Source organism: Pseudoalteromonas sp. SG43-7 (genome assembly GCF_014164295.1).
Classification (GTDB): Bacteria; Pseudomonadota; Gammaproteobacteria; order Enterobacterales; family Alteromonadaceae; genus Pseudoalteromonas; species Pseudoalteromonas rhizosphaerae.
Map to the genome: position 1 here is coordinate 1 of NZ_JACJEY010000033.1, position 49,010 is coordinate 49,010.

Annotated in this window: 50 protein-coding genes; 19 read left to right on the top strand and 31 right to left on the bottom strand. The window is 40.4% G+C overall.

Annotated elements, in window-relative coordinates; translation table 11 throughout:
* The first annotated feature begins 16 nt into the window (after positions 1–16).
* The 3 genes from H5200_RS14880 to H5200_RS14890 all read left to right on the top strand — a co-directional run bounded on the left by H5200_RS14880 (position 17) and on the right by H5200_RS14890 (position 2,094).
* Entirely contained in the window at positions 17–379 is a 363-nt protein-coding gene (locus tag H5200_RS14880; RefSeq protein WP_182734665.1) for a PilZ domain-containing protein, read from the top strand.
* 66 nt (positions 380–445) lie between these two features.
* Positions 446–1,354 carry a histone deacetylase gene (locus H5200_RS14885; protein ID WP_182761745.1) on the top strand — a complete coding sequence of 303 codons (909 nt, stop codon included), beginning with the start codon at positions 446–448 and terminating at the stop codon, positions 1,352–1,354.
* Positions 1,355–1,425: 71 nt separating this feature from the next.
* Positions 1,426–2,094 (top strand): hypothetical protein, encoded by a 669-nt coding sequence (locus H5200_RS14890; protein WP_182740367.1) that lies wholly within the window; start codon positions 1,426–1,428, stop codon positions 2,092–2,094.
* Positions 2,095–2,098: 4 nt separating this feature from the next.
* On the opposite strand, the gene H5200_RS14895 is transcribed toward H5200_RS14890, so the two are convergent.
* Entirely contained in the window at positions 2,099–3,568 is a 1,470-nt protein-coding gene (locus tag H5200_RS14895) for a PLP-dependent aminotransferase family protein (protein WP_182761746.1), read from the bottom strand.
* A gap of 115 nt (positions 3,569–3,683) precedes the next feature.
* Here H5200_RS14895 and H5200_RS14900 point away from each other — a divergent pair, with 115 nt between their 5' ends.
* The gene (locus H5200_RS14900; RefSeq protein ID WP_182761747.1) at positions 3,684–4,259 is read left to right on the top strand and encodes a GNAT family N-acetyltransferase; all 576 of its coding nucleotides are present in this window, start codon (positions 3,684–3,686) and stop codon (positions 4,257–4,259) included.
* Positions 4,259–4,861: an FMN-binding negative transcriptional regulator gene (locus tag H5200_RS14905; protein WP_182761748.1), complete on the top strand. Its 603-nt coding sequence runs from the start codon at positions 4,259–4,261 to the stop codon at positions 4,859–4,861. The genes H5200_RS14900 and H5200_RS14905 overlap by 1 nt, the downstream gene beginning before the upstream one ends.
* A 79-nt stretch (positions 4,862–4,940) precedes the next feature.
* Here H5200_RS14905 and cyoE read toward each other — a convergent pair whose 3' ends face one another.
* The 6 genes from cyoE to H5200_RS14935 all read right to left on the bottom strand — a co-directional run bounded on the left by cyoE (position 4,941) and on the right by H5200_RS14935 (position 10,437).
* Positions 4,941–5,825 carry a heme o synthase gene (gene cyoE / locus H5200_RS14910; protein WP_145241352.1) on the bottom strand — a complete coding sequence of 295 codons (885 nt, stop codon included), beginning with the start codon at positions 5,823–5,825 and terminating at the stop codon, positions 4,941–4,943.
* 46 nt (positions 5,826–5,871) lie between these two features.
* Positions 5,872–6,231 carry a cytochrome o ubiquinol oxidase subunit IV gene (cyoD, locus tag H5200_RS14915; RefSeq protein ID WP_145241350.1) on the bottom strand — a complete coding sequence of 120 codons (360 nt, stop codon included), beginning with the start codon at positions 6,229–6,231 and terminating at the stop codon, positions 5,872–5,874.
* Positions 6,231–6,851: a cytochrome o ubiquinol oxidase subunit III gene (cyoC, locus tag H5200_RS14920; protein WP_145241348.1), complete on the bottom strand. Its 621-nt coding sequence runs from the start codon at positions 6,849–6,851 to the stop codon at positions 6,231–6,233. Before cyoC ends, cyoD begins: the two co-directional genes overlap by 1 nt.
* On the bottom strand, positions 6,848–8,851 hold the full coding sequence (gene cyoB / locus H5200_RS14925; protein WP_182761749.1) for a cytochrome o ubiquinol oxidase subunit I: 2,004 nt from the start codon (positions 8,849–8,851) through the stop codon (positions 6,848–6,850). Before cyoB ends, cyoC begins: the two co-directional genes overlap by 4 nt.
* Positions 8,852–8,853: 2 nt before the next feature.
* The gene (gene cyoA, locus H5200_RS14930) at positions 8,854–9,777 is read right to left on the bottom strand and encodes a ubiquinol oxidase subunit II (RefSeq protein WP_145241343.1); all 924 of its coding nucleotides are present in this window, start codon (positions 9,775–9,777) and stop codon (positions 8,854–8,856) included.
* Positions 9,778–10,023: 246 nt separating this feature from the next.
* Positions 10,024–10,437, bottom strand: coding sequence for a hypothetical protein (locus H5200_RS14935; RefSeq protein ID WP_145241341.1), 414 nt, complete (start codon positions 10,435–10,437; stop codon positions 10,024–10,026).
* 1,125 nt (positions 10,438–11,562) lie between these two features.
* On the opposite strand from H5200_RS14935, the gene H5200_RS14940 reads away from it, so the two are divergent.
* Positions 11,563–12,024, top strand: coding sequence for a M14 family zinc carboxypeptidase (locus H5200_RS14940; RefSeq protein WP_182761750.1), 462 nt, complete (start codon positions 11,563–11,565; stop codon positions 12,022–12,024).
* A 101-nt stretch (positions 12,025–12,125) separates the two neighbouring features.
* On the opposite strand, the gene H5200_RS14945 is transcribed toward H5200_RS14940, so the two are convergent.
* The 13 genes from H5200_RS14945 to H5200_RS15005 all read right to left on the bottom strand — a co-directional run bounded on the left by H5200_RS14945 (position 12,126) and on the right by H5200_RS15005 (position 23,619).
* Positions 12,126–13,265, bottom strand: a complete 1,140-nt coding sequence (locus tag H5200_RS14945) for a PepSY domain-containing protein (RefSeq protein WP_182761751.1) — start codon at positions 13,263–13,265, stop codon at positions 12,126–12,128.
* Positions 13,265–13,513: a TonB-dependent receptor gene (locus H5200_RS14950; protein WP_182761752.1), complete on the bottom strand. Its 249-nt coding sequence runs from the start codon at positions 13,511–13,513 to the stop codon at positions 13,265–13,267. The genes H5200_RS14945 and H5200_RS14950 overlap by 1 nt, the downstream gene beginning before the upstream one ends.
* 223 nt (positions 13,514–13,736) lie before the next feature.
* Complete coding sequence (nqrM, locus tag H5200_RS14955) at positions 13,737–13,949, bottom strand: (Na+)-NQR maturation NqrM (protein WP_149982042.1); 213 nt, start codon at positions 13,947–13,949, stop codon at positions 13,737–13,739.
* An 84-nt stretch (positions 13,950–14,033) separates the two neighbouring features.
* A complete protein-coding gene (locus tag H5200_RS14960) occupies positions 14,034–15,065 on the bottom strand; it encodes an FAD:protein FMN transferase (RefSeq protein WP_149982043.1) in 1,032 nt (343 codons plus the stop codon).
* A 97-nt stretch (positions 15,066–15,162) separates the two neighbouring features.
* Positions 15,163–16,392 (bottom strand): NADH:ubiquinone reductase (Na(+)-transporting) subunit F, encoded by a 1,230-nt coding sequence (gene nqrF, locus H5200_RS14965; protein ID WP_145241329.1) that lies wholly within the window; start codon positions 16,390–16,392, stop codon positions 15,163–15,165.
* 19 nt (positions 16,393–16,411) lie between these two features.
* A complete protein-coding gene (gene nqrE, locus H5200_RS14970) occupies positions 16,412–17,020 on the bottom strand; it encodes an NADH:ubiquinone reductase (Na(+)-transporting) subunit E (RefSeq protein WP_145241327.1) in 609 nt (202 codons plus the stop codon).
* Between the two features lie 10 nt (positions 17,021–17,030).
* Positions 17,031–17,663: an NADH:ubiquinone reductase (Na(+)-transporting) subunit D gene (locus H5200_RS14975; protein ID WP_145241325.1), complete on the bottom strand. Its 633-nt coding sequence runs from the start codon at positions 17,661–17,663 to the stop codon at positions 17,031–17,033.
* A complete protein-coding gene (locus tag H5200_RS14980) occupies positions 17,663–18,427 on the bottom strand; it encodes a Na(+)-translocating NADH-quinone reductase subunit C (RefSeq protein ID WP_145241323.1) in 765 nt (254 codons plus the stop codon). The genes H5200_RS14975 and H5200_RS14980 overlap by 1 nt, the downstream gene beginning before the upstream one ends.
* Positions 18,420–19,622, bottom strand: a complete 1,203-nt coding sequence (locus H5200_RS14985) for an NADH:ubiquinone reductase (Na(+)-transporting) subunit B (RefSeq protein ID WP_182740361.1) — start codon at positions 19,620–19,622, stop codon at positions 18,420–18,422. The genes H5200_RS14980 and H5200_RS14985 overlap by 8 nt, the downstream gene beginning before the upstream one ends.
* 4 nt (positions 19,623–19,626) lie before the next feature.
* The gene (locus H5200_RS14990; protein WP_145241319.1) at positions 19,627–20,970 is read right to left on the bottom strand and encodes a Na(+)-translocating NADH-quinone reductase subunit A; all 1,344 of its coding nucleotides are present in this window, start codon (positions 20,968–20,970) and stop codon (positions 19,627–19,629) included.
* A gap of 376 nt (positions 20,971–21,346) precedes the next feature.
* Positions 21,347–22,540 carry an enoyl-ACP reductase FabV gene (fabV, locus tag H5200_RS14995; RefSeq protein ID WP_182740360.1) on the bottom strand — a complete coding sequence of 398 codons (1,194 nt, stop codon included), beginning with the start codon at positions 22,538–22,540 and terminating at the stop codon, positions 21,347–21,349.
* 100 nt (positions 22,541–22,640) lie between these two features.
* The gene (locus H5200_RS15000) at positions 22,641–22,952 is read right to left on the bottom strand and encodes a BolA family transcriptional regulator (protein WP_145241315.1); all 312 of its coding nucleotides are present in this window, start codon (positions 22,950–22,952) and stop codon (positions 22,641–22,643) included.
* 73 nt (positions 22,953–23,025) lie between these two features.
* Positions 23,026–23,619: an alpha-ketoglutarate-dependent dioxygenase AlkB gene (locus H5200_RS15005; protein WP_182719114.1), complete on the bottom strand. Its 594-nt coding sequence runs from the start codon at positions 23,617–23,619 to the stop codon at positions 23,026–23,028.
* A 42-nt stretch (positions 23,620–23,661) separates the two neighbouring features.
* Between H5200_RS15005 and H5200_RS15010 the strand changes: the two genes are divergently transcribed.
* Genes H5200_RS15010 through H5200_RS15025 form a run of 4 tightly spaced genes read left to right on the top strand, consistent with a single transcriptional unit; the run spans position 23,662 to position 27,413 of the window.
* Positions 23,662–24,810 (top strand): methyltransferase, encoded by a 1,149-nt coding sequence (locus H5200_RS15010; protein ID WP_145241311.1) that lies wholly within the window; start codon positions 23,662–23,664, stop codon positions 24,808–24,810.
* Positions 24,811–24,812: 2 nt separating this feature from the next.
* Positions 24,813–25,367: a YajG family lipoprotein gene (locus H5200_RS15015; protein ID WP_182731490.1), complete on the top strand. Its 555-nt coding sequence runs from the start codon at positions 24,813–24,815 to the stop codon at positions 25,365–25,367.
* A gap of 2 nt (positions 25,368–25,369) precedes the next feature.
* Positions 25,370–25,990: a peptidylprolyl isomerase gene (locus H5200_RS15020; protein ID WP_182761753.1), complete on the top strand. Its 621-nt coding sequence runs from the start codon at positions 25,370–25,372 to the stop codon at positions 25,988–25,990.
* A 43-nt stretch (positions 25,991–26,033) separates the two neighbouring features.
* A complete protein-coding gene (locus H5200_RS15025) occupies positions 26,034–27,413 on the top strand; it encodes an AmpG family muropeptide MFS transporter (protein ID WP_182761754.1) in 1,380 nt (459 codons plus the stop codon).
* A 66-nt stretch (positions 27,414–27,479) separates the two neighbouring features.
* Here the strand turns inward: H5200_RS15025 and H5200_RS15030 are convergent, their stop codons facing one another.
* From H5200_RS15030 to H5200_RS15040, 3 genes are all read right to left on the bottom strand, one after another.
* On the bottom strand, positions 27,480–27,719 hold the full coding sequence (locus H5200_RS15030) for a helix-turn-helix domain-containing protein (RefSeq protein ID WP_016708680.1): 240 nt from the start codon (positions 27,717–27,719) through the stop codon (positions 27,480–27,482).
* A gap of 701 nt (positions 27,720–28,420) precedes the next feature.
* The gene (gene erpA / locus H5200_RS15035) at positions 28,421–28,759 is read right to left on the bottom strand and encodes an iron-sulfur cluster insertion protein ErpA (protein ID WP_058560150.1); all 339 of its coding nucleotides are present in this window, start codon (positions 28,757–28,759) and stop codon (positions 28,421–28,423) included.
* Between the two features lie 135 nt (positions 28,760–28,894).
* Complete coding sequence (locus tag H5200_RS15040; protein ID WP_182761755.1) at positions 28,895–29,989, bottom strand: DKNYY domain-containing protein; 1,095 nt, start codon at positions 29,987–29,989, stop codon at positions 28,895–28,897.
* Between the two features lie 163 nt (positions 29,990–30,152).
* Between H5200_RS15040 and H5200_RS15045 the strand changes: the two genes are divergently transcribed.
* The 4 genes from H5200_RS15045 (at position 30,153) to hemL (ending at position 34,753) form a co-directional block, all read left to right on the top strand.
* The gene (locus tag H5200_RS15045; protein ID WP_145241292.1) at positions 30,153–31,835 is read left to right on the top strand and encodes a chloride channel protein; all 1,683 of its coding nucleotides are present in this window, start codon (positions 30,153–30,155) and stop codon (positions 31,833–31,835) included.
* A 19-nt stretch (positions 31,836–31,854) separates the two neighbouring features.
* Positions 31,855–32,289 (top strand): CopD family protein, encoded by a 435-nt coding sequence (locus H5200_RS15050; protein ID WP_145241290.1) that lies wholly within the window; start codon positions 31,855–31,857, stop codon positions 32,287–32,289.
* Positions 32,290–32,426: 137 nt separating this feature from the next.
* Positions 32,427–33,443 carry an aspartate carbamoyltransferase gene (locus H5200_RS15055; RefSeq protein WP_145241288.1) on the top strand — a complete coding sequence of 339 codons (1,017 nt, stop codon included), beginning with the start codon at positions 32,427–32,429 and terminating at the stop codon, positions 33,441–33,443.
* Between the two features lie 29 nt (positions 33,444–33,472).
* Positions 33,473–34,753, top strand: a complete 1,281-nt coding sequence (gene hemL, locus H5200_RS15060; RefSeq protein WP_149982051.1) for a glutamate-1-semialdehyde 2,1-aminomutase — start codon at positions 33,473–33,475, stop codon at positions 34,751–34,753.
* A 399-nt stretch (positions 34,754–35,152) separates the two neighbouring features.
* On the opposite strand, the gene H5200_RS15065 is transcribed toward hemL, so the two are convergent.
* From H5200_RS15065 to H5200_RS15090, 6 genes are all read right to left on the bottom strand, one after another.
* A complete protein-coding gene (locus tag H5200_RS15065; protein WP_182761756.1) occupies positions 35,153–35,413 on the bottom strand; it encodes a hypothetical protein in 261 nt (86 codons plus the stop codon).
* Positions 35,414–35,581: 168 nt separating this feature from the next.
* Positions 35,582–37,930 (bottom strand): penicillin-binding protein 1B, encoded by a 2,349-nt coding sequence (mrcB, locus tag H5200_RS15070; RefSeq protein WP_182761757.1) that lies wholly within the window; start codon positions 37,928–37,930, stop codon positions 35,582–35,584.
* Between the two features lie 411 nt (positions 37,931–38,341).
* Positions 38,342–38,503, bottom strand: a complete 162-nt coding sequence (locus tag H5200_RS15075) for a YqaE/Pmp3 family membrane protein (RefSeq protein ID WP_145241282.1) — start codon at positions 38,501–38,503, stop codon at positions 38,342–38,344.
* A gap of 176 nt (positions 38,504–38,679) precedes the next feature.
* Positions 38,680–39,909: an ammonium transporter gene (locus tag H5200_RS15080; RefSeq protein ID WP_182719122.1), complete on the bottom strand. Its 1,230-nt coding sequence runs from the start codon at positions 39,907–39,909 to the stop codon at positions 38,680–38,682.
* Positions 39,910–39,918: 9 nt separating this feature from the next.
* A complete protein-coding gene (locus H5200_RS15085) occupies positions 39,919–40,257 on the bottom strand; it encodes a P-II family nitrogen regulator (RefSeq protein WP_149982054.1) in 339 nt (112 codons plus the stop codon).
* A 176-nt stretch (positions 40,258–40,433) separates the two neighbouring features.
* Positions 40,434–41,666, bottom strand: coding sequence for a diguanylate cyclase (locus H5200_RS15090; RefSeq protein ID WP_182761758.1), 1,233 nt, complete (start codon positions 41,664–41,666; stop codon positions 40,434–40,436).
* A gap of 265 nt (positions 41,667–41,931) precedes the next feature.
* Here H5200_RS15090 and H5200_RS15095 point away from each other — a divergent pair, with 265 nt between their 5' ends.
* The 5 genes from H5200_RS15095 (at position 41,932) to serA (ending at position 46,678) form a co-directional block, all read left to right on the top strand.
* A complete protein-coding gene (locus tag H5200_RS15095) occupies positions 41,932–43,449 on the top strand; it encodes a S10 family peptidase (protein ID WP_149982056.1) in 1,518 nt (505 codons plus the stop codon).
* 107 nt (positions 43,450–43,556) lie between these two features.
* A complete protein-coding gene (locus tag H5200_RS15100; RefSeq protein WP_182740357.1) occupies positions 43,557–44,111 on the top strand; it encodes a hypothetical protein in 555 nt (184 codons plus the stop codon).
* A 20-nt stretch (positions 44,112–44,131) separates the two neighbouring features.
* On the top strand, positions 44,132–44,728 hold the full coding sequence (locus H5200_RS15105; protein WP_182719125.1) for a 5-formyltetrahydrofolate cyclo-ligase: 597 nt from the start codon (positions 44,132–44,134) through the stop codon (positions 44,726–44,728).
* A 53-nt stretch (positions 44,729–44,781) separates the two neighbouring features.
* A complete protein-coding gene (rpiA, locus tag H5200_RS15110) occupies positions 44,782–45,435 on the top strand; it encodes a ribose-5-phosphate isomerase RpiA (RefSeq protein WP_145241270.1) in 654 nt (217 codons plus the stop codon).
* A 13-nt stretch (positions 45,436–45,448) separates the two neighbouring features.
* Complete coding sequence (gene serA / locus H5200_RS15115) at positions 45,449–46,678, top strand: phosphoglycerate dehydrogenase (protein ID WP_145241268.1); 1,230 nt, start codon at positions 45,449–45,451, stop codon at positions 46,676–46,678.
* A 244-nt stretch (positions 46,679–46,922) separates the two neighbouring features.
* Here serA and H5200_RS15120 read toward each other — a convergent pair whose 3' ends face one another.
* Both H5200_RS15120 and H5200_RS15125 read right to left on the bottom strand, forming a co-directional pair.
* Positions 46,923–47,471 (bottom strand): alpha/beta hydrolase, encoded by a 549-nt coding sequence (locus tag H5200_RS15120; protein WP_310737049.1) that lies wholly within the window; start codon positions 47,469–47,471, stop codon positions 46,923–46,925.
* Between the two features lie 142 nt (positions 47,472–47,613).
* Complete coding sequence (locus tag H5200_RS15125) at positions 47,614–48,150, bottom strand: hypothetical protein (protein ID WP_182761759.1); 537 nt, start codon at positions 48,148–48,150, stop codon at positions 47,614–47,616.
* Positions 48,151–49,010 lie beyond the last annotated feature (860 nt).

The following is a 49,010-nucleotide window of genomic DNA, read 5'->3' on the forward strand; positions in this document are numbered from 1 at the left end:
CCTAAAAGGAATAGTGATGGAAAACCGCCGACATTACACGCGCATTTTATTTTCAACTCCCGCGCATTTAACCAATAATACCCATAGTTACCCCTGCCAGTTGCTCGATATATCATTAAATGGCGCTCTGGTTAGTCGCAATAATGACTTTAACTTTACAAAAAACAGTAGTGCTATTCTTGCCTTTAAACTCCCGCAAAGTGAAGTAATCATCGCGATGACTGTCACTATTTGCCATATCGAACAACAACATATAGGTTTAAAATGTACCCATATTGATATAGATAGTATTACCCATTTAAAGCGTTTAATTGAGTTAAACCTCGCTGACGATACACTACTGCACCGTGAACTTGAGAGTTTGATCCACAGTGCGTAAAGCAAGTAACTGGATTGAAATTGCCCTGTAGGTTACCCTAGAGAAAATTCGCAACGCAATCTGACTATGGCTCTTAATCAACACTTACCGCTGGTTTATCACCCTAACTATTCGTTTAACTTTGACCCTAACCATCGTTTTGTAATGAGTAAATTTGCCCATTTATACCAACAAGTAAAAGCACTTGGTTTGGCGAATAGCAACCTAATCACACCTCAACTTGGCAGCCCTGAGGCGCTTGAATTGGTACATTGTGATAATTACATTCAAGATTTATGGCATAACCGCTTAGATGATAAAGCGATGCGTCGTATTGGGCTACCTTGGTCAGAACAATTAATGGCACGAACTTTTACCGCACCTCAAGGCACGTTGCAAACTGCGCGCTTAGCTCTTGAGCACGGCATTGCATGCCATTTAGCCGGCGGTACACACCACGCTCACAGCGATTTTGGCTCTGGCTATTGTATGGTCAACGACCTAGCCTTTACCGCACAAACGCTTATTCAGTCAGGCGAATTGACTAATGTATTAATTTTTGACTTAGACGTACATCAAGGCGATGGTACTGCGGCGATGTTACAACACCAACCTTATGCATATACCTGCTCAATTCATTGTGAAAAAAATTTTCCATTTCGCAAATCAGCCAGCGATCTCGACATTGGTTTAGCTAATAATATGCAAGATGATGAATATTTAGGGGTTGTTGATGATACCTTGCGCTTTTTACTCAGAGAACTTAACCCTGATTTAGTGCTGTATGATGCCGGAGTTGATATTTGGCAACAAGATGGCTTAGGTAAGCTTGATGTTAGCTGGCAAGGCATTGAAAAACGTGATCACTTAGTGTTTAAGCGCTGTATTGAGCACAATACGCCAGTGGCAAGCGTGATTGGCGGAGGTTATGACAGAGATCACTTGCGCCTTGCAAAACGCCACGCAATTGTTATAGAGCAAGCTGCGCTGTTTTAAAAGCAGAGTATAAAACTGCTAAAACAGTATTTTTGACTACACTTTAAATTCATACCTTTATTGAGATCGTTATGCGACTGTTGTTTATTTTGTTACTTGCATTTATGTCGAGCATTGCCAACGCCGAAGAAGAAGCTGTAAAAGAAGAGCTTCCGCCGATTAACCCAGCTTACAATGCGGAGCATGCTATGGTGCTCGTTAATCAAGGCTCGCGTATTTTTGCAGTTAGCCTACCGACTTATAAATTACCTCACGATGTGCAAGTTGTTTATCAAATTGAAAACCCAGATGTCGCTTTTTTAAGCCTGGTACGTGATGCAGAGCTTATTACTATCAAACCACAACCGTTTAATATTCAACGGCTAATGCGTGGCGAAGAACTAACAATTACGGCAGATGTGTATGCCGGACACTACCAGCGCGATGGCAGTTTGGTTTATCAACATAGACCTATTGTAATGAGTAAATTACTTTATGCGCGGGAATTAACTGATTTGAACGAATCATCGCAGTGGCAAGAATACGACATGATCACCCTCAAAAATAATGAGCGAATTTATATCCATAAAATAACCCAAGCACCGAGTTTTAATCACCTTATTTATGCAGATTTAACCAATGCCTGTTTACAAAAATTTCGCACATCAAAACGCGTCCCAAATGCTAGCGAATTAACCTATAAATTTGCCAACTGTGGTACCTTAAAGCCGCTCTATTTTGATGTTGAAGGTTTGCAGTAAAAAATTATTTACTCGAAAATAGTTGCATAGTTATAAACTTTAACCCTTGCTGCATCTTCTCGCTCGATTGTCCTGCAAAACCAAGCCGAGCATAGCTATAGTTTATGGGTTTTAAGCTACGTACTGAGTTGGTAAAGTAAAACTCGGCTTGGGTTTGTAAATATATACCTTGCTTTGCTAACTGCGCTTTTAAGTGCTGAGTGTCTTTATTAAAGTTGACCCACATCGCCATACCGCCGTCGGGCTTTTTATATTCTATAGGATGCCCAAGTGCTTGTAGCTCTATTAAATAGGCATCCATCGCTTCATAGCGCTGTTTATACAGTTTGGTCATACGCTTTAAATGGCGTTCAAAGCCACCTTCTTTCATCCAGTGCGCCACAGCTAATTGCATGATCACATCGTTCTTATGGTTCATCAGCTGCTTCCACGCAGTTAATTGCGCTAATACTTCAGGCGCTGCGCAGATATAACCGATACGTGCGGCTGAAAACATAATCTTTGAAAACGTCGATAGATAAATAACAATGCCCGCGGGGTCATCGGCGGCCATGGGTTGTAATGGCTGACAGCGATAATGAAATTCATGGTCGTAGTCATCTTCGATGATCATCACGTTATGGGCATAACACAGTTGATAAATTTGCAAGCGCCGCGTTGGCGATAAGGTCACGGTAGTTGGGTATTGGTGCAGCGGCGTTAAGTACAGCATTTTAATTGGATAACATTCTAGCTGGGCTTTTAAATCATCAACACATAAGCCTTCATCGTCTTGTTTTATATCAACCAATTGCGCGCCACAAGCTGCAAATGCTTGCCTTGCTGGCGGATAACCTAACGTTTCTACTGCGACAAAATCATCTTTTTTTATAAACGCTTTTGCGATTAAAAACAGTGCTTCTTGCGAGCCATTGCAGATCAATACGTCGCTTACGTTTAAATTACGCGCTTTGTATAAGTAATCACAAATATGAGCTTTTAATTGCTCGTTACCACTGACCTGCCCATAATGCAGTTGATTGATATCTAAGTGATTACACACATGGCTGACGGAGCGTTTAAATTCTTTTTGTGGGAAACTGGCAAGATCAGGCAAGCCACCAGCAAAGTTATATCTATATGCAGTTAAATCCATTCCAGCAGCAGGCACAGCCAATGTTTTAGCAAATTGATAAGGTTTTGCTTTCAGTATTGGAGTACTTGAGGTACTAACACTACTTTGAATGGGCAATGACTTGGTGATCCGATAACCTGAGCGCTGCTGAGATTCAAGCCAGCCTTCCGCTACTAATAATTGCAATGCATTCATCACTGTATGGCGATTGAGCTGATAAGTGTTTGCCATGACACGCGCCGAGCTGAGTTTTACCCCTGGCGCAAGCTTGCCTTGCATTATGGCACTGCGTATCGCGCTGGCCAGTTGCAAATATTTGGCAGGCTCTGACTCATCAAATTCAATAACTAACGGCTGCATTACGACTCCAAAAACACTCTAAACTGGTCTAGTTAAAAAGCTAAAACTGGTTGTTTATTACTGACCAAAGTAGCGTACCTTTGTTATTCATAAATAGCAAAATATGGGGCTTATCATGTTTACAAAACACATTCATCAAACCAATAAGCTGGCTTTAGAGCCACTGACACAAAACCACCTTGAGGGGCTATATCAAGCAGGCCAAGATCCACAAATATGGCGTTGGGTTTTAATGAATTACACCCAAACCCGTGCAATTCTCGATGATTGGTTTATCAATACAGCGCAGTTTAATGCCGAACAACAAATAGTCTACGCCATAGTTGATAAAGTAAGTAAGCAGGTGCTTGGTACTACACGTTTATTTAGGTTAGATAAACAAAATTACAGCGCCGAGATTGGCCACACATTTATTGCTAAAAAGTGGCAACGTAGTTTTGTAAATACCCACGCTAAATACTTGCTACTGCAATATGCGTTCGAAGAATTAGGCCTAGTGCGTATTATTTTTAATACCCATGAACAAAACCAAAAATCGCGTAATGCTATAACACGCCTTGGCGCCCGCTTTGAAGGCATTAGTTATAAAGACAGGTTACTTGCCGATGGCTCATACCGAAACACCGCTCAGTTCAGTATTATAGACGAGCAATGGCCGACAATAAAATCTCAGTTAGAAGGAAAACTATAATGTACCCAGCGGCCCATTTTCAACAACATGATAGTAAGCAATTACAACAGTTAGTAAATAACTATCCACTGGCGACCATTTTAATGCCTAATACACAAAACCAACTCAATGATATATGCCGCGTGCCATTATTATATGACCCAGCTCGCGAAGTTTTTATCGGCCATGTGGCCAAATATAACCCCCTGTCATCATTTGATGGTCAATCAGTGAAGCTATTATTTAGTGGCGATGATTGCTATTTATCGCCCGCTTACGCACACAATAAAACCCTACCTAGTTGGCTTTATTCGAGTGTTTATGTGACAGCTAAAGTACGTATTGTTAAAGACCAACAGCACAAAGAACAGATCATGCAACGATTAACCGATCACTTTGAGCAACACTTTACCCAACCTGATACAACTAAATGGCAACTTGATGAAGTACCAGTAAAGCATCGCCATGTAATGTATCAACAATTAAGTTTTATTGAATTTATTACCATTCATTGGCAGGGCAATTTTAAACTTAGTCAAAACAAGCCAGCTGAAATACGTGCAGCCATAAAGCAAAGTTTAATGTTAGCGGGGAAACTCAGTATTGCTGAGTTAATCAATTAGCGGTGCTATAAAAATGAAAAAAGGCTCCTCGGAGATCTTAGAGCCTTTGGTTAACTTTGAAATAAACTCGGTTTAGTAATTAGTTAAAAGCAAACAGATGCGGGGCAATATTTTGGTAATCAACTGCCATGGCGATACTCAGTGCAGTGATATTCACAATTGAAAACGCAAATACTTGGCGTGCCCAACCACTAATATCAATATTACGACGATAACCTCGCAGCGCCATTAATAACCACCAAAAACTAGTAGTGCAAGCTACAGCTAAAAAAGCCATACCGGTATAACCGCCAATGGTTAATAACATTACCACTAACGCATATACCGCGATATACAACACAATATGATGTTTAGCTTTATCAATACCTTGCGCTACCGGTAATACCGGAATACGCGCAGCTTGATAGTCTTTATAGCGAAAAATAGCAATCGCATAAGAGTGCGGCATTTGCCACAAACTAAACATTACTAATAAGATCAACGCGCCAACATCAAACTGTGCTGAAACAGCGCAGTACCCTACCACTGGTGGTACTGCTCCTGATAAACTACCGATAAACGTGCCATACACTGAGCGACGCTTCATATATAAGCTGTAAACACCCACGTATATGACATAACCAAACACAGCAAAAAATACCGCAATCCAGTTAGTAAAAACCATTAGTAAAGCAAAGCCTAGTAAGCCAAGTACTGTGCCATGCAGCAAAGCCGTGGTTGCAGACATTTCACCGGTAACGGTTACCCGTGTTCGCGTGCGCGCCATGCGAATATCAATATCACGGTCGATCACATTATTGATCACGCAACCTGAGGCTACCACCAGCGATAAGCCAACTAATGTAGCAAGCATTAGCCAGCCATCAATATCACCACGCGAGGCGAGTAAAAACCCACCCGCAACCGAGATCAAATTACCCATGATAATACCGGGCTTAGTGACCTTTAAATAACGACGAAACATCTGCAGTTCCCCTATTCTTTGCTTTACGAAAACGTACTAGCTGGGGCTAGTACATCATCATGGCGTTCGATTCGTAGATGATCCATACAGACAGGCCAACCACCATAACGATGATCAGCGCACTGAAGATGAACGATAACGAACTGGCTTTACCGTCTTCGGTGGTAAAGTTCAGGTGCAAGAAGTATTTTAAATGCACCCAAATTTGCACAATGGCCATTACGACAACACAGGCAAATGTGGTTGGTTTTGACAATGTACCGCTCATCACCGCCCAAAATGGAATGGCCGTTAGAATGATTGATAAAACAAAACCTATTAAATAGTCTTTAACACTGCCATGTGAAGCATCACTATGGCTTTGTGTATGTAGCTCATTAAATACATGTGATTCACTGTGGCTCATTACATCACTCCCATTAAGTAAACAACGGTAAATACGCAGATCCATACCACATCTAAAAAGTGCCAAAACAAACTTAAGCAACTTAAACGTGTAACGGTTGCTGGGTTTAAACCACGACGTGACACTTCGAACATCATCGTCGCCATCCAAATCAGACCAGCGGTTACGTGCATACCGTGTAAGCCTACTAAAGAGAAGAACGAGGTTAAAAATGCGCTGCGCTGCGGGCCATTACCATGGGCAATTAAATGATGAAATTCATAAATTTCCATACCAATAAACACAGCACCAAAAGCAAAAGTAATTGCCAGCCACGTTAATGTAGCGGCCTTCTTTTGCGCATGAGCTGAGATCATCGCAAAACCAAAAGTGATACTACTTAGTAGCAATGCAGCAGTTTCAACCGCTACAAAGTCCAGTTCAAAAATATCTTTGCCAGATACGCCTCCTGCTGTATTCATATAAAGCACAGCGTAGGTTGCAAAAAATGAGGCAAACAATAAGCAGTCGGTCATTAAGTAAAGCCAAAAACCAAATACCGTATCGCCACCAGTATCATGATGCTCGTGAGCATGGGCATCATGATTGATGATATTTATATCTGCAGAGGTAGCACTCATGCGCTGAACTCCTTACCTTGGTTAAATGTTGTTGCACTTTTATTATGTGCACTTTCAATTTCAAGAATTTCTTCTGGTTGCACGTAGTAATCAACATCACTGGTGTAACAGCGCTTAAAGAATACCGTGATGCCAGCAATAACACCGACAATTGCCAACCACCAAATATGCCAAATCATGGCAAAACAGAATGTGGTAAAACACGCACTCATCATCACCCCTGCCGAAGTATTTTTTGGCATATGAATAGGCGCATAGCTTGCTTTTTGTTGATACGCTTGGCCTTTTTCTTTCATATCAGTCCAAGTATCAATGTCATGCACATGTGGGATAGTAGCAAAGTTGTAATACTGTGGTGGTGACGATGTTGACCACTCAAGCGTGTGACCATTCCACGGATCGCCGGTTGTATCTTTTAATGCTTCGCGATTTTTAAAGCTCACAATAAGCTGTACAACTTGGAACAAAATACCAAACATAATGATCACCGCACCGACAAAGGCAATGTACAACCAGATATTCCAATCTGGGTTATTGGTGTGGTTTAAGCGACGTGTCATACCTAAGAAACCAAGTACGTATAGCGGCATAAATGCAACAAAGAAACCAATTAACCAACACCAGAAAGACGCCTTGCCCCAACCTTCGTGAAGTTTAAAGCCCATTGCTTTAGGGAACCAAAATGCGAAACCAGCCAAGTATCCAAATACCGCACCACCGATGATGGTGTTATGAAAATGTGCAATCAGGAATAGGCTGTTGTGTAATACATAATCAGCACCTGGGATTGCTAGTAGTACCCCTGTCATCCCGCCGATGGTAAAGGTCACCATAAAGCCAAGTGTCCAAAGTACAGGAACTGTGATGCGTAAACGACCACGATAAATAGTAAATAACCAGTTAAACAGTTTCACTCCGGTGGGCACCGCAATGACCATGGTCATTACGCCAAAGAATGCATTAACATTAGCACTGGACCCCATAGTGAAGAAATGGTGTAACCAAACAATAAAACCTAAGATAGAAATTGCACCGCTGGCATAAACCATAGATTTATAACCAAATAAACGTTTACCGGTAAAGGTCGAGATAACTTCAGAGAAAATACCAAACGCAGGTAAAATCAAGATATACACTTCAGGATGACCCCAAGCCCAGAACAGGTTGATGTACATCATGGCGTTACCGCCAGCTTCATTAGTAAAGAAGTGGAAATCTAAATAACGGTCTAGCGTTAACATAGTCAACACCGCAGTTAAGATTGGGAATGACGCAGCAATTAAGATATTTGCCCATGTACATGTCCAGGTAAAAATTGGCATTTGCATTAAACGCATACCAGGGGCACGCATTTTAAACACTGTTACTAAAAAGTTTACTGCCGTTAATAGTGTACCAATACCTGATATTTGCAGTGCCCAAATATAATAATCGACCCCGACTCCAGGGCTAAAAGACATCTCCGATAGCGGCGGATAAGCGACCCAACCGGTTTTTGCAAATTCACCACAGAACAATGAAATATTAATTAATATTGCACCACCGGCAGTAAGCCAAAAACTTAGATTATTTAAAAACGGAAATGCTACATCGCGCGCACCAATTTGCAGTGGCAATACAATGTTCATTAGACCAATCATAAATGGCATCGCCATAAAGATGATCATGATCACCCCATGCGCGGTGAAGATTTGGTCATAATGCTCTGGCGGCAAATAACCCGTTGCGCCTCCTGTAGCAAGCGCCAATTGTGCCCGCATCATAATGGCATCTGAGAAACCACGAAACAGCATGATCAAGGCAAGGATAATGTACATCACACCTAAGCGTTTATGATCGATTGAGGTGATCCAGTCGTGCCATAGCACCCCCCATTTTTTATATTTTGTGACTAAAGCTGCAATCAATGCCCCTGCAATCACTACTACCGCCATTGTCACCATCAAAATAGGTTCATGAAACGGAATGGCATCTAACGATAATTTTCCAAATAACGACATAATTATTCCTCGCCCTCGCTGTGCATTGTGTGATTTTCATGACCGCTGTGCTCAGGCATTGCACTGTGCATTTTGTTCATATCACCATGTGCTTGCATATATTTCATAATGATGGTGTGGAACAAGCCATCATCAACATCAGCAAAATAAGTCACCGGGTTGTTTTCACTCGGTAATGCCAGTGCATCATAATTCGCTTTAGTGAGCGTATTAGCTTGGCTTTTCACCTTGTTTACCCACGTATCAAAGTCAGCTTGCGTTGGCGTAGCTATGGCATTAAATTTCATACCAGTAAAACCTGCGCCGCTGTAGTTAGCAGAAAAGCCTTTAAACGTACCCGGTTCATTAGCAATCAAATGCAACTTAGTTTCCATGCCCGCCATCGAGTAGATTTGGCTACCTAGTTGTGGGATGAAAAATGAGTTCATGGTACTTTCTGAGGTGATTTTATATTCCACCGGTACATTGGCTGGAAATACCAATTCATTAACCGTAGCAATACCTTGCTCAGGATAAATAAACAGCCATTTCCAATTCAGTGATACCACTTCAACTGTTAAGTGTTTGCCTTTACCTTCAAGCGGTTTATAAGGGTCAAGCTGTTGCGTTGATTGCCAAGTAATGACACCCAGTACAATCACTATCACAATAGGAATGGCCCAGACTGCGGCTTCAATTTTTCCTGAGTGTGCCCATTTTGGCGCATAAATTTGCTGCTCTTGGCCATCACGATATTTCCACGCAAAGTACAAGGTCATCACAATCACAGGAATAACCACAATTAACATCAGCACAGTGGCAATGATGATCAGATTTTTTTCATCTATCCCAACTTGCCCTTTTGGATCAAGCACACCGCCTTTACAGCCAGTCAGTGCGAGCACAGTTGTGCCCAGAGCAATATTACAGAGGTTTCGAATTAACAAAGGACTATCCTACAACCTAAAATTTGATATGTGCTGCCCCTACAACTCTAAATAAAAGCGTAAAAACAACGGTTTGAATATTCCTCAGGTAACTTTTTAGCGCCATAAAAAATACTAAGCATCAAAAAAGCAATAAAGGAATTTGAGGGTGTTGGTTGAATCGCAGGTACACTGCGGCTAAGCGTTATTACAGCGGACAGAATCAGCAGAATAGTTAAAAGCCAAACTATCTATAACGAGTAGCGTTCAACCATTAACAAGAGGTGGAGCACGACAACCATGAGCGCTGTGTACTACTAAAGATGTTTTTGTTTGACGAAAAGCAAAGGCTGCTTTGCGTAAAATAACCCCAGCACGACGCGCTGGGAAAAAGTGAAAAATCAACCAACATAAACCAATGAGTAACTGGCACGACACAACTGGATATGCCAAAAAGCCCAATACATTAATTAAAGATGACTCATATACAGCCCCTTCAGTTAATAAGCTTTTTAGCTCTGTCGCATCTTCAATACTACCATTTACCAGCATGGCTGAATTAATTAATAAAATAACTAATACAGAAAATAGCTCTCGTCCGGCAAAAAGTGCACGCGCACGCAACTGCCATCTACTAAGCGTAGAGTGCGTTTTTGCTGGCGGACAATTTTGCGAATTCAAACGTATATGGCCTTATTGGTTATATATTACGAAGTAAAGCGACTGGCTTTACGCTATTTTCCACTTCGTTGTTATGATCTTCATCAATAAAGTTTCAGTAATTACTGAAATTTCGGGAGGATTATAACAAAGTCAACACAAGCTACAAGTATAAAACAACATAGCGGGCTAACTTTTTATTAATATGTTGAATTACAGCTATAAAAAAAGCGCCATACTGGCGCTTTAAAAATAACTTAAATGATAATTGGCGGCTTTTAGAAAATAAAAAGCAACTCAAGCTAAGTTATCCCCTAACTTGAGTCGTCTTTTTGACAACATCTTCACACACAATTATAAAGATTCGTTTAATAGCGTATTCGCTATTGAATTTGGTATTGGCTGCTTCGCCATCTAACTGCATGTCGGTTAAAATAAAAAGCAACTCAAGCCAAGTTATCCCCTAACTTGAGTCGTCTTTTTGACAACATCTTCACACACAATTATAAAGATTCGGTTCTAATATTTTTCAATACGTATTGTAGATTCACTGATGAACAATAAGTTCATTTAATCGCGTGGCAGTAAATAAAAGCAGTTCAAGCTCAGGTTAACTAAACTTGAACTGTCTTTTTGACAACATCTTCACACACAATTATAAAGATTCAGTTTTAGCGTTGTTCAATAAACACTGTAATTCAGTGACAAACTTTCAGTTCGTCTAATCATGTGGCAGTAAAATAAAAACAGTTCAAGCCCAGTTTGTACTAAACTTGAACCGCCTTTGACAACATCTTCACACACAATTATAAAGATTCTTTGTAAGCGGCTTGTTCATTTCGCTTCCTTGAAACTAAATTTAGTGTAATAGCTCAAAGCTTACAACTGATAAAAATAAATCTGATAGATGAAAAAAATTAACCCATAGACTTTAGTCTAAATTTTAGCCCTAAAATCAACTTAAATGTTCACAAAAAACTTTATCAAAAGATATTATTTTATAATAAACAATCAATTGAAAATAAAGCCCGTAAAGCATCACAGTTATGAGAAATGATTTCACTTAAAGTGAAGATAATTTTGGACCGATCCACATTAATATTATATTCTTAAAAAATTGCAAAATAAGAATAACAGGATATTAATATGATTCGCAAAACCATACTAGTTAGCTTACTTAGTTACTCATTTAGCTTAACTGCCGCACCAATCGCAATGCACCAAATTAAAGGATTAAACAAAGCAGCGATTACACACGCTGATCTTGCTCCTTTACTAGATACGTTAGCTGCTCACCCCAGCATAGAGCGAAAAAATTTAGGTCAATCATTCTTAGGTAAATCAATTGATGCATTTTATATTGGCTCGGGGCCAATCAAAGTTATGATGTGGAGCCAAATGCATGGTGATGAAAATACGGCAAGTGCCGCATTAACGGATTTTTTAAGCTATGCAATCGAAACAAAAAATGATGCATGGCGAGAAAATTGGCAAAAAAAACTATCACTGATGATCATTCCTATGGTCAATCCCGATGGCGCACAGCTGCAAACCCGTTTTAATGCGCAAGGAATAGATTTAAACCGCGATGCTAAAGTGTGGAGCTAAAGCACACTTTTTACTACGCAACGATAAACACATCGAATACGCCGTATTAGGTAGTCAACTTATAAAACTTTAAATTTAAGTACGTTAGGTAAGCCCTGTTCTCAGGGCTTGTTATTTTTTGCGATCTTTTTGGCTGTATTTTTACGTAGGTAATAACGATACCAACCTAGCCAAGCCAACACTAAGCTTGCCAACGAGGCGATGATCCACAGAACTTTAAGGCTTAGCCCACCTACACTGCCATTATGCAAGGGATGTAGCCAGTTTTTGATTTGGTTACTTGTTCCTTGCTGCCTAAGATCGAAGACCTTCACTACCTCACCTGAGCGCGGATTAATATCAATATAACTGTTTGGAAAACGTGTCGATTTATCATCACTTACCTGCATGCGCAGTCGATAATAGCCTTGGTTTACGCTGGGAGTTTCTATCCATGCAAGTCGCGCTTTAGGCAGTTGTGTTTGTGCTATTTTCACAGCCTGAGTAACACTAATTTGCGGGTTTGAAAAAGTTAACTGTGGTGCTGGTCTTGCAGCACTTTCGACTTTACCCAGTGCCCAGCCAAGCAAGCCATTGGTCTCTTTGGGCAAGGCTAGCATCGCACCGGTACTAGTAAGAATAAACAAGGGTAACAACATCACTAAACCGATTGTTTTATGCCAATCGTACATGCGTCCTAATAAAGCAGCGCGGCGCTTAAAACGCAATTGCCTCAACCAAAAACCTGACTTAGGCCACCACGCAACTAAACCTGCGAGTAATAAGAGCGCGCTGCCAATTCCAAAGTAACCGACAATAATTGTCCCTGTACTGCCAAGTAGTAAAGTAAAGTGCAAGTTATACAGCCAAGTTACTAGGTAATCGCCCCAAAATGACTTTCTGAGCAAGGTGCTGCCATCAGCTGACAACCACACCATCATAGGTGCAAAATCCTGCCCTTGAGTCTCTTGAGGGTTATAATAGCGCGCCGGAATGAATTGTTGTTCAGGGGTCACTTCAAACCGCCACGGTCCCAGCTTATCTGGATACTGCATGCGTAATGTTTTTAATGCAGTGTTGTAATCACACGGTTGCTGCGCTGCATTTACTAATTCCGGATGCAACCAGGTATCTATTTGCGGATAATAAACAAGTGCAGCTCCTGACAAGCAAAGGATCACAAAAAACATGCCAAGGCTTAACCCCAACCATAGATGGAGTCGCCTTGCCAACTTGCGCCACGCGAGTAACTGCTTACTCATTAATACTTAAACTTAATTGCAACAGATATAGCACGACCTTGTGCTGGGCTATGCAGAGTTTGCGAGCCATCCCACCATACATATTCATAATACTCATCAGTTAAGTTATCAACTTGCGCGCTTAACATCAGTGCCGAATTAACGTCATAACTTGCTTTAAGCCCAAGTTGAGTAAAGTCACCATATCGTCCTTGGCTATTACTTAGTGCTAATTCGTAATCAGAAAGCGCACGCAGTTTCGCAGCCAAGTTTAATTGCGTTGTTAATTAAGTTGTTAATTGATAATCAATGCCTGCAGTGAATAAACGATTAGGAATACATCATATTATACAGTCCATACGAGCTTCACTGGGTGTGACATATTGTCGCAGTGGTCGATTACTTGACACATTTTAGCCGTAAGTGGGCATTAAAAAAGCGCCTGTTATTAAAGAGGCGCTTTTTAATGTATATTTGATAGCTATCAAGAGCTTATAATATTTGGTTTTCTTTCCAAACTTGCTCTTTTGCCATACGCTTTTTGCGTTTGTCGCATGGGTCATCACAATCACAAGCTTTATCAATGCCTACAGAGCCTAAACCACCACAGCTGCTGGCCATAGATTTCTTTTGCACTATCATGCCCACAGCCATCGCTGCGACAATTAAAAGCAGTAAACCAAACGTAAGAAGAAAAAGTGACATTGCTTAGCCCCTATTGATCAGCAATAAAATAATGCTTGATGATAATCACCAAGCTGTTGCTATTATAAACTGATTTAAACCGCGCTACAAATAGGGTTTAAATGCAGGGCTCGAATAAGTCACTAAGCCATCTTTTGATTTGCCGATCAGATAAACCGGTAAATCATTTTTTTCAGCATAGGCTTTGGCTTTATCCATCCCCATCACAGTCAGTGCTGTTGCAAGGCCGTCAGCTGTCATCGCTGATGGATGCAATACAGTAACCGATACTAGATCATGACGACTTGGCATACCGGTTGCTGGATCAATTAAATGGCTATAGGTAATACCATCCATCTCATAGTAAATGCGATAATCACCCGATGTCGCAATGCCGTTATTACCCGGCGCTAATACACGGTGCACTTTACGCACACCAGGCTCAGCATCCGGTTGCTCAATAGCGATACGCCAATCTTGATCATTCGGTTTTTTACCTGATACACGTAACTCACCACCAATCTCAACCATATAATCAGTTAAGTCATGGCTTTCTAATAATTCAGCTACTTTATCTATCCCATACCCCTTTGCAGTAGAAGAAAATGATAATTCTAAACCCGCGACTGTTTTCGCTAGGCCTTGCTCAGTCAGTATTAGTTTATCAACCCCAATTTGTGCAACCATGGCTGCGAGCTCTTCATCTGTTGGACGTTTTGTTGGTTTTTTATCAGGACCAAAACCCCATAAATCAATCAGTGGTCCCATGGTCACATCAAGAGTCTTAGTAGACTCTCCTAAGCGGATGGACTCGCTTACAACTGCTCTAAAATCACGGCTAATAGGCATAACTTGACCTGCGGGAAGACGATTAAAAGTGTTGATTTCAGAATCATCAATATAAGTCGACATTGATTGATTTATATCTTTTAGCAACAGAGTTACTTCTGGTAATAAATTTAATGAATCCAGCTTTTGTTGCTTGGCGAAGACCTTAATATGGTAAGTAGTACCCATAGTTTTACCTTCAAGGTATAACTCTTGGGGCTCATCATTTTGGCCACAGCCACTAATGAGTAAAGTGAGGGTAAGAAAAAAGATGGCAATCATGCCTTGTCGGTGAAAAACTCTATTCATAGCAGCCTACTTAAGTAATGGAAATAAAAAAGCCCCGTAACATATATTGCTACGAGGCTGATATTCTAACCAAAACTAAACTGTTTTGATACGGGTGTTAGCCACCGAAATCATCTAGTAAGATATTTTCGTCTTCAACACCTAAGTCTTTCAACATAGTGATAACAGCGGCGTTCATCATTGGAGGACCACACATGTAGAACTCACAATCTTCTGGCGCTTCGTGATCTTTAAGATAGTTCTCAAATAACACGTTATGGATAAAGCCAGTATAGCCTTCCCAGTTATCTTCTGGTTGTGGATCTGAAAGCGCGGTATGCCATACGAAGTTATCATTTTCAGCCGCTAGGCCGTCAAAATCTTCAACATAGAACATTTCACGCTTAGAACGTGCACCATACCAGAAACTCATCTTACGCTTAGAGTTCAAACGCTTAAGTTGGTCAAAGATGTGTGAACGCATAGGTGCCATACCAGCACCACCACCTACAAATACCATTTCAGCATCAGTATCTTTTGCAAAGAACTCACCAAATGGACCAGAGATAGTTACTTTATCACCTTCTTTAAGTGACCAAATGTACGATGACATTTTACCACAAGGTAAGCTTAAATCTCTTGGCGGCGGCGCAGCGATACGCACGTTAAGCATGATGATGCCTTCTTCTTCTGGGTAGTTAGCCATTGAGTAAGCACGAATTGTTTCTTCGTCTACTTTTGACTCCAGCTTGAAGAAACCAAAATGGTTCCAATCGCCACGATACTCTTCTGGTACATCGAAATCAGCATATTTAACGTGATGCGCAGGGGCTTCAATCTGAATATAACCACCGGCACGAAACGGTACTGACTCGCCATCAGGGATCTGTAGTTTAAGCTCTTTAATGAAAGTTGCTTTGTTATCGTTAGAAATAACTTCACAATCCCATTTTTTAACACCGAAAATTGACTCTTCAAGTTCAATTTCCATGTCATTTTTAACATTTACCTGACACGCTAAACGACAGCCTTCACGGGCTTCACCTTTAGAGATGTGATCAAGTTCAGTTGGTAAGATATCGCCGCCACCAGAATGAATGTGTACACGACACTGACCACAAGAGCCACCGCCACCACATGCAGATGATACGAAAATACCTGACTCAGATAACGCGCCTAAAAGCTTGGTACCTGCAGATGTTGTAATGGCTTTGTCTGGATCGCCATTTACGCCAATGATGATGTCACCGCTTGCAACTAACTGAGATTTAGCACCAATGATGACTAAAACTAGCAGTACAACGATAGCGATGAAAACACCAACGCCTAAGAAAATCTCATAACTCATGATTTATCCTCGCTACCTATTAAAGTGAAATGCCAGAGAATGACATAAAGCCAAGACCCATCAAGCCAACAGTGATAAAGGTAATACCTAAACCACGTAAGCCGTCTGGCACGTCTGAATATTTCATTTTCTCACGGATACCAGCAAGCAAAGTAATTGCTAGCGCCCAACCCACACCAGAACCGATACCATAAACCACTGATTCAGTGAAGTTATAGTTACGTTCAACCATGAAAGATACCGCACCAAAGATTGCACAGTTAACTGTGATCAATGGTAGGAAGATACCTAACGCGTTATAAAGTGCTGGGAAGAACTTATCTAATGCCATTTCAAGAATTTGTACAAGTGCCGCAATAACACCGATAAACGTCAAGAAACGTAAAAAGCTAAGATCCGCGTCAGGATAACCAAGCCACTCAAGTGCACCAGGTGCAAGAACCGCATGATAAACCAAGTTGTTAACTGGTACTGAGATACCCAATACCACGATAACTGCCACACCTAGACCGATAGACGTTGTAACTTTCTTTGATACTGCAAGGAAAGTACACATACCTAGGAAGAAGGCCAAAGCTAAGTTTTCAATGAAAACTGCTTTTACGAATAAACTAATATAATGTTCCACAGTCTGCCCCTTACCCTTTCGCTTCTACTTGGTCTTTCTTATAAGTACGAAGTACCCAAATGAATAAACCAATGATGAAGAATGCACTAGGCGGTAAAATCAATAGACCCATAGGTTGATACCAACCACCATCTTGTACAAGAGGGATGATTTCAACACCAAATAATGACCCTTTACCAAATAGTTCACGAATAAAGCCAACAGTCAGTAACACTACTGAGTAACCTAAGCCATTACCGATACCATCAAGGAACGACATTACTGGCGGCGACTTCATTGCGTATGCTTCTGCACGACCCATTACGATACAGTTAGTAATGATTAGACCAACGAATACAGACAACTCTTTCGCCGTAGCATAAGAGAAGGCTTGTAATACTTGGTCAACAACGATTACCAATGATGCAATAATGGTCATTTGCACGATAATACGTACAGATGACGGGATCTGGTTACGAATAATTGAGATAAAGAAGCTTGAGAACGCTGTTACCAAGGTCAATGCGATTGACATGATTAAAGCATTTTTTAAGCTCGACGTTACCGCAAGCGCAGAACAAATACCAAGTACTTGTAATGCGATTGGGTTGTTTGCCAGTACCGGACCAAATAGGACCGACTTCATTTCTTTAGTATCAGCCATTATTTCAACGCTCCTTCACGTACTCTCGCAAGGAAAGGACCAAAGCCGTTTTCGCCAGTCCAAAAGTCAACTGTGTGATCAACACCATTTGAAGTTAAAGTTGCACCAGATAAACCATCAATTTGATGATCATTTTTAGCGCCGCTTTTTACTACATCAATAGGTAGCTCTTTGCCACCCCATTTAGCAGTCCATTGTGGATTTTGAATTTCCCCACCTAGACCTGGTGTTTCACCGTGCTTATAAAAGTTAATATCTTTAATTGTCTCGCCATCGCTTTCAAGCGCTAAGAAACCATACATAATACCCCAAAGGCCATAACCTTGGATTGGTAAAATGATAGCATCTGTAGAACCGTCTGCTTTTTTCGAGATATATGCAGGAGACTCATGAGTCATACGCTGAATACCAGCGATATCCTTAATGCCCTCTGCTTTTAATGCAAAGCTAATTTTTTGATCAAACTTGCTTTTTTCAAAATCGAAAGCGTCGATTTTAGCCTGAACTGCTTCGCCAGTTTGAGACTCACCTGTTTCCATATTAACTAGGCGAGTTTCGATCTTAGCTTTAAAAGTTTCTGATACAGAACCAGACACATCAATGCCCGCAGCTGCCAAGATATTTTTTTGAATATCTTGCGTTTTGTTAGCTTGCTGTAAAGGGCGAAGCTGAACTGAAGCAAACGATACGATGATTGCACACACTAAACATAGTGCTACAACAACGCTTAGCGTTTTGCCGATTGATTCGTTATTACTAGACATTACGTGCCAACCTCCGCTTGATATTAGCTTGCACTACGAAGTGATCGAACAATGGTGCAAATAAGTTAGCAAATAAGATTGCTAGCATCATACCCTCAGGGAATGCAGGGTTAATTACACGGATCATTACTACCATCACACCAATTAGTGCGCCATATGCGAACTTTGCTTTGTCAGTAAATGCTGCAGACACAGGGTCTGTCGCCATAAAGAACATACCAAAAGCAAAACCACCAAGTACAAAGTGCCAATGCCAAGGCATTGCAAATACTGGGTTAGTATCTGAGCCAATTGCATTTAATAAGAATGCAGTTGCCACCATACCCAAGAATACACCTAGCACGATGCGCCATGAAGCAATACGTACGTAAATGAGGAATAAGCCACCAACTAGCAATGCAAGTGTAGATGTCTCACCTACTGAACCTTGAATGAAACCATAAAACGCATCCCACCAAAGAGCCATGTTGCTGTAATCAAGTGAACCAACAAACGCTTGACCTAGCATAGTTGCACCAGAGAATGAATCTACTGCGGTCCATACTGTGTCACCTGAAATTTGTGCAGGGTATGCGAAGAATAAAAACGCACGACCCGCTAATGCAGGGTTTAAGAAATTACGACCAGTACCACCAAAGATTTCTTTAGCGATTACTACACCGAATGTAATACCTAGTGCAACTTGCCATAAAGGAATGGTTGCAGGTAGGATAAGCGCGAATAACACAGACGTTACGAAGAAACCTTCGTTAATTTCATGCTTACGCACTGAAGCAAATATAACTTCCCAGAAACCACCTACAGCAAATGTAACTGCGTAAATAGGTAGGAAGAAACATGCGCCATAAAACATTTTAGCGCCCCAGCCGGATTCAGCAGTTAATTCACCACCAAATATCTGGAACAGGCCAACTTGCCAAGAATTTGCTAGTTCAAAACCTTGTGCTAATGCACCAGCGGCCTGATGACCGATATTGAACATACCAAAAAACATTGCAGGGAACGTCGCCATCCACACTAAAATCATCATGCGTTTTAGGTCGATGTTATCACGAACGTGTGTCGCGCCTTTATTTACGTGACCAGGGGTATAAAAAATAGTTGCAGCTGCTTCATACAGCGCATAAAACTTTTCATGTTTACCACCGGCTTCAAAATGCGGCTCGATATCTTCTAGAAATTTCTTTAAACCCATCTCTCTAGCCTTCCTTCTCGATCGTAGTCAAGCAATCGCGTAGGATTGAACCATACTCGTATTTGCCTGGACAAACGAAGGTACATAACGCTAAATCTTCTTCATCAAGTTCAAGCGCCCCTAATGAAATTGCACTATCCAAATCACGGGCAATTAAGTCACGTAATAAAGGCGTAGGCAAAATATCTAAAGGCATAACACGCTCATAGCTACCAAGTGGTACCATGGCACGTTTTGAACCACCTGTTGACGTTGTCATTTTAAATAAACGACTCGGTGTTAGGTGTGATAAGAAAGTACGTGTTACAGAGAATTTATCTGTGCCTGGAGCAATCCAACCAAACAACTCTTTTTCGCGACCTTCAAGTAATACCGATACTTGAATGTGGTAACGACCTAAGAATGCTTGAGGACCTTGTGAAGTAGCGCCCGCTAAAACAGAGCCAGAGATAACACGGTTATCGCCGTCTTCTAATTCGCCTGCAACTAAATCATCTAAAGCAGCACCCAGTTGAGTTTTCACTAAACGCGGGTTTTTAACACGCGGACCAGCAAGAGAAATCACACGGTCTGTGCTAATTTCACCAGTTAGGAATAAGTGACCAAAGGCAATAACGTCTTGGTAACCGATATGCCAAACTTGCTTGCTTACCGATACTGGATCTAAGTGATGGATATGTGTGCCAACAAGGCCAGCCGGATGTACGCCACCAAACTCATGTACTTCTACTTGAGGAATTGATGAGCTAGGTACTTGGCTACCTGCTTGTTTACAAACAAATACCTTACCATCGGTCAGACGTGATACCACAGCTAAACCTGCTTCAAATGCTTGTACATTTTCAGCAATAATCACTGCAGGATCTGCAGCAAGAGGGTTAGTGTCGATAGCCGTCACAAAGATCGAACTAGGATTTGCATCCACAGCTGCTACTTTGCTGAATGGGCGAGCACGTAATGCTGTCCATTGACCTGACTGGATTAGTACTTCTTTGGCTTTTTCACGATCGAGACTCGAAAGTTGCTCAGTCGAGAAAGCGTCAAAGGTGATTTGCTCACTGCCGTTTATTTCAATAACGACAGATTGCAGCACACGTTTTGCACCACGATTAATTTCTTTTACTGTACCAGCAGCTGGAGCAGTAAATAATACACCTGGATTCTTTTTGTCTTCAAAAAGTACCTGGCCTTTTTTAACTTGGTCATCCACACGAACATGCATGGTTGGACGCATACCAATAAACTCTTCACCTAGCACAGCTACACGTTTGACGGTAGAACCATCATGAATAACTTGCTGAGGCGCGCCCTCTATGGGTAAGTCCAGACCTTTTTTTATGTTGATCATACGCACTTGCACTACATTAACGGAAAGAAACTGAAAAATCGTACCGACCACGTCGCTTTTCTTGATAACCCTAAGCCAAATTCAAGATAACGAAGAACCGCCTGTTTAAATTACAAAACAAGCAACGCAGTAAAATTCCTCACATATATTGCCCGAATTTTAACATCAATCAGGGTCACTATGCGAGTGTAATTATGAAATTTATACGACAGGAGCAGTTATTTAACCTATTAGCCGCATTTGAATAAAATTCAATATAGACCAAAGTGCTATTGCTTGCGAGGTGGGATGGAAATTAATCCGCTAAATAACGATAAAGTAAAATTTATCAATAAAAAAAGTCGCCATAGCGACTTTTCAAATAAACATGGCTGAATTAATCAATCATGTTAGCTATAGCGGCAACTGGATCGACATCTTGTTCATAATCAACAGCATCAATACCAAACCCAAATAAACGTAAAAACTCATTGTGGTAACCCACGTAATCAGTTAATTCGTCTATTGTTTCTGTGGTTACGCTGTCCCACACAGTTTGAATACGCGCTTGTACATCATCTTCCAGCTCTTTGTAGTTTTGGAATAAATGACCGCCGTCATCAAAGCGTGGTGAGTCTCCATAAAGGTTCTCAGTAAATAACGCGTGAATTTGCTCGATCGTGCCTTCATAGGTCCCATCCGCTTTCATTACTTTAAATAGCGCTGAAATATAAAGCGGCATAATAGGAATTGCAGAACTTGCTTGGGTGACCACTGCATTTAATGATGATACATAAGCTTCACCGTTTAATGCTTTAGTTGATTCTTTGATTGCTACGGTTGCGCGATCTAAATCTTCTTTCGCTTTACCAATAGTCGCGTGACCGTAAATTGGCCATGTTAGTTCTTTACCGATATAAGTATAAGCACTGGTTTTAAAGTTATCAGCTAGTACATCAGCCTCTTTTAATGCATCAATCCACATTTCCCAGTCTTCGCCGCCCATCACTTTAATAGTGTTATCAATATCATCTTGGTTTGCAGCTTCTACGGTAATAGCATCAATTTCACGTTTTGAGGTGTTTAAGTTTTTAGTCGTAACTGAGTTACCAATTGGCTTAAGCGTTGATGAGTAAACTTCGCCGGTATTTGGATCAGTTCGACGCGGCGATGCAAGGCTATATATAACTAGGTCTACTTTGCCTAGATCCGCTTTAATTGTATCAATCGCTTTTTGTTTGATTTCGTTAGAGAACGCATCGCCATTAATATTTTTTGACCATAAACCTTCAGCGTCTGCGGCCGCTTGAAATGCAGCAGTATTATACCAACCTGCAGAACCGGTTTTACGCTCAGTACCTTCTTTTTCGAAGAAAACACCTAAAGTTTTAGCACCGCCACCAAATGCAGCAGTAATACGAGATGCAAGGCCATAGCCAGTTGAAGCACCGATAACTAATACATTTTTAGGGGCATTTTTTAATGCGCCTTGTTGTTTTACATAGTTAATTTGTTCTTGTACGTGCTCTGCACAACCTACTGGGTGGGCGTTAGTACAAATGAAACCGCGAATTTTAGGCTTAATGACCATTGATCATCCTATATTTATCTCAATAAAAATTAGCGCTAGTTTAAAGGCTAATTGTAAAAATACAGGTCTGATGAGTTTTGTGTACTCTCAGACCTTGCCGTTAATCTAATTTAGAGCCACCTAAACAAGTCGGTGAGTCAGCAACCTGACCACTTTGCTCTGTAAATTCATCAGGAGTAAAAGTATGGATAGCCAATGCATGAATATGATTCGCTAACTCATCTTTTAGCACTTCATTAATTTGACGATGGCGTTGCAATAAACGTTTACCGCTAAACTCTTCACTTACTACAATCACTTTAAAGTGTGAATCGCTACCACGACTATGCATATGGCTTTCGTTCACCACATTAAGGTGCTTACACGCAATCGCATCAGCTAACTTGCTTTCAATCTGTTGTTGCATTGACATAAAACACTCATATTTTACTGGTTATTTATGTGCTTACTATATCAAGGCCACTACTATAAAGGCCAACAAATATTCATTTTTGAAAAATTGTTCGAAAAGTTAAGTTGATTCGAGGGTGTGCCAAACGTGTTTGTTTAGGAAGCGCATGTAGATATTGTTGCTGGCTAAGTCCATTCATAACCAAGCAACTCCCGCTGTGTAACGTAAGCGAAGTGACTTCCTTGGTTACTTTATGTTTTATTTTAAATACTCGTTCAGCCCCTAATGAAATCGATACAATAATAGGCTCATGGCCAAGTTCTGCTTCATCATCGGCGTGCCAGCCCATGCAATCATTCCCATCACGGTATAAGTTAACCAATAAGGCATTAAATCCAACATCAAATTGTTTATTTAATCGTAGTCGCATGGCATCTAATACATCTGGCCATGGTTCAACATTTAATGTCGAACCAGAATAACCGTAACGCACACCAGCATCAGCAATAAAACATTGCATACGTGGAATGGGATTCGTTTTCCCAAACACGGTCGTTTTTGGTTGCTGCCAAGTCAGTGAGTCGCGTAAATAGTAGAATAAATCGAGACTTTTTTGCGCACTTAACGCTTTTGCTTGGTAGTAAAAGCCATTTGGTAACATATGGGGGTTGGCCTTTTGCCGTTGCATGTTAGAATTTACCTATCATTTGATTACTGATCACTAACTATTATGACCACGCAAGCACAGTTCGGCGATAAAACATTTACTCTTGAACGTTTTCCATTGGATCAAAAAAACCGTAGCTTACAAGCTTGGGATTCAGCAGACGAGTACCTAATTGACTATGTTACTGAACATTATCCTGATTGTCGCTCTTTGCTGATTTTAAATGATAGTTTTGGAGCCTTGTCTTGTTATTTTAGTAAACAACAATTAACGGTTTGTTCAGTAAACGATTCTTATATTAGCCACCAAGCGGCGGCTTACAACTTAGCAGAAAATAAAATACCAACCACCGCATTTAGCCAGCTAGATAGCTTATCGGCTTTGCCTGAACACGTTGATTTAGTTATCTTAAAAGTGCCACGCACATTGGGCTTCTTGCAATATCAATTATCTGAGCTCAGCGAAGTACTTGCACCTGGCACTCCGGTTATTGGCGCAGCAAAAACCAAAGATGTACATAATTCAACAATTAAAGCATTCGAGCAATTTATTGGTGAAACTAAAACTAGTTTAGCAGTGAAAAAATCTCGCCTAATTATTAGCCAAGCGGAAGGTGGTTATAAAGCTGCTGATTTTCCTGTTAATTGGCCTCTTGAAGGCACTGATTTTACCATTAGTAATCACGCCAATGTGTTCTCGCGGGATTCTCTGGACATTGGTGCACGGTTCTTTTTTGACTTTTTACCACAAACCAATAAAGCAAAAAGTATTATTGATCTAGGTTGCGGTAATGGTGTGGTGGGTTTGATGACACTCGCACGCTGCCCTAACGCTGAAGTTACCTTTGTGGACGAATCATATATGGCGGTTGAATCAGCACGATTAACTGTAGAGCTCAATATGGAAGATAAGTTTGAGCAATGCCGCTTTATTGAAAATGATTGCTTAACGGGCTTTGAACGTGAAAGTGTCGATGTAGTGTTATGTAATCCGCCTTTTCACCAAGCACAAGCCGTGACAGATCACATTGCATGGCAAATGTTTAAACAAGCCAAAGACACATTAAAAAATGGCGGAGAATTACGTATTATTGGTAACCGCCACCTGGACTACCATGACAAACTAAAACGTATGTTTGGCAATTGTGAATTACTTGGTTCAAATAAAAAGTTTGTAGTATTAAGTGCCACTAAAAATAATGGAATGCTATAGCTATGATGAAATATGTTTTACCTTGTTGTGCTTTATTATCACTGTCGGCTTGCAGTAGTCAGCCTAATCAATTGATCTTAAATCCGCTCTATCAAGGTGGCAAATTAAGCTCAATTAATCAAAGTTTAAGTACCAGTGTTATTGATCTTAGAGGTGACCCAGCAACATTAAAATTAATAACCTCAGACAAAACCCAAACAATTGCCAGCCAAGGCCTTACTGAATCAATTAAAAGTGCCCTTGATAGCGCTCTTAGCCGAAACGGTGCAAGCATTTCAAATCTTGCGACTACTCGTTTTGAAGTTGATATTCATACACTGCAAGCCGTAGTAACTGAAAAAATGATGTCGCATACCAGCAATGCAAAGATTGAATTAGGTGTGCGTGTTATTCGCAGCGATAGTAACTTCAGTAAAATTTACCGTGGTAATGCAAGCCTTGAAGGACCACTAGGTCACGATAGAGCAAAAATTGAAGGACAACTCAATAAGTTGACTGAGCAGTTAATTACCCGCATGGTATCAGATCCTGAATTACTCGCATTTTTAGAAGGTTAACCATGAAACGTCTATTTTTATTATTTATATTAGTGCAACTTAGCCAAACCGTAATGGCAGCGACCGAAGGACGCTTTGTGCAAAAAAACAATATGTTCCCACGAGTTGAAATAACCACCACAATGGGGAAAATTATAGTCGAGATGGATCGCTCAAAAGCCCATATCACCGTCAATAATTTTTTAACTTACGTGATGGATGGCAGCTATAAAGGCACCGTATTTCATCGTGTTGAACGTGATGTAGAAAACGACCGAGACTTTGTCATTCAAGGTGGTGGTTACGATAGAAATTACGACGGCGTTTATGAAGGCGATCCAATCTTTAATGAAAGCGGTAACGGTTCAAAAAACGATATGTACAGTATTGCCATGGCCTATCAAGATCGTCAACCTCATTCTGGTACTCGTCAGTTTTTCTTTAACATGGACAATAACGACCACCTAAACCCTGGTAAAGACTGGGGCTTTGCCGTGTTCGGTATGGTAATGGAAGGCTACGAAACGCTTGATAAAATCATGCAAGTTGAAACGGGATTTAATGAAAAAATTGGTTATGACTTTGTACCAAAAACCCCGGTTGTTATTTTAAATATAACTGTATTAGAGCCAACCCCACTATAACAATAAAAATAGCGGCCAAACCGCTATTGCCAATGAAGGCGTTATGACTAAAAGCTTGTCGGTATCAGAATATTTTTCGTACTTTAAAGATAAACGACTTATAAATGTGTTTATTTTTGGTATGAGCAGCGGTTTTCCTTGGATCCTCATAGGCTCCGTGATGTCTGCGTGGCTAAAAGATGAAGGCCTCAGTCGCAGCATGATTGGCTTATTTGGCATTGTATTTGGTGCTTACAGCATTAATTTTTTATGGTCACCCTTAGTCGATAGAATACAGCTGCCGTTGCTATATAACTGGCTAGGCCAGCGCCGTAGTTGGATACTATTTTGCCAATGCTTTATTTTGCTCGGAGTTATTTTACTGGCAGGATTAGATATCACCGCGCATTTAGCCATCGCAGCTGCGTTATGCTTATTAATTGCTATCGCCTCAGCGACTCAAGATATTGCTATTGATGCTTTTCGTATCGACACCCTCAGTGAAAACGAAAGCCATAAAGCAACCGCCGCAGCAGCGATGGCTACTTCTGGTTGGTGGAGCGGTTATGCTCTGCTAGGTGCTATTCCGTTTTATATGGCAGATATGCCAAGTATTGACTGGCCACAAGTGTATTACTTTTTAGCTATTGTGATGTTATTACTTATGAGTTGTGTATTTTGGGCAAAAGAACCTGAATCTAACCGCGAAGTTGTTCATGCTGAACTAGAACGTATTTATCGGCAAAAGCTGGCGCTTGGTAAGCAAACACAATTAACTAAAGTTGCAGCATGGTTGGCTGTTACTGTACTTGATCCTTTTAAAACATTCTTCGCTCGTAATGGCGTGAAGACTGCACTTGCGCTGCTCGCTTTTATCTTTTTATTTAAAATTGGTGAAGCATTTTTGGCCCGTATGTCGATTGTGTTTTATAAAGAAGTCGGCTTTTCAAACACTCAAATAGCAAACTATTCAAAGCTCGGCACGGGGCTTATCACCATTGTGTTCGCATTTTTAGGCAGTATTTTTAATCACAAGTACGGCATCGTTAAAGGTTTGTTTATTAGCGGTGTGGCAATGGCAGCATCTAACTTAATGTTTTCTTGGATCGCTCTCGCAGGCCCGCAAGAACATTTGTACGCAATGGCAATTGTCGTCGATGGCTTTACTCAAGCATGGTCATTAGTTGCTATGGTAGCATTTATATCTATGCTATGTGATCGCGCTTTTAGCGCAACACATTATGCTTTATTAGCGTCATTGGGGAATTTAGGACGAACCTTACTTTCAAGTTACAGTGGTGTGGTGATTGATGATTGGTTAGGTGGGAATTGGTCGTTATTTTTTATTTTGACTGCCTTGATGGTAATACCATCACTGATATTTTTATATCTTATTCGGCATAAATTGTATGAGTTAGAAAATAGTTACCACGGTAGGAATTAACAAGGGAAAGAAATCATTTCACATCAATGAGAGCGCTTCCCTGCGCTTACAAAAAGAAACTAAATATTAGTCTTCTTTTAATAAGCCTAAACCTTCATACGGGTCGACTTCTAATGCATCACAATAACGTAAAAATTCAATTACGTCTAAACGGCGCTCTTGGTTTTCAATTTTGCCAATAAATGAATGTGGTGTACCAAGTACTTGAGCAAGGCTACGCATTGTGTGACCTTTCTCGTGACGCTTAGTTTTAAGCCACTTGGTTAGTTTTGAGTTTTCTTCAGAAGAAACTGTTTTACCCATCATAAAAAACATCTCCTACTAGATGATTTAAAGTTAATTAATTAAGAGTGAAATTTGCCCGTCTCGCTCTTGGATACATTATATACTATTCAGACTCATGTGAAATAACTAATTTCAGCCGAGTACCCATTTAAGGAACCAGCTATTATAGATGAGCAGCTTTATTGTTAAAGTCACAACAAAACGCACGTTCTATAATTAGTTCCTTTTTAATGTAACAAATAATTAATTTAAATAAACCTTTTTTATGATTAATTATTTTTGACTTATAAATTAAATAGTTACATTATTAACTGTCCCTTTATTGTTAGGAGCAAGCGTTTATGTTCAGATTATTGTTTTTACTACCCATTATCCTCTGCTTAGTTTGGTACTTTTTTCTTAAATCAAATGGCGTACCGATCAAAAAAGGTAAGAAAGGCTTTATATATATTTTAGCGTTTTCTGCAATAGTGTTAGGTTTTTTTATTCTAATGCTCCAAGTCACTCACCCTACATAAATGAGTGACTTAAGCTAAAGTAAGCCAATTTGACGTTCACTTAGCATCTATAAACAAAAAATAAGCGCTAAAGTCAGCAAGGTTACAAAGCTCAGATCAGCAACAACAGCATCAGTTAATGAAATAATAGCTACGCAGTAATTTTAGATAAGAAGATTTTTTAGGTAATAAAAAAGCCGCTAGCTGCGGCTTTAATCAATTGCTTTAAACGCTGAAACTAGCGCCACACCCGCAGGTGGTAGTTGCATTGGGATTGGAAACAAAAAAGCGTGCGCCTTCAAGTCCTTCGGTGTAATCCACCTCACCATCAACTAAATATTGAATACTCATTGGGTCAACCACTAAGGTTACGCCATTTTTTACAATTTCTAAATCGCCTGGGTTTGCTTTTTCATCAAAAGTAAAACCATATTGGAAACCTGAACAACCTCCGCCTGTTACATAAACACGCAGTTTTAGATCTGGATTTTCTTCTTCGTCGATTAACTGTTTAACACGAACAGCAGCTGCATCGCTGAACTTAATGGGTAATTCTTCTGACATACCATAACCCTCTATACCTACATTGCTTTGATTATCTAATACCCGAGTGTTTTAATCAAGTATAGTAAACAACTACTAATTTCTTCTATAACTAGGTTGTCATCAGGAAAACCGATCCATCTTCAATAAGCTTGATCAAAAGTCACTTCTAGAGCTGACAATTTCACCTCGCATGTAATAGTGCTTTTTATCTAGCGCATCTGAATTTGTACTTTCATCATAATCAGTTACTGCAAAGCTCTCGACATCTGCATCATAGATGCGCTGAACACCATCAGACTGGCTATAATGATATACACCACTTTTATCCTTAATATAATTTCGCTCAATTTCCTCGAAAGAGTCAGGATCAAGCCCGTTTATTGCGCTGGTTTCATTTCCAGATAAATAATAAATATTACTTTTATCGCGAGCGAACTCATAGCTTGTAGTGAGTATTTCAAACGTCTGCAAGTCGGCCTCCGGTACAATAATATTTTCGCCATAAAAAATGTGGTTTTTATCTTTGGCATAACCGCTAAATAACGGTGTAAAAGAGTCGAAATCAACAGCTTTCAATATTTCATCATCATAGTAAACTGTATATTTCCCTTCTGTTTCTGAATAATTCCATTGTGGGAAGTTATCATCAAAATTTGAAAATGTTCGGGGATTTGCAGCTTCTATAATTTGATTTCTCAAGACCACTTGAGTGTCATTAAGCCAATATAATTTGTGACTGATTAATTGCCCTTTAATATTACGAGGGTCAACATCAGAAACCCGCTTCCCAAAATAATAAAAACTATGATTGTCGCTGGCATATAGTGACGTTGAATGTTCATTTTCATAGTCTTTGCTATCATAAGTAATGAAGCTATCAGGGTCTGCACCTGAAATCACTGTACCACTAAAATACACTGTATTATTAACAACAGCATAGCCACTATTTGGCACCCCTTTAATCATGTTAATAAACAAACTTGAATACCCAAAAACTACAAAAACAATGCAAACAACGACGGCACTTATTTTAGCTAATAAAAAACTGTTAATGCCTAAATAATTAATACCAAACAACCCAAATAAAATGAAGATGCCTACTGGGAAAAGCAAAAATAACATTACACTCAAAACTGCCGCTTTATTATCCACAGCTCCAGGAGCTGCAAGCATCATCGGTGACATCATCACCATTAAAGGCCAAGCCATTAATGCAAATGTAGTTATAATACTTAATAGTAGGTGCATAAAACCCTTCCAAAATTGAATATCCGTTTCTATGAGTTTGCAACTTACCCAAAGCCTTACTAAATATCAATTTGCTTTAAGTGAAATACCAGTAAAAATCTCAAGGACTTCCATTAACTATTTTGATAAACTGCCCGCTGAAATAGGTGGCGAGGAAATATGCATGTGGCTTGAAACGCTTAGGCGTCGCTTGGCAAAGCCAAAAACATCGGTGCAATTGTGCTTACTCGGCGTAAGTGCTGGACTCATTGCGGCGTTTTTGATCATTCTATTTCGCTTAACTATTCTATTTTTCCAAGGTTTGTTCCTTGAAAATCCTGACGATTTTACTACCTTACCGCCTCTTGAGCGGGTGTTAATGCCTATTATTGCTGCCTTCTTAATTGCGCTATTTGCTGCTTTGACTGGTTTTAAACATTATCGATTAGGTATTCCCTTTGTTATTCACCGTATTAAACGCCATTACGGGCAAATGCCGTTATACAACACGGTAAATCAATTTGTCGGTGGTGCACTGGCATTGATCAGTGGTTTCTCGGTTGGCCGTGAAGGGCCATCTGTACATATGGGCGCAACCGGTGCAAGTTTGCTGGCCGATAAATTACATTTGCCTCATAACGCCATGCGGACACTCAGCGGTTGCGGGGTTGCAGCTGGTATTGCCGCATCATTTAATACACCACTTGCAGCTGTTATTTTTGTGATGGAAGTGGTGCTTAGGGAATACAAAGTACATATATTTGTGCCAATAATGCTCGCTGCAGTCACTGGTGCACTGGCGACGCAGTTTGTATTTGGTGACGCATCAGAATTAGCACTGATCACAGTGACGGCATTAAGTGGCTGGCACTATCCATTTTTAATCCTGTTTGGTATGGCTTTGGGCGCGGTTGCTTATGCTTTTAACCAAAATCTAATGTTGATCATTCGTACCTTCAAACCTTTGAGTATGTTTCCACGTTTATTGCTGGCAGGTCTGATTGCTGGCGGCATTGCTTATATGGTGCCACAAGCGATGGGTTCTGGTATGAGTGCAATAACTTTGGCCGTAGAAAGCCCTGATGATGTGCAACTATTAACCACTATTTTAATTGCTAAATTACTGGCGACATTATTTGCAATTGGCTTGGGGATTCCCGGCGGGATCATTGGCCCAGTGATTGGTTTAGGCGTACTGATGGGCACTTTAATGGCCTTTTTTGCACAATTTATTAGTCCCGGCGTTGATATCTCTGGTACTTATAGCGTCTTAGGCATGGCAGGCTTATTAGCAGCCACCTTACATGCTCCACTGGCTGCTTTAACTACGGTAATGGAGTTAACCTCAAGTCCTGAAATAATCGTGCCGGCCATGTTAGTTATCTCAGCGGCATACGTCACCGCATTACAAGTATTTGGCAATCGGTCGATATTTTTACAGCAGCTCGACTTTCAAGGTTTAGCCTATCATGTCTCCCCTGCCACCGAAGCACTGCAAAAAGTCGGGGTAATGGACGAGATGGATGAAAACTTCAAACTACTCTATTCAGATGATAAAGAACAAATAGAAAGCACCTTAAATGCTGTTGATAGCCAAACCCCGTTAATTGTTTATGATCCTGAAAATGGTTATCGCCTTGCAGAATATGATTTAAGTTTAATGTCAGATCAAAATATTTCGATCAACTACATCAGCTTGCAAGGGATCAGCAGTCAAGCTACTTTGGCCGATGTGTTTGATGTATTAAAAGATAAGCGCAGCGGAGCTGTGTATATTTATAACTTACTCGATAATCAACAAATTATGGGAATAATGCGCTGGGATCAGATCCGCCACATTCTTACCATACGTAATAGCTTACTGTAACTAACAATAAGAGAACATTATGAGCGCGCTACTGATCTACAAAGCCTTACATGTATTTTTTATGATTGCCTGGTTTGCTGGCATATTTTACTTACCCCGCCTCTTTGTTTATCACGCTATGAGCGAAGAAAAGTCCTGTAACTCCATGCTCAAAGTGATGGAGCGACGGTTACTGTATTTTGTGACGCCATTTGCAGTACTAACGGCGGTGTTTGGCGTGCTGACAATTGTTGAATATGGCCGCGACTGGTTTAAATACAGCATGTGGATGCACTACAAATTAGTATTAGTGATCGTGCTATACATTTACCATGGCTATTGTTTTAAATTACTGGCGGATTTTAAACACGACCGTAATACTCGCAGCCACCGCTTTTATCGTATTTTTAACGAACTACCGGTATTAGTGCTATTAGTCATCGTATTTTTAGCTATAACTAAACCCAGCTTGTAAAATTTGCTATATAACCAAACCACTTCAAGATGCAGAAACTCGCTTCTTGAGGTGGTTTGGGTATAATATCGCGCGATTGCGTGCCCATCGATGATGGTTGATCGCGCCCCCTTTTCAATGTGATAGGAACAGCCCCCATGTTAAGTTTCCAAGGTGAAAATATTCTTTCTGTCAATCAGCTCGATCGCGACTGTATTGAACGTATTTTTGCAGTAGCCAAAAAAATGGAGCCGTATGCTAAAAAGCAAAAACGCACCAATGTATTAGAAGGCGCAATCTTAGCAAACTTATTCTTTGAGCCAAGTACCCGTACCCGCGTAAGCTTTGGTACAGCCTTTAATTTATTAGGTGGTTTGGTTCGTGAAACAACGGGGATGCAAAGCTCTGCATTAGCCAAAGGCGAGTCTTTATACGATACCGCGCGCGTTATTTCAGCTTACGCCGATGCGGTCGCTATGCGCCATCCTGATGCAGGCTCAGTGGCTGAATTTGCTACTGGCTGCTCAGTGCCAGTGATCAATGGTGGCGATGGCCCTAACGAGCATCCAACTCAAGCATTACTTGATTTATTGACAATTGAGCGTGAACTACATCGCTTCGATCAAAAAATAGATGGTATGCATATCGCCCTTGTTGGTGATTTAAAATACGGCCGTACCGTGCATTCATTATCAAAATTATTATGTCATTATAAAGATATAAAATTTTCGATGGTGGCACCTGATGGCTTACAAATGCCTAGCTATATTCTTGATGCCGTCGATAATGCGGGCCATAAAATTGAAATCGTCGATAAAATGGAAGGTAACTTAGCCGCCGATATCGTCTATCAAACCCGTATCCAAGAAGAACGCTTCCCATCGCAAGAAGAAGCCAATAAATACCGTGGTGGTTTTAGAATTAGCCAATCAATTTATAACACCCACTGCAAACCAAACTCCGTGTTAATGCACCCATTACCACGCGATAGTCGTATAGAAGCAAATGAGCTTGATAACGATTTAAACCTTAATGACAATTTAGCTATTTTCCGCCAAGTACAAAATGGCGTGTTAATTCGCATGGCGCTGTTTGCATTGACACTCGATGTTGCCGATAAAGTAGAGCAATACGAAGTTGCTGTGCCTTGGTTTAGCCGTAAACGCGATAGTTAATTTTAACGTGACAACTAATAGGATTTTTTATGACAATTAGCCAAGATTTATTTGCCCGCGCACAACAATCAATTCCCGGTGGCGTTAACTCTCCAGTACGTGCATTTAATGGCGTTGGCGGCACACCGCTATTTATTACCAAAGCCCAAGGCCCATTTACATTTGATGCTGACGGCAACCGTTATATTGATTATGTTGGCTCATGGGGCCCGATGATCATGGGTCATAATCACCCAGCTATCAAACAAGCAGTGCTTGATGCGGTAGAAAATGGCCTAAGTTACGGTGCGCCAACAGAAGCTGAAATTCTAATGGCTGAAAAAGTAAAAGAGCTAGTACCATCAATCGAAAAAGTTCGTATGGTAAGTTCTGGCACAGAAGCGACCATGAGTGCAATTCGCCTTGCTCGCGGCTTTACTGGCCGCGATAAAATTTTAAAGTTTGAAGGCTGTTACCACGGACATGCTGATTCATTATTAGTGAAAGCTGGCTCTGGCGCATTGACTATGGGCGTACCAAACTCGCCAGGTATCCCTGAAGATTTTGCCAAGCATACATTAACTGTTTCGTTTAATAACCTTGATGAAGTAAAAGCTATTTTTGCCAAATACGCTGACGAAATCGCCTGTATTATCGTAGAGCCAGTTGCTGGTAACATGAACTGTATTCCACCAGTACCGGGCTTTTTAGAAGGCCTGCGTGCAGTATGTGATGAATATAAATCAGTGCTTATTTTTGATGAAGTAATGACCGGCTTTCGCGTAGCCCTAGGTGGTGCACAAGCCTATTACAACATCATTCCAGACTTAACCTGTTTAGGTAAAGTGATTGGCGGCGGCATGCCAGTAGGCGCGTTCGGCGGTAAAACTGAGATCATGGATTACATCGCTCCTGTTGGCCCAGTTTACCAAGCAGGCACTTTATCAGGTAACCCAATTGCTATGGCTGCGGGTCTAAAATCGCTTGAGTTACTGTGCGTTGAAGGACTACATGCTGATCTTGAAGCAAAAAGTAAAGCAATCTGTGAAGGTTTTGAAGCCGCAGCAAAAGCTGCAGGCATCGCCCTAACAACTAACTATGCCGGTGGTATGTATGGTTTCTTCTTTACTGAACAAGAGAAAGTAACCACTTACCAACAAGCAACTCAGTGCGATTTAGAACGCTTTAAAAAGTTCTTTCACTTGATGCTTGAAGAAGGCGTGTATTTAGCACCATCAGCATTTGAAGCTGGTTTTGTTTGCTCTGAACACTCTGAGCAAGAAATTGCCGATACAATTGCAGCAGCAAAAAGAGCTTTTGCTAAGCTTTAAACTATTAAACATAGAAAAGCCCGCAAGGGCTTTTTTTATGTCTAAAATAAACACCTGCTCCAGTAATTACTTTACTGACAGCTTGACCTAAGTTCATAATATGCGATCAAGTGTTTAAAAATGGCATACCCCATGAAATAAATACTATCTTAAAAAGTGCAGAGTAACATATGAGAAATATTACAAACCAAAGACAAGTATTGCATAGCTTTTAAAGTAACAGTCTGGATCTATACTTGAAGCGAAAAGTGGTTAAAAAGAAGTAAATCTCTTTGCAGAACAAGCACAAAACTCAGCGCAATCAATATTAATTAATGTCAAAGAGCTCCAAGAAATGTCAGAAAAATTCACCAAAACAATGAACTCTTTTAAATCATAGCAAGATAATAGCTGCGCAAGTTATTGCTGCTTCATTCCCGTTGCTGACGCAGCAGACGTTCTTAAAAGCTCATCTGCTCGCTCTTTTTCTCTTTTTCGTTGCTCTGCAGTAGTACAGCGTTTTCTTTTAAGCTTTGAACCTGCGATAGCTTCCATATCACACTTGTAACTGTTCGAACTTGCTATTTCTTGCTCTTTCGCACTTTGGTTATCTGCCTTATTTGGTGTGCTACCACAAGCTGCAATTAACACTACTAATATAAGTAAAATACTCGTTTTCATCTTTTTTCCCTAAAAGTTTTATTCCTACACGGTGTAGGTTTAAGGAACATATCTTTAAAACGTAAACTAGTCAATACTCAATTTTGCAGTGCTAGTAGAATCAAATTAGTTTTAACATCTGCTTTGTTATGTATTTAAAACAAACTAAATATCATAATTTAGAGCAGCTTAGTTACAGCTTGGCCTTGGCTCAAATTCACTGGCTCTAAGTGGCAGTTGAATTACTTTACCGCAGCCCGGTGGCGCTTGCTTACCCGTTAATTCATTAATAAAAGCCCAGCGAATTGAAGGCGGACGAGTATCTGCTATTGCCTCAGGGTTGAGCTGCTTAAGATAACGAATATACGTTTCTAATGCACCAACACTGCCCGTTAAGCCTGTACTTTTATTATCATCACGACCAAGCCAAGCAACGGTTACTGTATTTTGATCAAACCCTGCATACCAACTATCACGTAGATCATTACTGGTGCCCGTTTTACCAGCCAGCTGAATTGATGGGAAATGGGCATTTAAACGTTTAGCAGTGCCATCTTTAGTGACTCGCTTCATCGCGTATTTAGTCATATAAACAGCGGCTTTATCAAAACGCGGTTCAGAACTAACTTGGTGCTGATAAAGCACCCGCCCAACAGAGTCGGTTAATGCCGAAATAGATGTTAATTGACGGTATTCGCCATCAGCCGCCAACGTGGTATAAAGCTGTGCGACTTCAAAGCTCGACATTTCAACGGCACCAAGCAGTAATGATGGATAATGTGATATTTGCTCTTTAGCGCCGAGTTTATTAAGTGTATTCGCAACTTTATCAACCCCGACATCAAGTCCCAAGTTGACCGCAGGAATATTGATACTTTGACTAAACGCTTTATATAGTGGCAGCATACCGCGATATTGATGATCAAAATTCTCTGGTTGCCATACTTTGCCTTGCTCATTAGTCACTTGTACTGGCGAGTCATCTAACAAAGTAGCTAAGTTATAATGCGGTAAACCCAAAGCTGTCAAATACACAGCCGGTTTAACTAACGAGCCTATGTTGCGCTTAGTGTCAAGTACGCGGTTAAAACCTAAAAAGCGCGGATCGCGTCCCGCAACTAAAGCAGATATACCGCCTTTCTCTACATTCACTGAGATCATCGCCGCTTCAAGCTGCTCTGTCGTGGCGCGTTTTTCAAGGTAAGGTAGGCTTTTTTCAATTGCCTCTTCCATTGCCACTTGTTTTTGGAGATCAAAATAAGTGAATACACGCACGCCCGCATCGAGTACTTCTTGGTCCGGTAGTAATTTTTTCAGCTCACGATCCACCAGCTCTAAATAACCAGGATACGATTTAGGCAAGCTGTCTTTCATAGGTGCAATATCAATTGGCCGCTTTAATGCAGCACGGTATTCGCGGGTATCAATTAATTTATTATCAACCATCAAACGTAGCACTAAATCACGACGTTCCATAGTGCGTTCAGGATAACGGCGTGGATTATAATATGAAGGGCCTTTCACCATCGCAACGAGTAGTGCAATTTGATCGAATTCAAGCTCATCAACAGGCTTAGAGAAGTAAAACTCAGAAGCTAAGCCCATGCCATGCACACCTTGGTTATACGATTGACCAAGGTATACTTCGTTTAGATAAGCTTCTAAAATTTGATCTTTTGAATAGCGATAATCTAAAATTAACGCGATCAACGCTTCGTTAAATTTACGGACCAGCGTACGATCACGGGTTAAATAAATATTTTTTGCCAGCTGCTGGGTTAACGTACTACCGCCTTGAACTGTACGCCCTGCTTTAATATTGCTGTATAAAGCCCGCATAATCGAAAACACGGATACACCGTGGTGCTGATAAAAGTTCTGATCTTCAACCACTAATAATGTATCTGTAAGCATCGGCGGGAATTTATCCAACGGCACAAACTCTCGATCTTGTTTTGAATCATTGCCTATGCGCGCAATTTGTACTGGCTCTAATCGAGCATTGTTTAAACGCCTGCCAAACTTATCTTTAATACTCGCGAGTTTTTGTCCTGCAAAGCGTAACTCAATAACCTGTGCTTGCTCTAAGCCATCATAAAATTCAAATTCACGACGGAAGATTTTAATACTATCGCCCGCCTTTACATACTGACCGGTACGACTTAACTGATTGACTGATGAATAGTTTAGCCTATCCAGTTCCCACACAACTTCTTGACTAGATAAGAATTGTCCAGGGTAAAAACCCATTGCTCGTGCATAAACTTGTGCTGGTAATTGCCATTTATTGCCTTCAAATTGACGCGTAATTTTGGCGTCCAGATAAATTAAATATAAGCCCATCGCAACAATGCCAGCTAAGCTTAGTTTCCAAAAAATAGACCAGACTTTGCGACCAATTCCACGTTTTTTTATATTCGCTGCAGACGTATTTTTAGTCGAAGTTTTTTTCACCGACTTAGACGCTGTGCTTGGTGCTTTCTTTGCCGGGCGTTTTGATGGAGTTTTAGTGGAGCGGGAGTCTTTTTTATCAGCCATTGACGTTGCTATTTATTTCCAGAGTTTAATTTACAGGTGCGAGCTTAGCATATAGCTATATACCCAAGCCACCTCAAGATGCAGAATTCAGCGTTTCACAGGGGCTTAATATCAAGGCGTTACTTTGCAAGAATGGTAATCCCTTCTAAGAAGTAACAACGCTGAGAGTAAGTTCCTGTGAAACGCCCAAGGGGTTGGTTTAAATGCGATTTATACTGCGTTATTGATTTTAGCAATAGAACCACTATTACTTGCAATCAATGCCTTACCTAAATCGCTTTTAATTCCAACTGAAACTCGCTTCTTGAGGTGGTTTGGGTATATTACACCTGCAAAATTAACCTTGACTGAAACTACTTGCCCCGAACTTTGGGCATTAAATTTTTTAACCTCAGTTGCGGTGGCTTCATTTTAGCGTGTACACAACCACAATGAGTGGATCATTGCCGGTATAAAAAATATAAAGCACAAGACAATATTAATAATCAAATCTTTACCCACACCCGCTTTCAAAAACACAGCAACAGGTGGTAAAAATATAGACAAAATAATCAGTAATAGTTTGTTATCCATGCTTAACCTTATTTGTAGTTGGAGTGATTTTAAGCATAGTTACTTATTGTGATTTTTGCTGTTTTAATAAACTTTAATTAAAAAAATTTAGCCTCTGCGTATATACAAAAAAAGCCCTAATCTAAATTAGGGCTTTGCTTTGAACACACAATGATTTTAAAACTTTTTACTTTTACTTAGTTACTGCGTACCGAAACAAACTCAGGGTAAGCATCAATGCCACAATCGTGTTGATCCATACCGTTTAATTCTTCTTCCTCTGTTACCCGGATCCCCATGGTTTTCTTCAGTATTGTCCACACAATAAGTGAAGCAATAAATACAAAACCTAAGATACATACTAAGCCAATTAACTGGTTAACTAGGGTTGCATCAGTATTTGATACTGGCACTAAGATAATACCCAAGATACCGCACACACCGTGCACTGAGATAGCACCTACAGGGTCATCAATTTTAACTTTGTCTAGTGCTACAATGCTGAACACCACTAATGAACCACCTAAAATACCCAGTAAACAAGCAAGTAAAGGCGACGGTGATAATGGATCTGCGGTGATAACAACCAAGCCAGCAAGCGCACCATTAAGTACCATAGTTAAATCTGCTTTACCCCATAACACTTTACAAACAAACAGTGAAGCAATGGCACCGGTTGCCGCAGCAGCGTTAGTATTTAATAATATTTTACCAACTGCAGTCGCGTTTTCAGCATCAGAGATAAGTAGTTGTGAACCACCATTAAAGCCAAACCAACCCATCCATAAAATAAATGTACCTAATGTAGCCAATGGTAAGTTAGAGCCTGGAATTGGATAAATTTCACCATTTTTACCATATTTACCTTTGCGAGCGCCGAGCATTAATACACCGGCAAGTGCTGCAGCAGCACCTGTGCCGTGAACAATGGCTGAGCCTGCAAAATCAACAAAACCCATTTCAGATAAGAAACCGCCACCCCATGTCCAGTAACCTTCAACTGGGTAGATAAAACCAGTTAACACTACCGCAAAGGCTAGAAAAGCCCACAACTTCATGCGTTCAGCAACCGCACCCGATACAATCGACATAGCGGTTGCAACAAATACGACTTGAAAGAAAAAGTCAGATTCTAAAGAATGATTAGCATCAGCGGCTTGGGTGCCAATAAGCCCACCTAGAGATGGAATTAGGCCACCTTCAGCGTTGTCTACATACATAATGTTGTAGCCAACTAGTAAGAACATGGTACATGCGATGGCATAGAGCGCCACGTTCTTAGTTAAAATTTCAGTGGTATTTTTTGAACGCACTAAGCCCGCTTCGAGCATGGCAAAACCTGCTGCCATCCACATTACTAAAATACCCGACATTAAAAAATAAAATGTATCTAACGAAAACTTGAGTTCTACGATCGTGTTTTCCATAAAGCCCCCTTAAATTGCTTCTTCATCTAATTCACCCGTACGGATACGGACAATTTGATCTAAGTCGTAAACGAAAATTTTGCCGTCGCCAATTTTGCCTGTTGCTGCAATTTTGGTAATGGTCTCAACGACCCGTTGACAATTTTCGGTACGAGTAGCAATTTCCAGTTTAATTTTAGGAATAAAATCAACCTGATATTCAGCTCCACGGTACAACTCTGTATGACCGCGTTGACGACCAAAACCTTTGACGTCAACAACCGTCATCCCCTCAATGCCTAAATCAGCTAGCGCTTCTCGCACATCATCTAATTTGAATGGCTTTATTATTGCACTAATCATTTTCATAGTGGCCCCCTTCGGACGCTTATTGTTATCCTGTTTGCTAAGACAATCCAACCTTTGTGCCACTATTTTTAACGTTTTAAAAACAACAAATTACATAATAAAAACAAATTACCCGCATAAAAAATGCACCATATAGGTGCATTTTTTTAACATCTTAACTGTACTGGTGCAGCAATCTAGTTTTGTCTGACGACACAGTCTCTACTTTGTTCTTTAGCTTGATACAAAGCTTTATCAGCTAAGCGCATGGCACTTGTTAACGTAACATTTTGAAATTTTGTTAAACCAATACTCACCGTAATTGCAAATGCATCACCATTGATCACAAAATCATACTCAGACAACCGCACTCTAAACGCTTCAAGTAACTGGTAAGCTTGATCTAAATCTACATCAGTTAATACAATGGCAAACTCTTCCCCCCCCACGCGTGCAACGGTAAAATCTTTAAACGAACTACGTAATAAAGACGCCACTTGCTTTAATGCCTGATCTCCGGCTTCATGGCCAAATTTATCATTGATTGCTTTGAAAAAATCAATATCAAGTAATGCTAAACTATTGTTACGCGAGGTTTCTTTTAGCCGTTTTTCAGCAAATTGATAAAAATAACGGCGATTATAAAGGTTGGTTAAATCATCGCGAAAGGCACTTTCTTTAATATCTGCGATCAGTGACAGCTGCTCCATAGTCTGTAATACACGACAATGAAACTCTTCATTCATAAAGGGTTTGGTTAAAAAATCATTCGCGCCGAATTTAATAAACCGTGCTGATAAACCATGCTTACCCGCACCTGATAAGCCAATAATCGCTAAATCATCACGACCACGAAAATTTCGCACCGCTTTAACAAGCTCAAAACCATCCATTGTCGGCATCGCATAATCAGTTAGTAATAATTTAATCTCTGGATCATTTTTCAGTATTTTTAAAGCTTGCTCACCATCATGCGCATCTTGTACATCAAATAGCTGTTTTTCGAGCATTTGTTTCATTAATGAACGGCTTAAACGAGAATCATCAGCAATTAAGGCTTTGCAACCTTGGTTACGTAATAGCTGAGCGACTAATTTAACCGCATAATGATAAGAATCACGATTATCTTTTATTACATAATCGACTACCCCAAGCTCTAATATTTGCTGGCGTTTATATTCATCAATGGTAGATGTTAGTACTACGGTAGGGATCATTTGGTCTAAAGTATATTTAACAACTTCGCCATTCATCGCATCAGGCAGGGTTAAATCGACCAAAGCAAGCGTATACTGATGTTTTGCAATGAACTCTTTGGTCTCGGCAAGTGACCAAGCAAAATCGACAGCAACATCAAGATAATGAGCTGATAAGTGCCGCAAAACCTGCTGGACCACTTTACTATCTTCAACAACTAAAACTCTTTGCATATATCTTCTCTACACTTCAGGTGGACATTGCGAGGGTAAACTTTTTACGAGTAAAAACTAAAAGTCATAATAAGCAGTAATATACTTTATTATCAGCTTGAGCAAAATATATTGCTGAATATATACGCATAAAATAGAGTATTTACGTTACTGATAATATTTATGTCTAATGCTCACCGATTAATATCGTCGTCTAGTCTCATTCCCTTTGTTATTTACAAAAAAATTATCTTTAATAGGTTAACTATTGTTTAAAGGATCCACCATGAAGCTTATCAGTATCATTAGTGTCTCTGTGGCCATACTTACTTTGAGTGTAAGCACAGCCAGTTATGCAGAAAATCAACGTCGTATCGATGTCGATAGTAAAGTTGTCACCGAACATAAAGCGCGCATCAATGGCGAGCGTTTTTCATATACCGCAACCACAGGCACACAACCGGTATGGGATGACAAAGGCGATGCCGTTGCAACATTGCAATACACTTATTATGAACGCGATAAAGTTGACGATCGCACTAAACGCCCATTGTTAATTTCGTTTAATGGCGGACCTGGCTCTGCATCTGTATGGATGCACTTAGCCTATACTGGACCACGGGTATTAAAAATTGATGACGAAGGCTACCCTATTCAACCGTATGGTGTGAAAGACAACCCATACTCAGTGCTTGATGTTGCTGATATTGTTTACGTTAACCCAGTAAACACTGGCTACTCGCGTATTCTTGAAAACGATAAGGGTGAATTACCAAGTAAAGAAGCGCAAAAAAGCATGTTTTTTGGTGTCAATGCCGACATTAAATACCTAGCAGAATGGTTAAACACCTTTGTAAATCGCACTGAGCGCTGGCGCTCACCTAAATTTTTAATTGGTGAGAGCTACGGCACAACCCGCGTATCAGGGCTTGCCCATGAATTACAAAACAGTCAATGGATGTATATCAATGGTGTTGTGCTGGTTTCACCAACAGACATTGGTATTAAACGCGACGGTCCAATAAAAGCGGCTAACCGTCTACCTTACTTTGCTGCAACGGCGTGGTATCACAAAGCTTTAAGCCCAGCATTGCAAGCTAAAGATTTAGATGAATTACTGCCAGAAGTTGAAGACTTTACCGTTAACAAGCTAATTCCTGCACTTGCTAAAGGTGGCTTTATTAATGATCAAGAAAAACGCGCTATCATTAAACAAATGGCACTGTATGCCGGTGTATCTGAAAAGTTTGTTGCGCAAAACAACCTTGATATTCCTACCAACTTCTTTTGGAAAGAACTACTACGTGAGCGCGGTCAAACGTTAGGCCGTTTAGATTCGCGCTATTTAGGCATGGACAAGCGTGACGCTGGCGAATCTCCAGACTACTGGGCTGAGCTAACATCATGGTTGCATTCATTTACACCAGCCATTAATCACTACTTGCGTGAAGAGCTTAACTATAAAACTGACGTAAAATATAACCTGTTTGGTAATGTACACCCGTGGGATCGCAGCAATAATAATACCGGTGAAAATCTGCGTTTAGCAATGGCGCAAAACCCATACCTCAATGTGATGATCCAATCAGGCTACTATGATGGTGCCACTAACTACTTTGATGCTAAATACACTTTATGGCAACTAGATCCAAGTAGTAAAATGCGTGATCGCCTAAGCTTTAAAGGCTACCGCAGTGGCCACATGATGTATTTACGCCATGCAGATTTAGAAACATCAAATAACGATTTACGTGATTTTATTTTACAGTCACTACCAAAAGAAGGTGAAGCTGCGAAGTATTAAACAGCGCTTAAAACCACAGGATTAAAAAAGCCCGTTTTTACGGGCTTTTGTTTATCGATAATTCGGATATACTCAAACTATTGATTTTACGTTTTTGGAAAACACAGATGACTGAAAACTTCCGTGTTATGTATGCAGGTCTAGCTCAAGATATTGAGCGATCGAATGCGATTAAACAACTGGCTGTAAAGCTCAAAGCCCCTGAAAGTAAAGTAGCTGCATTTTTTGAAAACAACCCCCTATTTGCCCCTTGTGAAAAAGAAAAAGCGCTCAAGCAAGCAAAGCTACTTGCCAGCGTAGGCATCAAAAGTAAACTGCAACCAATAAACAATGCACCAGCGGTAAGTAGCAGCGATGCAACCAGCCAGCGAGATGAGCGTATTTTTAACGCCCTTGATTACATCACCAGTAGTTTAATTCGCATCGAAGAAAAGCTCGACGATCTAGAGCAACGCTTACCAGCCACCACCCAACAACCAGATCCTGATGAAGGCGACGAGTGGCAAACTGACGACCTATTGCTAGATGAAGAGCTGACAACGCCGATCAAAAAACGCAGTAACATGCTGCTGTATTCACTTATAGCTATGGTTGTTGTCTTGCTTGTAGTACTGGGATTGTCGTTTGCATTCCCTGATTTATTCAGTTTTATGGATAATTAACAGATAAAGCAAAAATAAATATGAGCGAAAAAAGAGCACTGATCCGCCAAAAAATCCGTAAAGCACGTAATTCACTGTCAAAATTTGAGCAAGAAATTGCCGCAGAATCGCTTAAAGTGAATTTTACTCAACACTTAAAACAGCAAAAAACTATTAAAAACGCCCATATTGGCATTTATTTTAGCAATGACGCAGAGCTAGATACCTCATTGTTAATAAAAGACCTTTGGACTAAAAACCACACCCTTTACCTACCCGTTATTCACCCATTTAACGGCACTACTTTATACTTTCAGCGCTATGAAGAAAATTCACCCATGAGGGCAAATCGCTATGGTATCTTGGAGCCTAAGTTAAATTGTAGTCAGATATGCCCACTTGCTGAGCTTGATTATCTGCTAATGCCATTAGTTGCATTTGATGATAACGGTAACCGGTTAGGGATGGGGGGTGGCTTTTATGATAAAACTTTGGCGCGCTACGAAAAAGAAAACTGGCATAAACCACAACTGATTGGCCTTGCACATCAATGCCAACATGTTCCAAGTTTACCGGTTGAATCGTGGGATGTACCATTAAATTACATAATCACACCACAGAAAATCTACCATTGGTAAGCAATTTATTTATATACTAATGGCAATCCCTCTCACCTATTGAGCACATAATCATGACACAAGATGAATTAAAAAAAGCAGCTGCTTGGGCTGCACTCGAATTTGTAAAAAAAGACACCATTGTGGGTGTTGGCACAGGCTCAACTGTAAACCATTTTATTGATGCATTAGGCTCAGTAAAAGACACCATACGCGGTGTGGTATCAAGTTCTGACGCTTCAACCGAAAAACTAAAAGCACTCGGTCTTGAAGTATTTGAACTCAATGATGTTGATGCCCTTGACGTGTACGTTGATGGCGCAGATGAAATAAATGCGCTGAACGAAATGATCAAAGGCGGTGGCGCAGCACTAACCCGCGAAAAAATAGTCGCAGCTGTAGCAAAACAATTTGTATGTATTGTTGATGAAACAAAAATAGTGGACACCTTGGGTGAATTTCCACTGCCGGTAGAAGTTATTCCAATGGCACGCAGTTATGTTGCTCGTGAATTGCTTAAACTAGGCGGCGATCCAGTTTATCGCCATGGCGTGGTAACAGATAATGGTAACGTTATTTTAGACGTACATAACTTGTCGATCAGCCAAGCAAAAGATTTAGAGCTGACAATTAACCAAATTGTTGGCGTAGTAACCAACGGGTTATTTGCCCACCGTGGCGCAGATAAAGTGATTATCGGTACCAAAAATGGGCCGCAAATTAGATAAATAGGATGAGGATATGAGTAAGGTATCGTTAGCAAAAGACAAAATTAAAATTCTTTTGCTTGAAGGTGTACATCAAAGCGCTGTAGAAACGCTAAAACGTAACGGCTACAGCAATATCGATTATGTAAAAACCTCATTGCCTGAGGACGAACTAATTGAGCGCATTAAAGATGTGCATTTTGTAGGCCTTCGTTCTCGTACTCATATTTCTGAAGCTGTACTTGAAGCGGCAGAAAAACTGGTTGCCGTTGGTTGTTTTTGTATCGGCACTAACCAAGTTGATTTAAGTGCCGCACGCAAGCGCGGTATTGCAGTATTCAACGCACCGTTTTCTAATACCCGCTCTGTTGCTGAGTTAGTACTTGGTGAAATTTTACTATTGTTCCGTGGTATTCCAGAGCGTAATGCCATTGCCCACCGTGGCGGCTGGTTAAAAACCGCCAATGGCTCATTTGAAGCCCGTGGTAAAACTCTAGGTATTATTGGTTATGGCCACATTGGTACGCAGCTAGGTATCATGGCTGAAAATATCGGTATGAACGTTGAATTTTACGATATTGAAGACAAGCTAACCCTAGGTAATGCCACACAAGTACATAACCTAACGCAGCTACTGCAACGCGCTGATGTTATTAGCTTACACGTACCTGAAACACCGCAGACTAAAAACCTGATTGGTAGCGCGGAAATTTCAGTGATGAAGCAAGGTTCAATTTTGATCAACGCCTCACGCGGCACTGTAGTTGATATTGACGCCCTAGCAGAAGCACTTCGTGATAAAAAAATCAGCGGCGCTGCCATCGACGTATTCCCAGTTGAGCCAAAATCAAACGATGAAGAATTTGTATCGCCACTACGCGAATTCGACAACGTAATTTTAACACCACACATTGGTGGTTCAACTCAAGAAGCGCAAGAAAACATTGGTATTGAAGTAGCGGGTAAACTAGCAAAATACTCAGATAACGGCTCAACTATTACTGCTGTTAATTTCCCTGAAGTATCACTGCCAGAGCTTGCTAACCGTAGCCGTTTATTACACGTACACCACAACCGCCCAGGTGTGTTAACCCAAATTAACCAAGCGTTTGCCCAGCACGGCATCAACATCGCCGCGCAATACTTGCAAACAGACGAAGCGATTGGTTACGTAGTAATAGACGTAGATACCGACCACTCTGAAATTGCACTAAAAGAACTAAGTGCAGTAGAAGGCACGATCAGAGCACGTATTCTTCACTAACAGCTGTCAGCTGGTCAAAAAATAAAAGCCGTGCTTGTTAAATCAAGCACGGCTTTTATTTGGATGAAGAATACTACGTTTTTTCAACCTTAGCCGATGAAATATTGCCAGTTTTATTGTCTATATTGAACAAGTTCCACTGCGGATACATCTTGCTGTATTTGCTTTAACGGCTCGCTCTTAAGTATATATTTCAACAACTCTGTCAAAAACTTCTCTATTACTAAATGCCTCAATGGAGGCGTTAGCGAGGGTTTTCCTCTACCAAAACCTTATTTAGAAACGACGCAAGTACGCTGCGCATTTCGTCTACCCAAGGGTGAAATAGCCAAAAGGTGTGCGGAGTATCGGGTATGGTATGTACTTGTTGATGGACGTTGTTTTTAATTAGCTGCGCTACAAAAGCATCTCTGCCAACATGAAAACGGTCATGGGAAGAGTTAATAAATAATGTTGGTGGAGTATGTTTACTTAAATATTCTACCGGCGAAACCGCATGCCAACGTTTTGGCTCTTGTGCATAACGCCCACCTAACCAAAGCGCTGCATAAGAAATCTTTCCAGGTTTATCTTCAAACATCCTAGCCGCTGTTGAGGTTAAATCAGCCACGCCGTCAATGTTCACGATTGCTTGCACTGCTTCGTAAGGCGATTTTGTATCGTGATTGGTACTCATGGCCCCGAATAACGTGGCCATATGAGCACCAGAAGACGCCCCTAACACCGCGATTTTTTTGGTATCTATCATATATAATTTATGATGTTGTTTTAGCCACTTAATCGCATCGTTGATATCTGCCGTAAGCTACTTGCTTAACAGCCACATCGACAGACGAAGTAAACGAATTTGTTTATTGATTTAGAATTGACCCTCACTGTATAAAAACGGTCAAAAAAATACTAGTGCCTATTGACAGAGTTTAGGCTCATATGTGTTATATGCCAAGTTCAGATATTTTCCTCAGTAAAGCAGAGTCTATTTCAGTGAGGATACTACGATGCTCATCATCTATGAATAAGGCATAAGGTTCTCTTTCGCCATCACTATTTTGCTTAGGAAGGGCAATAGCTTTCGAGTTAACATCTGGATTTATTACACTTGGCTTTGTGTAATACATGTTTGGGATAGAAATATCCATCATGAGTGGGAGATCATCTCTTCGTGGTGCATCAATACTTCTGTGGGCAGAGTACTTCATTCGGAAAGGAATCACCCTCTTTAATGCAGGAACCTCAGAATCTTGAGCAGCAATAAAATCTGATTTTAAGAAATAATAGATTTGGCCTATTCGGTTTAGGTAGGCAACAACCTCATGAAACCAATGAATATCGTCATCCTCTGATAGCAGATGCATGTAATTTTTAAAATGATAATCAAGCCCTTTCATAATGTACTTAACACCATGCACCTGCTGATAGTAAACCTCATGCTCTCTGAGAATTGCTATTTTATCAAGAATGCGGTTTAGCATAATTCTCCTTATTGGCATATAACGCCCCGATAAGCCGACGAAATGAGCACAGCGAGTTGAGGTCGGATTGATTGGTTTGTTAGCAGCCAACTGCATATTTAAACCTTATCGATTTTTATAATGTTATTTGAACTGCTTGGTATGAATGCAATAACAACACAACGACCATTTTTTATAAAGCTATCGTGTTGCCTATTAGCAAAAAAATACTTCTCAGTGCCATAATCATTGTACTTAAACGCAATACCTGAAATAGAAAATGACTCTGAACGGCTATTACTTTGGTTGACTTCATAATTAGCAATACAACCCTTAATTTTTTGAACTTCATTATTTTCTACAGCGAGTTTAACAGTATATAAATCGATGTAATTGAGAGAAGTGGATATTAATCCAAACGCAAATACCAGAGAAATAAATAGGAAGATGTATTTGCCTTTAACTTTTGTGACTTGTGATATTGCACTTATAAAAGGAGTATATTTTAACGCGACAAACAAAATTACAGAGGCGATTATATAACCAACCAGAAACAGGGGGTCTGAGTTTAGCCCTTCTATGTTGCTGACATAATAGGTGCTGATTGTCGGTTCTAAAATAATTGAATTCCTAAAGTTTTATCCACTTGGCTGCTAACGAGGCTGTAGAATAACTCGTTTTTAATTTATTTTTATTGATGTATTAACCATAGCCGAGTTCCTATTTTGATTCAATTGGTTACTTCGATTTTACGTGAAATATAAAAAGAGGATTTGCTGTTGCTTTAATGGGCGTTTTGGAAGGTATGACAGGTGTTTAAGTGGCTTATTTGGAGAGGTAGCAGCTTACCTTTATTAATGCGTCCTGTTTTGCAGCTTTTC

What these genes read in the sequence shown, in the direction of transcription:
- H5200_RS14880 (WP_182734665.1), top strand. Translation starts at nt 17, where the DNA reads ATGGAAAACCGCCGACATTACACGCGCATTTTATTTTCAACTCCCGCG.
- H5200_RS14885 (WP_182761745.1), top strand. Translation starts at nt 446, where the DNA reads ATGGCTCTTAATCAACACTTACCGCTGGTTTATCACCCTAACTATTCG.
- H5200_RS14890 (WP_182740367.1), top strand. Translation starts at nt 1,426, where the DNA reads ATGCGACTGTTGTTTATTTTGTTACTTGCATTTATGTCGAGCATTGCC.
- H5200_RS14895 (WP_182761746.1), bottom strand. Translation starts at nt 3,568, where the DNA reads ATGCAGCCGTTAGTTATTGAATTTGATGAGTCAGAGCCTGCCAAATAT.
- H5200_RS14900 (WP_182761747.1), top strand. Translation starts at nt 3,684, where the DNA reads ATGTTTACAAAACACATTCATCAAACCAATAAGCTGGCTTTAGAGCCA.
- H5200_RS14905 (WP_182761748.1), top strand. Translation starts at nt 4,259, where the DNA reads ATGTACCCAGCGGCCCATTTTCAACAACATGATAGTAAGCAATTACAA.
- cyoE (WP_145241352.1), bottom strand. Translation starts at nt 5,825, where the DNA reads ATGTTTCGTCGTTATTTAAAGGTCACTAAGCCCGGTATTATCATGGGT.
- cyoD (WP_145241350.1), bottom strand. Translation starts at nt 6,231, where the DNA reads ATGAGCCACAGTGAATCACATGTATTTAATGAGCTACATACACAAAGC.
- cyoC (WP_145241348.1), bottom strand. Translation starts at nt 6,851, where the DNA reads ATGAGTGCTACCTCTGCAGATATAAATATCATCAATCATGATGCCCAT.
- cyoB (WP_182761749.1), bottom strand. Translation starts at nt 8,851, where the DNA reads ATGTCGTTATTTGGAAAATTATCGTTAGATGCCATTCCGTTTCATGAA.
- H5200_RS14940 (WP_182761750.1), top strand. Translation starts at nt 11,563, where the DNA reads ATGATTCGCAAAACCATACTAGTTAGCTTACTTAGTTACTCATTTAGC.
- H5200_RS14945 (WP_182761751.1), bottom strand. Translation starts at nt 13,265, where the DNA reads ATGAGTAAGCAGTTACTCGCGTGGCGCAAGTTGGCAAGGCGACTCCAT.
- nqrM (WP_149982042.1), bottom strand. Translation starts at nt 13,949, where the DNA reads ATGTCACTTTTTCTTCTTACGTTTGGTTTACTGCTTTTAATTGTCGCA.
- H5200_RS14960 (WP_149982043.1), bottom strand. Translation starts at nt 15,065, where the DNA reads ATGAATAGAGTTTTTCACCGACAAGGCATGATTGCCATCTTTTTTCTT.
- nqrF (WP_145241329.1), bottom strand. Translation starts at nt 16,392, where the DNA reads ATGAGTTATGAGATTTTCTTAGGCGTTGGTGTTTTCATCGCTATCGTT.
- H5200_RS14975 (WP_145241325.1), bottom strand. Translation starts at nt 17,663, where the DNA reads ATGGCTGATACTAAAGAAATGAAGTCGGTCCTATTTGGTCCGGTACTG.
- H5200_RS14980 (WP_145241323.1), bottom strand. Translation starts at nt 18,427, where the DNA reads ATGTCTAGTAATAACGAATCAATCGGCAAAACGCTAAGCGTTGTTGTA.
- H5200_RS14985 (WP_182740361.1), bottom strand. Translation starts at nt 19,622, where the DNA reads ATGGGTTTAAAGAAATTTCTAGAAGATATCGAGCCGCATTTTGAAGCC.
- H5200_RS14990 (WP_145241319.1), bottom strand. Translation starts at nt 20,970, where the DNA reads ATGATCAACATAAAAAAAGGTCTGGACTTACCCATAGAGGGCGCGCCT.
- fabV (WP_182740360.1), bottom strand. Translation starts at nt 22,540, where the DNA reads ATGGTCATTAAGCCTAAAATTCGCGGTTTCATTTGTACTAACGCCCAC.
- H5200_RS15000 (WP_145241315.1), bottom strand. Translation starts at nt 22,952, where the DNA reads ATGTCAATGCAACAACAGATTGAAAGCAAGTTAGCTGATGCGATTGCG.
- H5200_RS15005 (WP_182719114.1), bottom strand. Translation starts at nt 23,619, where the DNA reads ATGCAACGGCAAAAGGCCAACCCCCATATGTTACCAAATGGCTTTTAC.
- H5200_RS15010 (WP_145241311.1), top strand. Translation starts at nt 23,662, where the DNA reads ATGACCACGCAAGCACAGTTCGGCGATAAAACATTTACTCTTGAACGT.
- H5200_RS15015 (WP_182731490.1), top strand. Translation starts at nt 24,813, where the DNA reads ATGATGAAATATGTTTTACCTTGTTGTGCTTTATTATCACTGTCGGCT.
- H5200_RS15020 (WP_182761753.1), top strand. Translation starts at nt 25,370, where the DNA reads ATGAAACGTCTATTTTTATTATTTATATTAGTGCAACTTAGCCAAACC.
- H5200_RS15025 (WP_182761754.1), top strand. Translation starts at nt 26,034, where the DNA reads ATGACTAAAAGCTTGTCGGTATCAGAATATTTTTCGTACTTTAAAGAT.
- H5200_RS15030 (WP_016708680.1), bottom strand. Translation starts at nt 27,719, where the DNA reads ATGATGGGTAAAACAGTTTCTTCTGAAGAAAACTCAAAACTAACCAAG.
- erpA (WP_058560150.1), bottom strand. Translation starts at nt 28,759, where the DNA reads ATGTCAGAAGAATTACCCATTAAGTTCAGCGATGCAGCTGCTGTTCGT.
- H5200_RS15040 (WP_182761755.1), bottom strand. Translation starts at nt 29,989, where the DNA reads ATGCACCTACTATTAAGTATTATAACTACATTTGCATTAATGGCTTGG.
- H5200_RS15045 (WP_145241292.1), top strand. Translation starts at nt 30,153, where the DNA reads ATGTGGCTTGAAACGCTTAGGCGTCGCTTGGCAAAGCCAAAAACATCG.
- H5200_RS15050 (WP_145241290.1), top strand. Translation starts at nt 31,855, where the DNA reads ATGAGCGCGCTACTGATCTACAAAGCCTTACATGTATTTTTTATGATT.
- H5200_RS15055 (WP_145241288.1), top strand. Translation starts at nt 32,427, where the DNA reads ATGTTAAGTTTCCAAGGTGAAAATATTCTTTCTGTCAATCAGCTCGAT.
- hemL (WP_149982051.1), top strand. Translation starts at nt 33,473, where the DNA reads ATGACAATTAGCCAAGATTTATTTGCCCGCGCACAACAATCAATTCCC.
- H5200_RS15065 (WP_182761756.1), bottom strand. Translation starts at nt 35,413, where the DNA reads ATGAAAACGAGTATTTTACTTATATTAGTAGTGTTAATTGCAGCTTGT.
- mrcB (WP_182761757.1), bottom strand. Translation starts at nt 37,930, where the DNA reads ATGGCTGATAAAAAAGACTCCCGCTCCACTAAAACTCCATCAAAACGC.
- H5200_RS15075 (WP_145241282.1), bottom strand. Translation starts at nt 38,503, where the DNA reads ATGGATAACAAACTATTACTGATTATTTTGTCTATATTTTTACCACCT.
- H5200_RS15080 (WP_182719122.1), bottom strand. Translation starts at nt 39,909, where the DNA reads ATGGAAAACACGATCGTAGAACTCAAGTTTTCGTTAGATACATTTTAT.
- H5200_RS15085 (WP_149982054.1), bottom strand. Translation starts at nt 40,257, where the DNA reads ATGAAAATGATTAGTGCAATAATAAAGCCATTCAAATTAGATGATGTG.
- H5200_RS15090 (WP_182761758.1), bottom strand. Translation starts at nt 41,666, where the DNA reads ATGCAAAGAGTTTTAGTTGTTGAAGATAGTAAAGTGGTCCAGCAGGTT.
- H5200_RS15095 (WP_149982056.1), top strand. Translation starts at nt 41,932, where the DNA reads ATGAAGCTTATCAGTATCATTAGTGTCTCTGTGGCCATACTTACTTTG.
- H5200_RS15100 (WP_182740357.1), top strand. Translation starts at nt 43,557, where the DNA reads ATGACTGAAAACTTCCGTGTTATGTATGCAGGTCTAGCTCAAGATATT.
- H5200_RS15105 (WP_182719125.1), top strand. Translation starts at nt 44,132, where the DNA reads ATGAGCGAAAAAAGAGCACTGATCCGCCAAAAAATCCGTAAAGCACGT.
- rpiA (WP_145241270.1), top strand. Translation starts at nt 44,782, where the DNA reads ATGACACAAGATGAATTAAAAAAAGCAGCTGCTTGGGCTGCACTCGAA.
- serA (WP_145241268.1), top strand. Translation starts at nt 45,449, where the DNA reads ATGAGTAAGGTATCGTTAGCAAAAGACAAAATTAAAATTCTTTTGCTT.
- H5200_RS15125 (WP_182761759.1), bottom strand. Translation starts at nt 48,150, where the DNA reads ATGCTAAACCGCATTCTTGATAAAATAGCAATTCTCAGAGAGCATGAG.